Annotated in this window: 62 protein-coding genes and 1 riboswitch (2 of these 63 running past the window's edge); of the genes, 34 read left to right on the plus strand and 28 right to left on the minus strand. The window is 43.7% G+C overall.

Translation table 11 applies throughout. The features are described from left to right. The 3 genes from AR337_RS01640 to AR337_RS01650 form a co-directional block, all read left to right on the plus strand. A protein-coding gene (locus AR337_RS01640; RefSeq protein WP_059170263.1) for a hypothetical protein crosses the window boundary here: on the plus strand, positions 1–378 show its 3' portion. The gene continues 69 nt to the left of window position 1, outside the view; 378 of the gene's 447 nt are visible here — the last part of the coding sequence; its start codon lies beyond the left edge, outside the window; its stop codon occupies positions 376–378. 1 nt (position 379) lies between these two features. Further along, entirely contained in the window at positions 380–604 is a 225-nt protein-coding gene (locus AR337_RS01645) for a helix-turn-helix transcriptional regulator (protein WP_059170264.1), read from the plus strand. Between the two features lie 295 nt (positions 605–899). Next, on the plus strand, positions 900–1853 hold the full coding sequence (locus AR337_RS01650) for an NAD(P)-dependent alcohol dehydrogenase (protein WP_059170265.1): 954 nt from the start codon (positions 900–902) through the stop codon (positions 1851–1853). 331 nt (positions 1854–2184) lie between these two features. On the opposite strand, the gene AR337_RS01655 is transcribed toward AR337_RS01650, so the two are convergent. The 4 genes from AR337_RS01655 to AR337_RS01670 form a co-directional block, all read right to left on the minus strand. Continuing rightward, positions 2185–3258, minus strand: a complete 1074-nt coding sequence (locus AR337_RS01655; RefSeq protein WP_059170266.1) for an iron-containing alcohol dehydrogenase family protein — start codon at positions 3256–3258, stop codon at positions 2185–2187. A gap of 136 nt (positions 3259–3394) precedes the next feature. Continuing rightward, positions 3395–4234 carry a MetQ/NlpA family ABC transporter substrate-binding protein gene (locus AR337_RS01660; protein WP_059170267.1) on the minus strand — a complete coding sequence of 280 codons (840 nt, stop codon included), beginning with the start codon at positions 4232–4234 and terminating at the stop codon, positions 3395–3397. A 62-nt stretch (positions 4235–4296) separates the two neighbouring features. Further along, positions 4297–4959, minus strand: a complete 663-nt coding sequence (locus AR337_RS01665; RefSeq protein WP_059170268.1) for a methionine ABC transporter permease — start codon at positions 4957–4959, stop codon at positions 4297–4299. Next, positions 4952–5962: a methionine ABC transporter ATP-binding protein gene (locus AR337_RS01670; protein WP_059170269.1), complete on the minus strand. Its 1011-nt coding sequence runs from the start codon at positions 5960–5962 to the stop codon at positions 4952–4954. Before AR337_RS01670 ends, AR337_RS01665 begins: the two co-directional genes overlap by 8 nt. 92 nt (positions 5963–6054) lie before the next feature. Further along, positions 6055–6161, minus strand: a riboswitch (SAM riboswitch). Between the two features lie 320 nt (positions 6162–6481). On the opposite strand from AR337_RS01670, the gene AR337_RS01675 reads away from it, so the two are divergent. From AR337_RS01675 to AR337_RS01690, 4 genes are all read left to right on the plus strand, one after another. Next, positions 6482–6949 carry a hypothetical protein gene (locus tag AR337_RS01675; protein ID WP_059170270.1) on the plus strand — a complete coding sequence of 156 codons (468 nt, stop codon included), beginning with the start codon at positions 6482–6484 and terminating at the stop codon, positions 6947–6949. A gap of 75 nt (positions 6950–7024) precedes the next feature. Further along, the gene (locus AR337_RS01680) at positions 7025–7942 is read left to right on the plus strand and encodes a DUF3885 domain-containing protein (protein ID WP_059170271.1); all 918 of its coding nucleotides are present in this window, start codon (positions 7025–7027) and stop codon (positions 7940–7942) included. 155 nt (positions 7943–8097) lie between these two features. Next, on the plus strand, positions 8098–8841 hold the full coding sequence (locus AR337_RS01685) for a hypothetical protein (RefSeq protein WP_059170272.1): 744 nt from the start codon (positions 8098–8100) through the stop codon (positions 8839–8841). A 135-nt stretch (positions 8842–8976) separates the two neighbouring features. Beyond that, positions 8977–9528 (plus strand): RDD family protein, encoded by a 552-nt coding sequence (locus AR337_RS01690; protein WP_253701437.1) that lies wholly within the window; start codon positions 8977–8979, stop codon positions 9526–9528. Positions 9529–9840: 312 nt separating this feature from the next. Here the strand turns inward: AR337_RS01690 and AR337_RS01695 are convergent, their stop codons facing one another. Then, complete coding sequence (locus AR337_RS01695; protein WP_059170273.1) at positions 9841–10374, minus strand: helix-turn-helix domain-containing protein; 534 nt, start codon at positions 10372–10374, stop codon at positions 9841–9843. Positions 10375–10572: 198 nt separating this feature from the next. Here AR337_RS01695 and AR337_RS01700 point away from each other — a divergent pair, with 198 nt between their 5' ends. From AR337_RS01700 to AR337_RS01715, 4 genes are all read left to right on the plus strand, one after another. Next, positions 10573–11217, plus strand: a complete 645-nt coding sequence (locus AR337_RS01700) for an alpha/beta hydrolase (RefSeq protein WP_059170274.1) — start codon at positions 10573–10575, stop codon at positions 11215–11217. A gap of 25 nt (positions 11218–11242) precedes the next feature. Continuing rightward, positions 11243–12022 (plus strand): class III extradiol ring-cleavage dioxygenase, encoded by a 780-nt coding sequence (locus tag AR337_RS01705; protein WP_059170275.1) that lies wholly within the window; start codon positions 11243–11245, stop codon positions 12020–12022. Further along, a complete protein-coding gene (locus AR337_RS01710; RefSeq protein WP_059170276.1) occupies positions 12022–12801 on the plus strand; it encodes a 2-keto-4-pentenoate hydratase in 780 nt (259 codons plus the stop codon). Before AR337_RS01705 ends, AR337_RS01710 begins: the two co-directional genes overlap by 1 nt. A gap of 79 nt (positions 12802–12880) precedes the next feature. Next, on the plus strand, positions 12881–13285 hold the full coding sequence (locus AR337_RS01715) for a DoxX family protein (RefSeq protein ID WP_059170277.1): 405 nt from the start codon (positions 12881–12883) through the stop codon (positions 13283–13285). Positions 13286–13347: 62 nt separating this feature from the next. On the opposite strand, the gene AR337_RS01720 is transcribed toward AR337_RS01715, so the two are convergent. The 8 genes from AR337_RS01720 to AR337_RS01755 form a co-directional block, all read right to left on the minus strand. Continuing rightward, positions 13348–14928, minus strand: coding sequence for a M14 family metallopeptidase (locus AR337_RS01720; protein WP_059170278.1), 1581 nt, complete (start codon positions 14926–14928; stop codon positions 13348–13350). A 665-nt stretch (positions 14929–15593) separates the two neighbouring features. Further along, entirely contained in the window at positions 15594–15959 is a 366-nt protein-coding gene (mnhG, locus tag AR337_RS01725; protein ID WP_059170279.1) for a monovalent cation/H(+) antiporter subunit G, read from the minus strand. Then, positions 15940–16221, minus strand: coding sequence for a Na(+)/H(+) antiporter subunit F1 (locus AR337_RS01730; protein ID WP_059170280.1), 282 nt, complete (start codon positions 16219–16221; stop codon positions 15940–15942). The genes mnhG and AR337_RS01730 overlap by 20 nt, the downstream gene beginning before the upstream one ends. After that, positions 16209–16697 carry a Na+/H+ antiporter subunit E gene (locus AR337_RS01735; RefSeq protein WP_059170281.1) on the minus strand — a complete coding sequence of 163 codons (489 nt, stop codon included), beginning with the start codon at positions 16695–16697 and terminating at the stop codon, positions 16209–16211. Before AR337_RS01735 ends, AR337_RS01730 begins: the two co-directional genes overlap by 13 nt. 45 nt (positions 16698–16742) lie before the next feature. Then, positions 16743–18230 carry a Na+/H+ antiporter subunit D gene (locus AR337_RS01740; RefSeq protein WP_059170282.1) on the minus strand — a complete coding sequence of 496 codons (1488 nt, stop codon included), beginning with the start codon at positions 18228–18230 and terminating at the stop codon, positions 16743–16745. Then, a complete protein-coding gene (locus AR337_RS01745; protein WP_059170283.1) occupies positions 18223–18561 on the minus strand; it encodes a Na(+)/H(+) antiporter subunit C in 339 nt (112 codons plus the stop codon). Before AR337_RS01745 ends, AR337_RS01740 begins: the two co-directional genes overlap by 8 nt. A gap of 2 nt (positions 18562–18563) precedes the next feature. Beyond that, positions 18564–18989 carry a Na(+)/H(+) antiporter subunit B gene (locus AR337_RS01750; protein WP_059170284.1) on the minus strand — a complete coding sequence of 142 codons (426 nt, stop codon included), beginning with the start codon at positions 18987–18989 and terminating at the stop codon, positions 18564–18566. Further along, entirely contained in the window at positions 18973–21387 is a 2415-nt protein-coding gene (locus AR337_RS01755) for a Na+/H+ antiporter subunit A (protein ID WP_156424273.1), read from the minus strand. The genes AR337_RS01750 and AR337_RS01755 overlap by 17 nt, the downstream gene beginning before the upstream one ends. A gap of 179 nt (positions 21388–21566) precedes the next feature. On the opposite strand from AR337_RS01755, the gene AR337_RS01760 reads away from it, so the two are divergent. Beyond that, positions 21567–22253: a universal stress protein gene (locus AR337_RS01760; protein WP_059170285.1), complete on the plus strand. Its 687-nt coding sequence runs from the start codon at positions 21567–21569 to the stop codon at positions 22251–22253. A 110-nt stretch (positions 22254–22363) separates the two neighbouring features. On the opposite strand, the gene AR337_RS01765 is transcribed toward AR337_RS01760, so the two are convergent. The 4 genes from AR337_RS01765 to AR337_RS01780 form a co-directional block, all read right to left on the minus strand. Then, on the minus strand, positions 22364–22927 hold the full coding sequence (locus AR337_RS01765) for a site-specific integrase (protein ID WP_059170286.1): 564 nt from the start codon (positions 22925–22927) through the stop codon (positions 22364–22366). A gap of 365 nt (positions 22928–23292) precedes the next feature. Continuing rightward, a complete protein-coding gene (locus tag AR337_RS01770; RefSeq protein ID WP_059170287.1) occupies positions 23293–23610 on the minus strand; it encodes a hypothetical protein in 318 nt (105 codons plus the stop codon). A 416-nt stretch (positions 23611–24026) separates the two neighbouring features. Then, entirely contained in the window at positions 24027–25442 is a 1416-nt protein-coding gene (locus AR337_RS01775; protein ID WP_059170288.1) for a LysM peptidoglycan-binding domain-containing protein, read from the minus strand. Between the two features lie 1218 nt (positions 25443–26660). Continuing rightward, entirely contained in the window at positions 26661–27017 is a 357-nt protein-coding gene (locus tag AR337_RS01780) for a hypothetical protein (RefSeq protein ID WP_059170289.1), read from the minus strand. Positions 27018–27242: 225 nt separating this feature from the next. Between AR337_RS01780 and AR337_RS01785 the strand changes: the two genes are divergently transcribed. Continuing rightward, positions 27243–27443 carry a hypothetical protein gene (locus tag AR337_RS01785; RefSeq protein WP_059170290.1) on the plus strand — a complete coding sequence of 67 codons (201 nt, stop codon included), beginning with the start codon at positions 27243–27245 and terminating at the stop codon, positions 27441–27443. A 152-nt stretch (positions 27444–27595) separates the two neighbouring features. Here the strand turns inward: AR337_RS01785 and qoxD are convergent, their stop codons facing one another. From qoxD to qoxA, 4 genes are read right to left on the minus strand one after another with little or no spacing between them, the layout of a single operon-like run. Continuing rightward, complete coding sequence (qoxD, locus tag AR337_RS01790; protein WP_059170291.1) at positions 27596–27895, minus strand: cytochrome aa3 quinol oxidase subunit IV; 300 nt, start codon at positions 27893–27895, stop codon at positions 27596–27598. Beyond that, positions 27896–28501, minus strand: coding sequence for a cytochrome aa3 quinol oxidase subunit III (gene qoxC, locus AR337_RS01795; RefSeq protein WP_059170292.1), 606 nt, complete (start codon positions 28499–28501; stop codon positions 27896–27898). It abuts the gene before it with no gap. Further along, a complete protein-coding gene (gene qoxB / locus AR337_RS01800) occupies positions 28491–30467 on the minus strand; it encodes a cytochrome aa3 quinol oxidase subunit I (RefSeq protein ID WP_059170293.1) in 1977 nt (658 codons plus the stop codon). Before qoxB ends, qoxC begins: the two co-directional genes overlap by 11 nt. Continuing rightward, positions 30457–31446 carry a cytochrome aa3 quinol oxidase subunit II gene (gene qoxA / locus AR337_RS01805; RefSeq protein WP_059170821.1) on the minus strand — a complete coding sequence of 330 codons (990 nt, stop codon included), beginning with the start codon at positions 31444–31446 and terminating at the stop codon, positions 30457–30459. Before qoxA ends, qoxB begins: the two co-directional genes overlap by 11 nt. A 339-nt stretch (positions 31447–31785) precedes the next feature. Here qoxA and AR337_RS01810 point away from each other — a divergent pair, with 339 nt between their 5' ends. The 4 genes from AR337_RS01810 (at position 31786) to AR337_RS23410 (ending at position 34242) form a co-directional block, all read left to right on the plus strand. After that, complete coding sequence (locus AR337_RS01810) at positions 31786–32628, plus strand: STAS domain-containing protein (RefSeq protein WP_059170294.1); 843 nt, start codon at positions 31786–31788, stop codon at positions 32626–32628. 109 nt (positions 32629–32737) lie between these two features. Next, on the plus strand, positions 32738–33577 hold the full coding sequence (locus AR337_RS01815) for a DMT family transporter (protein WP_059170295.1): 840 nt from the start codon (positions 32738–32740) through the stop codon (positions 33575–33577). Positions 33578–33780: 203 nt separating this feature from the next. Further along, the gene (locus AR337_RS01820; RefSeq protein ID WP_059170296.1) at positions 33781–34014 is read left to right on the plus strand and encodes a chaperone NapD; all 234 of its coding nucleotides are present in this window, start codon (positions 33781–33783) and stop codon (positions 34012–34014) included. A 72-nt stretch (positions 34015–34086) separates the two neighbouring features. Continuing rightward, positions 34087–34242: a hypothetical protein gene (locus AR337_RS23410; RefSeq protein WP_172797486.1), complete on the plus strand. Its 156-nt coding sequence runs from the start codon at positions 34087–34089 to the stop codon at positions 34240–34242. A 124-nt stretch (positions 34243–34366) separates the two neighbouring features. On the opposite strand, the gene AR337_RS01825 is transcribed toward AR337_RS23410, so the two are convergent. Together AR337_RS01825 and AR337_RS01830 are read right to left on the minus strand one after the other, a co-directional pair. Beyond that, on the minus strand, positions 34367–34630 hold the full coding sequence (locus AR337_RS01825) for a phage holin family protein (protein WP_059170297.1): 264 nt from the start codon (positions 34628–34630) through the stop codon (positions 34367–34369). Positions 34631–34752: 122 nt separating this feature from the next. Continuing rightward, the gene (locus tag AR337_RS01830; protein ID WP_367576240.1) at positions 34753–35028 is read right to left on the minus strand and encodes a phage holin family protein; all 276 of its coding nucleotides are present in this window, start codon (positions 35026–35028) and stop codon (positions 34753–34755) included. Between the two features lie 292 nt (positions 35029–35320). On the opposite strand from AR337_RS01830, the gene AR337_RS01835 reads away from it, so the two are divergent. The 7 genes from AR337_RS01835 to AR337_RS01865 all read left to right on the plus strand — a co-directional run bounded on the left by AR337_RS01835 (position 35321) and on the right by AR337_RS01865 (position 41383). Further along, positions 35321–35653 carry a hypothetical protein gene (locus AR337_RS01835; RefSeq protein WP_059170299.1) on the plus strand — a complete coding sequence of 111 codons (333 nt, stop codon included), beginning with the start codon at positions 35321–35323 and terminating at the stop codon, positions 35651–35653. A 187-nt stretch (positions 35654–35840) separates the two neighbouring features. Further along, the gene (locus tag AR337_RS01840; protein WP_059170300.1) at positions 35841–36059 is read left to right on the plus strand and encodes a DUF1659 domain-containing protein; all 219 of its coding nucleotides are present in this window, start codon (positions 35841–35843) and stop codon (positions 36057–36059) included. A 36-nt stretch (positions 36060–36095) separates the two neighbouring features. After that, the gene (locus AR337_RS01845; RefSeq protein WP_059170301.1) at positions 36096–36314 is read left to right on the plus strand and encodes a DUF2922 domain-containing protein; all 219 of its coding nucleotides are present in this window, start codon (positions 36096–36098) and stop codon (positions 36312–36314) included. Between the two features lie 83 nt (positions 36315–36397). Then, complete coding sequence (locus AR337_RS01850; protein WP_059170302.1) at positions 36398–36541, plus strand: YvrJ family protein; 144 nt, start codon at positions 36398–36400, stop codon at positions 36539–36541. A gap of 169 nt (positions 36542–36710) precedes the next feature. Beyond that, positions 36711–36911, plus strand: coding sequence for a cold-shock protein (locus AR337_RS01855; protein WP_059170303.1), 201 nt, complete (start codon positions 36711–36713; stop codon positions 36909–36911). 189 nt (positions 36912–37100) lie between these two features. Continuing rightward, positions 37101–38249, plus strand: coding sequence for an exonuclease SbcCD subunit D (locus AR337_RS01860; protein ID WP_059170304.1), 1149 nt, complete (start codon positions 37101–37103; stop codon positions 38247–38249). Further along, positions 38246–41383, plus strand: a complete 3138-nt coding sequence (locus AR337_RS01865) for an AAA family ATPase (protein WP_059170305.1) — start codon at positions 38246–38248, stop codon at positions 41381–41383. The genes AR337_RS01860 and AR337_RS01865 overlap by 4 nt, the downstream gene beginning before the upstream one ends. Positions 41384–41659: 276 nt before the next feature. On the opposite strand, the gene AR337_RS01870 is transcribed toward AR337_RS01865, so the two are convergent. Beyond that, positions 41660–42151 (minus strand): GNAT family N-acetyltransferase, encoded by a 492-nt coding sequence (locus AR337_RS01870; RefSeq protein WP_059170306.1) that lies wholly within the window; start codon positions 42149–42151, stop codon positions 41660–41662. A 136-nt stretch (positions 42152–42287) separates the two neighbouring features. Between AR337_RS01870 and AR337_RS01875 the strand changes: the two genes are divergently transcribed. Then, positions 42288–42599: a hypothetical protein gene (locus tag AR337_RS01875; protein WP_059170307.1), complete on the plus strand. Its 312-nt coding sequence runs from the start codon at positions 42288–42290 to the stop codon at positions 42597–42599. Between the two features lie 66 nt (positions 42600–42665). On the opposite strand, the gene AR337_RS01880 is transcribed toward AR337_RS01875, so the two are convergent. Then, complete coding sequence (locus AR337_RS01880; RefSeq protein ID WP_059170308.1) at positions 42666–43178, minus strand: DUF3231 family protein; 513 nt, start codon at positions 43176–43178, stop codon at positions 42666–42668. Between the two features lie 175 nt (positions 43179–43353). Here AR337_RS01880 and coaW point away from each other — a divergent pair, with 175 nt between their 5' ends. Both coaW and selB read left to right on the plus strand, forming a co-directional pair. After that, on the plus strand, positions 43354–44169 hold the full coding sequence (gene coaW, locus AR337_RS01885) for a type II pantothenate kinase (protein ID WP_059170309.1): 816 nt from the start codon (positions 43354–43356) through the stop codon (positions 44167–44169). 71 nt (positions 44170–44240) lie between these two features. Next, on the plus strand, positions 44241–46127 hold the full coding sequence (gene selB, locus AR337_RS01890; RefSeq protein WP_082686835.1) for a selenocysteine-specific translation elongation factor: 1887 nt from the start codon (positions 44241–44243) through the stop codon (positions 46125–46127). 44 nt (positions 46128–46171) lie between these two features. On the opposite strand, the gene AR337_RS01895 is transcribed toward selB, so the two are convergent. Then, positions 46172–47245, minus strand: a complete 1074-nt coding sequence (locus AR337_RS01895; protein WP_059170310.1) for an AI-2E family transporter — start codon at positions 47243–47245, stop codon at positions 46172–46174. Between the two features lie 305 nt (positions 47246–47550). Here AR337_RS01895 and AR337_RS01900 point away from each other — a divergent pair, with 305 nt between their 5' ends. The 5 genes from AR337_RS01900 to AR337_RS01920 all read left to right on the plus strand — a co-directional run bounded on the left by AR337_RS01900 (position 47551) and on the right by AR337_RS01920 (position 53654). Beyond that, entirely contained in the window at positions 47551–48012 is a 462-nt protein-coding gene (locus AR337_RS01900; protein WP_059170311.1) for a MarR family winged helix-turn-helix transcriptional regulator, read from the plus strand. A 3-nt stretch (positions 48013–48015) separates the two neighbouring features. Next, the gene (locus tag AR337_RS01905; RefSeq protein WP_059170312.1) at positions 48016–51171 is read left to right on the plus strand and encodes an MMPL family transporter; all 3156 of its coding nucleotides are present in this window, start codon (positions 48016–48018) and stop codon (positions 51169–51171) included. Between the two features lie 366 nt (positions 51172–51537). Beyond that, on the plus strand, positions 51538–52539 hold the full coding sequence (locus AR337_RS01910; protein ID WP_059170313.1) for a nuclease-related domain-containing protein: 1002 nt from the start codon (positions 51538–51540) through the stop codon (positions 52537–52539). A 59-nt stretch (positions 52540–52598) separates the two neighbouring features. Beyond that, complete coding sequence (locus tag AR337_RS01915; RefSeq protein WP_059170314.1) at positions 52599–52955, plus strand: hypothetical protein; 357 nt, start codon at positions 52599–52601, stop codon at positions 52953–52955. A 207-nt stretch (positions 52956–53162) separates the two neighbouring features. Continuing rightward, the gene (locus tag AR337_RS01920; protein WP_059170315.1) at positions 53163–53654 is read left to right on the plus strand and encodes a cysteine hydrolase family protein; all 492 of its coding nucleotides are present in this window, start codon (positions 53163–53165) and stop codon (positions 53652–53654) included. 608 nt (positions 53655–54262) lie between these two features. Here the strand turns inward: AR337_RS01920 and AR337_RS01925 are convergent. After that, positions 54263–55015: a YgcG family protein gene (locus tag AR337_RS01925; protein ID WP_059170316.1), complete on the minus strand. Its 753-nt coding sequence runs from the start codon at positions 55013–55015 to the stop codon at positions 54263–54265. Next, positions 55015–55593, minus strand: coding sequence for a LemA family protein (locus tag AR337_RS01930; protein ID WP_059170317.1), 579 nt, complete (start codon positions 55591–55593; stop codon positions 55015–55017). Before AR337_RS01930 ends, AR337_RS01925 begins: the two co-directional genes overlap by 1 nt. A 345-nt stretch (positions 55594–55938) precedes the next feature. On the opposite strand from AR337_RS01930, the gene AR337_RS01935 reads away from it, so the two are divergent. Beyond that, positions 55939–56577: a DedA family protein gene (locus AR337_RS01935; protein ID WP_059170318.1), complete on the plus strand. Its 639-nt coding sequence runs from the start codon at positions 55939–55941 to the stop codon at positions 56575–56577. A gap of 151 nt (positions 56578–56728) precedes the next feature. Then, positions 56729–57517 carry the 5' portion of an SGNH/GDSL hydrolase family protein gene (locus AR337_RS01940; RefSeq protein ID WP_253701440.1) on the plus strand. Its footprint extends 3 nt past the window's final position, so only the first 789 of its 792 coding nucleotides appear in the window; it begins with the start codon at positions 56729–56731; its stop codon lies off the right edge, out of view.

Consider the following 57517-nt stretch of genomic DNA (forward strand, 5'->3'; position numbering starts at 1 on the left):
TTGTACATGTATCCGCAGTTTCCCAAAAATGGACTGGAATCACTTGAAACCTTTCGTTTTTGGGGGTCTTTTGTCTTTAGCTTAATTTTAGTTTCAATTATTGCCAACATTATAATCAATATCGTTTTTAACATTGCGTTTAGAATTACGACAGGAGAAAAGGAACCAACATTTGAGGATGAACTGGATAACATCATTAATTTAAGAGCAACAAGAAATTCATTTTTTGTTTTTATCCTAGGGTTTCTTCTAGCAATGGGATCTCTTATCATCTTTCAGCCGTCACAAATGATGTTTATTATTCTAATCATTTCAGGATTTATGTCAGATGTGACTGGCTCTATTACAAGACTGTATCATTATAGGAAAGGAGTTTAATATGGGTAGAAATCTTGTCGGCAACCACATTAGAAAATTAAGATTTAACCATGAAGAAATGACCCAGCAGCAATTAGCTGACAAGGTAGGCGTAACAAGGCAAACTATTGTTGCTCTTGAGAAGGGTAACTATTCCCCATCTTTAGAACTGGCTTTTCGCATTGCACACTCCTTTGACTTACCTTTGGAAGAAGTATTTTTTTATGGAGACAACTTAGAACAGTAGGAACTAGACAGTTCGCGGATTGAATTTATATATTTTGTCTTGAACCTGTATTTTTTTCAGATAAAAATTTGTAACCGTAAAGCCACCTACGTAGCAGATAAACAAGATCGAAATCATTTTGTAAAGTATGACTATGACTTTTCGATTGTAAAGTTTTAAATGAATCTGCACTTACCTCCCATTTTTAGAAGATTATCAACAAGATATCAAGTAAACACCTTATAAGGCGGGTTCAATTTTATTGTTAAGGCTTAAAGATATCTATCAATTTGATAATTATTAGGAGGTTAAACAGTTGAAAGCAGCAATTTTTAAATCTTATGGTTCCCCTGAAGTAATGGAGATTAGGGATGTTGATAAGCCGTTCATCAAAGATGAAGATAGGGTATTAATTAAAGTGGTCTCAGCCTCAGTAAATCAATATGACAATCTATTTCGAAAAGGCTATTTTCCTACCAGATTAGGGAATGGTCTTACAAAGCCAAAAGTACAAATTTTGGGAATAGACGTTGCGGGTTCGGTTGAAGCCGTAGGTAAAAATGTACAAAAATTTAAGATTGGTGATCATGTTTTTGGAAGTTGTGTCGGCTCCCATGCTGAATATGTCTGCCCAAGACAAAATTTTATAACCATTATGCCAAATAACTCAACTTTTGAAGAGGCAGCTGCAATACCATGTGCTGCACAGACTGCCCTACAAGCATTGCGAGATGTAGGGAAGATAAAAACAGGCGATAAGGTTTTAATCTATGGTGCATCAGGCGGAGTGGGGCACTTTGCTGTTCAGCTTGCTGTGTATTTTGGAGCTGAAGTAACTGCAGTTTGTAGTACCTCGAATATTGAGTGGGTTAAAAATTTAGGTGCTCATCATGTAATTGATTATACTCAAGAAGATTTCGCTCACAACGGAAAAAAATATGATGTAATACTGGATGCTGTCGGAAAGAGGACCTTTTTCAGTTGTTTGCGTTCTCTAACCGAAAACGGTATTTATATAACAGAACACCCACTCTACCCCAAGTATCATCCAATTCAATTGATGATAGGCTCTATCATAGGTAGTAAGAAGGCTAAGATCCATCTTGCAAAACCTAATGACAGTGACTTGGACCTATTAAGAGTGATTATGGAAAAAGAAAAATTAAGACCTATAATTGAAAAGTGCTTTCCCTTAAATGAAATTGTAGAGGCTCATAGGCACGTTGAAAGTGGACGGACAAAGGGGAAGGTTGTTCTCAAAATAGAGTAAAATTATTCCAATCCGGATTAACTATTGATAAAAATTCTCATAAATTAAACAGATAAATAATATAGAACCAATTTAAGAACTGGTGCAAGAGGTGAAGATTCATTGAGCTTCAGCTCTTTTTGTTTTTGTGATAAAGGAGCAGTATTCCCTAAAATATTTAAAGTGAGAACCACAATAAGATTAAGAATTACACTTAAAGTAACGGGTGCTAATCTTCAATAAGTAATTAAAATAAGGACCCCAATCGGGTCCTTGTTTTATGTCATTTATCAACAATATTATTTAACATAGCTAAAGAAAAAAGCACCCCAAATCAGAAGGGTGCCAAAGTTTATTTTTCTACTATCATCTCAAGCTCCAGTATTGATTTCACGAGGATTTCTGGAGTTAGAGGAATGTCCATAAAATGAATTGATTCGTTTGGAGCCAGGGCATTCGCAGCAATAACTGCGGGAGCACTTTCGGGGGAAAGTACGCCGAGACTATTCAGGCTGAATGGCAACCCGGTTATTTTATAAAAAGGAAGTAATTCTAGAACTTCTTCTTTCCTCCCCTCGAGCATTAACTGTACAAGTATCCCGTAAGCGACTTTATCCCCATGAAGGATCTGATGGGTTTCCGGTAAGTGGGTGAGAGCGTTATGGATGGAATGGGCTCCGGCAATCCTTCCGAAATGGTCGCCAAATCCTCCTACCATTCCGCCTGCCATAATAATCGTTTCGCAGACCTTTACAAGCTCCGGGGTGATTCTTCCCGATACTGCGTCTTCAAGTGCCTGATGCCCAAAGGCAAGTAAGTTCGTTTTGCATAGATAGGCTGATTCTCTGGCAATTTGCATTGGTACGGTCCAATTTTCAACTTGTTTGAGCAAAACATCTGCTTCATACCATTTTGCAAGAGTATCGCCGATCCCGGCACGAAGATAAGCAGGAGGGGAGGCTGCCAGGATTTCCGGCTCCACAAGAACGGCCATGGCGCTTCCTTTAAAAATTGAATAGTAAAGGAATCTGCCGTCATTGGCGTAAATCACACTTAATGGTGTCCAGGCTGCACACGTTGAAGCAAGAGTGGGAATTAAAATAAATGGAACTGAAACAATATCTCCGGCCGCTTTTACCAGATCAAGTACTTTCCCGCCGCCAATTGCGATGATTGCGTCATGGCCCCCGTTCTTTATGAGCCTGCCAATCCTTTCGATTTCTTCATTCGAACACTCCCCGTAATAGGTTTCAAGTCGGGCAACGATATCTTTTGGAAAAAAAGATTTTGCTGCGTTCCACGAGTTTCTTCCAGTCAGCAAAAGAGGCTTCCGTATTCCATGGTTGGTAAGAATCCCGGGGAGCGTATCAAGAATCCCGGACTCGCACGCATAATAATTCGGCGCCCCGCGAATTTCAAGTCTCATCCTGCTCATCTCCTTATAATTAAAGCCAGCCCTTTAAAGGGTGCTGGCTTTTTTAACGATTTTTTTCAAAAAGATTGTTGTACCTCTTTAGGCGCTCGTTTTCCGTTAGGCGGGTACTGAGTGCCAAACGTGTTTCTTAGCGGTTTATCATCCATTCAGGCTTGCCGAAACCTTGGAAGTCACTGTCGATTGTCTTTTCGAAGTCCTCTGATTCAACCGCGGACTTGATATCTTTTGCAAATTGGGATTCAAGGTCCTTTGTTTTTACGACAACGCGGTTCCGGTAATCATCTGGCATTTCCTCCAGCTGTAGCGCGTCAAGAAGGTTCATCTTTGCGGCAAGGGCGAAGTTGCCTGGTACAAGTGAAAGATCTACGCTTTCAACAGAACGCGGAAGCTGAGCTGCCTCGATCGGAGTGAACTTAAGCTTCTTTGGGTTATCCTTAACATCCTTTTCAGACGCTGTCAGTGGATCAATTGAAGAGTCAATTGTTATTAATTTGGCGTCTTGAAGTACGCCCAGTGCTCGGGCAAGGTTTGTCGGGTCATTAGGCAGGGCAACAGTGCTGCCGTCTGCTACTTCTTCAATTGATTTGAATTTCGTTGAGAAAATTCCCATAGGAGCGGTTGGAACGATTACAAGTTCAGAAAGCTCCAGATTGTTTTGTTTAGCGAAGTTATCCATATAGATTTTGTGCTGGAACAGGTTTGCGTCGATATCGCCATTGCCAAGGGCAAGGTTGGGCTGGACGTAGTCGCTGAATTCAACAACTTCAACTTTGTAGCCTTTCTTCTCAAGTACAGGCTTGATGGCTTTTGTCGCCATATCACTGTATGGGCCGGCAGTGGCGCCGATTTTAATCTCTTTCTTTTCCGCCTTTTCCCCGTCTTTGGAGGAAGATTGTCCGGAATCACCACAAGCAGCCAGGGCGCCAAGGCTTAATACTAGAATAAGAGCAAGCAAAACTTTTTTCATTTCGAAATCTCCTTTGATGTTTTTATTTATTTTGAAAAGCAATGTGCTTTTTCAAAAGCGGGTTAACGTTTGTCGACTTTCCGGCTGATCGCATCGCCGGATAACTGGATAATCTGGACAAGGCAAATGAGGACAACGATTGTCACAAGCATGACAGTGTTGTCATAGCGGTAATAGCCAAAGCGGATTGCTAGGTCGCCAATACCGCCGCCGCCGACAATGCCGGCCATCGCCGAAAAGCCGATTAATGAAATAGTTGTAAGTGTTACGCCCTGGATAATCCCGGGCCGAGCCTCTGACAGGAGGACATCCTTGATAATCATCCATGGAGTCGCCCCGACCGCGACTGCGGCCTCGATGATTCCCTTATCAATTTCTCTTAGGGAGGTTTCTACCAATCTCGCAAAAAACGGAATCGCGGCAACCGATAGTGAAACGCTTGCGGCAATCGGGCCGATCGTTGTGCCGGTAATCAATTTGGTCAGCGGCAAAAGGCTGACAAGCAGAATGATGAACGGAATGGAGCGAACCATATTGACCAGAAACCCCAGAATTGTTTTCACTGGCCTGTTTTCAAGAAATAATCCTTTGTCCAAAACAAACAGCAGCACACCAAGCGGCAGGCCTGTGAAAAGCGCTACTCCAAGTGAGATGAGGACCATTTGGACCGTCTGGAAAAATGCCTTATTAAGGTCAGGGAGCATAAGTTGAATTGTTTCAAGCATGTGCAACCACCTCCACGTTATTTGTCCTGTCGATGAGGTAGGAAATGGCCTTATCGATTTCTGTCTTCTCGCCTGACAATTCCATAATGAAAATCCCAAGGGGAATCGATTGAATATACTCGATTTTCCCATGAAGGATATTGCCTTTCACCCTGAATTGCTGGAGTACATCCGATACAATGCCTTCCTCGGCCGCGCTGCCCTTGAAGGTAATTTTGATGACAGTACCATGGCGCCTTGCCAAAAGGTGTTCCGGCAGCTCAAAGTGGAGGACGCTGTTGATGAAAGCCTTTGTCAGTGGCTGCCTTGGATTTGCGAATATATCATAAACCTGGCCTTCTTCGATGATTTTTCCGTCTTGCATAACTGCAATCCGGTCACAGATTTCCTTTACAACATCCATTTCGTGGGTGATTAGGACAATGGTGAGGCCAAGCTCCTGGTTGATTTTTTTCAAAAGAGAAAGGATTGACTTCGTCGTGCTCGGGTCCAGCGCAGAAGTGGCTTCATCGCACAAAAGGACATTTGGGTCATTGGCGAGGGCCCTTGCAATTCCAACACGCTGCTTTTGGCCGCCGCTCAGCTGTGCCGGATAGACATCCCGCTTATCGGAGAGCCCGACTAGTTCGAGCAGCTCGGTCACCCGCTTTTCAATCTGTGAACTGTTTTTTCCTCCGGCTTTAAGCGCAAACGCAATATTATCGAATACCGTCTTTGAAGAGACGAGGTAAAAGTGCTGAAAAATCATCCCGATTTTTTGCCGAGCCTCACGTAGCTGCCTACTAGGAAGGGAGGTAAGCTTAACCCCATCGATTGTAATCTCTCCCGAGGTGGGTTTTTCCAGCAGGTTTAGGCAACGGATTAATGAGCTTTTTCCTGCCCCGCTATAACCTACTATCCCGAAGATTTCACCTTTTTTAATTTCTAATGAAACATTGTCGACGCCTGTAACGGTTCCCTTTCTCGTTTTATACACTTTGACAACTTTATCGATAACAATCATGGAAATCCCCCTGGTTGGTTCAAATTACATTATTTCGACATAATAAAAAGCCTCTTTCATTCAGAAAGAGACATCGTAAACAAATTGTTAACGGCTTATCTTCCAGAATGAATCCATTCTGCAGGAAGTGGCACCGTACCCAAAATTGGTGGTTGCCGGACGTCATAGGGCCTGATCCCTCGGTCTCTCTTGATAAGTGTTTATGTATGAAATTAATAATCCTTATCATAATCCTTGAAAAATAGGCTGTCAACAGCCAAATTCCATAGATTTTTCCTGGTAACGCTTACAATGTTGTCAATTAAGGAAATTATCGAAAAATACTTTTTGTGAGATTACACTTGATATTTTACAAAGAGGTTCAGACTGGAGAGGATATCCGGTAAGACTGGTATACTGCCAGAGGCAAATTGAGAGAATCAGGCTTACATCCTATATGGTTAGTTGTTGTGAAATATTTCCTCTTTTTGTTTACTTTTTATTTTAAAAACCGTCTAATTGAGAAAGGGGGCGTTTGTTTTGAAAATTAGAATTTTATTTTTATTGGCTTTTTCTTTGTTTTTAATGGCCGGCTGTACGAATGTAAACCAAGGAAACAGGACAATAGAAAAAGAATTTTATAATATGGAAGCATTCATTCATGTTAACGGAAAGGAATATGAAATAACAAGAGGTGGGTTTGAGTGGGCAACTAAGTTGAGGTCAGGGGTAACCAGGGTTATCAAGACTGATCACGCATCTCCATATCAAATGTCTTCAAGCATTGATACAATCAATTTAAAACCAAATCAAAACGTAAAGGTTTTAATCGAAGGTGACCCACAAATCGATTTATATTTATGGACTGAAAGTGGAAGAGAGAAAAAATATCCATTAAGTCAAAATCAATTTGTTACCCCTGCGAATAAGGGTGAATACATCTTTGAAGTTTTTTCAAAATGGAAAAATGGCGAGGCATCCTATACATTTGTGGTGGAAATACAGTAACCACTTTGAGACTGGGTGGAAGATAGTAAATTTACCGCTTATTGCACGGTATTACGTATTACAAGGAGCTTAATAATGATACGGTTCGACCGGTTAATAAAAGAACCAAACTATTGGATTCGTTTTGAATTAGGGCTTGCAGAGTTAGAAGGCGATGAATATTTCCAGGAAGTTTATAACAGGATATTCTCGATCTTTGATTCCCTTTTTAATGAGAATGATACGATTATGCTAATTGCAACAGTTAATCAGCATATTGAATACAAAGGATATCATTTACCTAAGATTCATCGTTTTATTAAAAATAAAAAAATGTTATATGGCTTAAACTCCAAAACAGTTCCTTATATGTATGATGAAGAGGATCCCGACTGGAAAACTATTCAATATAGTTTAAAGTTAAAAAAAGAAGACATACGTTTAGGATATCTTTTTCAAGCGATTGGGAATAAGGACTTTGGCAGAAAGCCACGAATTAACGGAAATTTATACTTGCTAAATTTAACAAGGAATACCATATTGCACATGTATGATGACCGCGGCTGTGATGTAAATAGTTTAGAGAAAGAAAACCTCCTGCCGATCTATCATAAGTTTAGAAAGTGGATTCTAGACTATAATCGGATACAAATTGATCATATGTTTGAAGAAGGATTATTTGGTTACTCTGAAACCTTTAAGGAATTGGAAAACAGGCTTAAAACGAATGAACAGAAAGTAAAAGAAACAAAAATCAATTTATTTGGATCCAATACTTGCGAAATCACTCATCAACTGGAAATTCCAAAAGAAATTGCAGATGAGTGTGTGGATGAGATGAGACAAACAGGATTTGCTATTGAAATTGATACGGATCATTATGACTACATTGTTCTTAAGGCTATAAAAACCGAGGCTTTGGCACTTATTGATTATCAATCAGAACTTATGTCTTTGTATTCAAAGAAATATAACGGAAAGTATAAAGGGTGGTCTGTGAAAAGGGCCTTTTAATTGTTTTGTATTTACTGGAAGTTGATGGAATTGACTGTTCGGAAGTAGTCCGGATTTTAGTAAGAACGAGAGGTGTTGTACTAAATAATTTCAAACTGAATCCATCCCTATGTATTGATACATAGAAAAGTCCTTGATAGAGGAGGGATACTATTATGAGGCTAATAAAAGTTATTCTGGCATCAGTCATTTTATCTCTAATTATTTCACTATTTGGTTCGCTAATAAATTTCACCCCAGTAACACAAAGAGAGCCCGATGTTTACTATTTTTCAATTGGGGAAAGGTTCATCTTTGGATTTTTTTACATCACGCCATTTTTGGTCATATTGAATTTACTGGCCTTTATTATCTATTTATTAATTGAAAAGATACCCCGTTTCTCAAATTTTTTTAAGGTATTCAAGGTGGTTTTAAGTATAGTAATAGCAACTTCTATAACATCGCTAACCCTTTTTTTTATTGATAAAAACAATGAAACCGACGATATTTACTTGATACCTCAAGGGTTTGAGGGAGATGTTTATGCTATTTACAACGTTAAAGGAGCGCCGAGGGTTGAAACTGAGGATGGATATGAAGTCCATGTTATTAATGAAGCAGGATATTTCTTAACATCGAAACCTAATATGGACTATGGGACTGTAACAGATAAATACTTTTATGTGGATGAACAAGGTAATCGAACCCCTATAAGCAATAAATGTGTTAGCTTATTCGGTACCGGCGGATTTTCAACAACTGTAGGTCACGAAAAAATCGATCTTCATTATACTGGGTTCAAGCTAACAAAAGATAGTTGTAGCCAGGAATTTATGACGGAAGCTCATGGTACGGGAGAAAATGCAGATAACATCATCCATGAAATAGTGAAGGATTACTACGGGGTTGAACTATAAATCAACAAGAGCGCAAGTATTGAACACCGATGGACTATTTAGTCAATTATTCTTAATCTTAAATCAGTTAGAGGGAAAGTTCGGTTAACGAAAATTAGGATTTTTATGGTTAAATATTTGGAAAGGAGTTGTTTTATGGGAGATTATGAAACGGAAATAGAGGAGCCGATCAGTATGTCTTATGCAGCATTTAAAATCCGTATGTATGCTTTCTTATTAGATTATCTTGTTATCGTTATATACGGTATTTTTGTTGTAGGTACCATATCTTTGGTATTTCGATCATATATGAATCCCTTATTTTCAAGTTCCCCAGTAACAGCTGAACTGACAGGTTTTTTTATGATGACATTGCCGGTTTCGCTTTATTTCATTTTATGTGAATGTTCTAAATGGCAGGGAACATTGGGAAAGAGAAAAATGGGCATACGTGTTGTTGACGGTGTTGGTAAGCGTATTGGAATCGGTCGCTCAGCCCTTCGAACAGCTATTAAGTTTCTTCCTTGGGAGGTAGCCCACTTCGGTATATGGCGATTAATGCTTCCATCTGACTTTTCTGAGACTACCGTTTATGTGATCTTAAACGCTGTCAATCTTGCAATATTATTATATCTAATAATTCCTCTCACTAATAAAAATAGGAAAAATGTATATGACTGGATAGCAGGAACGGAAGTAGTTCGTTAAACTACGATAAGGTACTTAGTTAGCTAATGCTTTCGTTCAATTAGGGTAAGCATGCTCTATGACTATAATAAAATTGTCAATCTTCCATAATCGGGCGCATGTGGATTAAGGGCAATAAAGCAATACAAAAAGATACCGGGCCTTTTCAGAAACTGAAAAGCCCGGCATCTTTATTTTTCACCCATATCAGCCTGATGAAATGAAGGTCATTATTTGGATAGTTTTAACCTCGTTCCAATAGGAATCCCGTATTTTCACAGATCTAGTTGTCGTTTTTCTCGATGTTGCCGGCGGCTCCAACAGGGGATCATCTTATTCCGACGCTTGTGTATAAACAGCAATTAACACTGATGCAACATCATCTCCAATATTTTTTACAAAATGAGGGACGCTTGCGCACCAGCTAAAAGTGTCTCCTTCCTCGACGATATAGGATTCTTCTCCTTGTTCAGCGAGAACTTTTCCCTTAAGGACCAAATGGCATTCTTCACCTTCATGTGCATTTTTGCCCCCAGTAGAAGCGCCGGGTGGGAATTCGACCACTCGTATGCTTAATCCTCCCCTTGATGCTAAATGCTCTACCTTTATGTCGGACTCATTCGAAGTCATTAGTTGTCGTTCATTTTTCCTAATGACCATCATCTGCTCGTCTTTTTCTAAAAGAAGATACGGCAATGGTACTTTTAAAAAGTTAGCTATAGTTTGTAATGTATTTATTGATGGAGAAGTGTTATTGTTTTCAACATTGCTTATAAATCCCTTCGAAAGCCCCGTTCCCTCGCATATTTGGGCGATCGTTATGTTCTTTCTCTTTCTTATAGTACGGATTTTGGAACCGATATCCATTCCTTTCACCCCTAAAAGTTTCTTAATAGTAAACTTAATTTCATATTAACAAAAAAATCGTTGACATGCCATAATTACCTTTGGTATTGTATTGGAGAACAAAGATTCATATGGGTAAACTTTTTTGAGGCCACAAAATTTTACTATGAATTGTTTTTTGTTTTTATCATCATGTTAAATACAAGGAGGTGTTGGCTATTGGAAACAGAGATGATTTATGAACTTCGCCGACCAAGGAACGTTGTTCAAGGCGAAAAATATCCTGCACTATTTGTTATGCATGGGATAGGAAGCAATGAACAAAACATGCTCTCTTTAGTAGAAGGATTGGATGATCGCTTCTATATCTTTAGTGTTAGGGGCCATCTGTCTCACGGACCTGGTTTTGCTTATTTTACGATTCAGGGGTACGGCAAACCACACCGGGAAGTTTTTGACGAAGGAATCAATAAATTATCAGCCTTTATTGATTATGCTTCCGAAAAGTACCCACTGGACTCTAACAAAGTTTACTTAATGGGCTTTAGCCAGGGAGCAATTGTTTCTATGACATTGGCACTTACTCTTGGAAACAAAATTAGGGGTGCGGTAGCTCTTAGTGGCTATATTCCTCAATTTGTTAAAGAAGAATACACGATAAATCCGGGCAATCAGTTATCTTTGTTTATTTCACACGGGGAATACGACCAGGTTCTGCCGTATGAATGGGGCAAAGAGAATGTAGACTACTTTACTCAGCTAGGGGTGCCAGTTACGTTTAAAACTTATCCGGAAGGGCACACAGTAACCTTGGGAAATTTACAAGATTTTCAATCATGGATTTTGAATGATTTACAAAGATAACTTGTAAAAGATAGGAGGGAAATGAATGCTGCCATCATTATTTATCGCTCATGGTGCGCCATTGCTTGCAATTGAGAATAACGATTACACGAATTTTTTAAATCAATTGGGCGAGAACCTTCCCCGTCCAAAAGCGATCGTATTGTTTTCTGCCCATTGGGAATCCAGGGTTCAACAGGTGAGCCGGGTCGATCAATATAGCACGATATATGATTTCGGCGGTTTTGATCCATCTCTTTACACGATCAAGTACCCTGCCCGCGGGAGCAACGAAATCGCGGGGAAAATAGAGGATCTATTTTCTGAAAATGGAATTTCCTTTGAAAGTGATACAACTCGCGGTCTCGATCATGGGGCATGGGTGGTACTTCGTATGCTTTATCCGAATGCGGACATTCCGGTAATTGCAATGTCGGTGAATCCGGCTCTTACCCCGAATGAGCAGTATAAAGTTGGGGCGGCTTTATCCGGTTTAAGGGAAAAGGATGTCTTGATTATCGGAAGCGGAGGAACCGTCCACAACTTAGGAGCTTTAAAGTGGGCTGATAACGGAAGCGCTGATTCATGGGCACTCGAATTTGATGATTGGCTAGCAGTCAACCTTCAAAATTGGGATCTAGAATCACTGTTTAACTATGATTCACTTGCTCCTAATGCGTCTATAGCTGTCCCGCCGTACGGGAATGAGCATTTTGTTCCAATCTTTTATGCAATGGGAGCGGCTGACAATGAGCCAAAGGCGACGTTGCTTCACCGCAGCTATCGATATGGAAATCTAAGCCACAGTGTTTGGCAATTTGGTTGATGAAAACAGTGGCTTTAACTGACATAGCTAATGAAATTTACCGCCATCAAAAGAGTGCTGTCGAAATGGACAGAATCTCATCACGGTACCCAGGTATTACGATTGAGGATGCTTATAAAATCCAGGAAATTATTATGGATAAGGAATTGCAGGATGGTGGCCATTTTGCTGGTTGGAAAATGGGGCTGACAAGTGTCGCAAAGCAACAATCAGTTGGCGTCAATCAAACTATTTTCGGGAGATTGCTCGAGTCTATGAGGATGTCCAAGGAAGAACTTTCTTTGGAAGACTTGATTCATCCCAGAGTGGAGCCCGAATTTGCTTTAATAATCAACAAAAAACTTGAGGGAAATAACATCACCGAACAAGATGTCTATCAGGCTACAGAGGGCATAATTTTGGCAGTAGAGGTAACTGACAGCCGCTATAAGGATTTTTCTTTTAACCTAATTGATGTGGTTGCCGATAATGCTTCAAGTGCAAAGTTTTTCACTTTGGAACAAATGTATCACCCTAACCAGTTTCAGTGGGAAAACATCAAGGTCCAAATGAAATTGAACGGTAAAGTCGTTCAAGAAGGAAAAGGTTCAGACGTAATGGGACATCCTGTACGTTCAGTAGTTGAATTGGTTAAAATGCTGCATTCCTATGGGCTTAGTATTGAACCTGGGATGATTGTATTAACCGGTGCTCTAACGGAGGCAGTTCATGTTTTAAGTGGTGATTCCATTGAGGTTGAATTTGAGCAATTAGGTAAAATTGCTCTAACTGTAAGTTAACAGGGAGAAGTAACGTAAGCACGTCAACTATCTCGAAGTAAGAAAGATTATATTAAAGATAAAATTAGGAGTGGTAAAAATGGAAAAAAACAAACACGAAATCGGAGCACTTATTTTACGGGTAACATTAGGGGTATTGTTTTTTGCCCACGGGCTTGACAAGTTCCAGGGGGGAATTGAAAATACTGTTGGCTGGTTCGCAAGCATTGGATTGCCAGGATTTTTGGCTTATGCAGTCGCATTGCTTGAGGTAATCGGTGGTATCGCATTGGTTATTGGACTTGGGACCAGGATTGTGTCTGTTTTGTTTGCAGTGTTAATGATCGGTGCAACCTTAAAAGTAAAACTTGCGGTTGGTTTACTTGGAAATGGCCAAATGGCTGGTTATGAATTGGATTTGGCATTCTTGGCAATGGCTGTGGTTCTAGCAATTACGGGTAGCAAATTATATTCCGTTGACCAACTGATTTTTAAAAAAGATTAATCCTTTCCACAAAATAAAAGATGCCGGGCTCTCCTAAAAAGGGGGCCTGGCATCTTTTTGCTTTACTTAATGGTTATTTTCACAGAATTGAAGTTGGCTGAGTTGCTAAGAGGGTTGTAGTTTTTCTCAATGTTCCCCGCGGCGTCAACAGCAAACCAGTTGATGATAGTCGTTTTATCAATTTTCAGAGCTTCATCCGGTTCGCGCGTTCCCGCAAGCCGGATGTGAGCTGACTGGAAGGTTGGGCGGCTTCCATCAAGCGTGTAGTAAATGGTTGCTGCTTCGCTCGTTTCAAATGTTACATCCACCCAGCCGGAGAAAGTACCGTTTCCAGGAACTGCTCTGGTAGACGGAGGCTGCTTATCCTTTGATTGGTTGTAGGCAACCTTGATCAGGCCAATCAGTCCGTTGGCGAACTCCATCGCTTCCTCGTGTCCCTCTTCATATGCAGGCTGGAATCCAACGGCTCTCCACCTTTTTGCGGCGGAATCCCACAGATCTGCGCCAACCTCGAAGTTCCATGCATAAATTCCTTTTTCATACCAAAGGTAATCTGCCGAGTTCCCGGCGGCGGAATATAATACATCCGGAATAGGGCCTGTGCGGCTAGGCAAGATGACTGTTCCGCGGTGGTTCTGGATATCGTTCAGGATTTCATTGGATGCTGCCCAATAAAATGCTTCCTGGCCGGCGGTTGGGCGAGGCAACGTAACCCGGTTTGGATCATAGGAGCCTGGAGACCACATGAAATAACCGCCATAGCTGTGAATATTCATTGCGAATTTGATATTTGGATTCTTGTCCGCTAGCCAGATCAGGTTCCTTGCTTCTGGCTCTGAATTTTCAGCTGGCCCCGCATAGGTGGAGCTTAAGCAATTCGTGCTCGAAGCACCAACATATCCGTCAAAGACCGAACCGACAGAGTGATGTCGGTTTAAATCCACTCCCCAGCCGTTGCGGTTAGCTGGATCGGATTGAGTAGGACCGCAGTGGTTCGTCATGTTTTTACGCTGCATATTGTAGTCATAGAAGCTATAGTTCGCTCCATCAGGGTTTACCGACGGGATCAAGAAGATATCCAGATTGTTCACCAATTGCTTCGTTTCCCCGTCATGGGCATAGTTCCGCAAGAGCCGCTCGGCTGTTTCAATCGTTACTAGCGGAGTAACCCATTCACGGGCATGCTCCTGTGCGTAGCCAAGAACTCCCGGCTTGGAACCGTCCCGATGCTTGCCGATTCGGATGGCTTTTACGGTTTGCGGATCACGGGAGATGTGATCCGGAGCATTTAGGTTATCTGTCAGTTTAGCTGCACTTGCCGCAACGATCCCGGTGCCCGCATTGCCGCGGTAGGTAGTAGCTGTAATGAGGCTAGTTGCATTCGTATTAAGCGCCGAAACGACCTGGCTGGCGGTGCTTGTTATTTTTCCGGAAGCATCCGTGGCCAAATCGACGGTGACTTTACTGCCATCAACTGAAACTGTTAACGGCGAGCTTGCTTTACCAGGGTTTTTAAACTCAACGGTAACATCATTTCCGCCTTCATGGCCCCATGCTTTTGAAGAGACAACTACAGCAGTTGTAGTGGTTGATCCAATAGTAGCCTGGGCAAGGCGGCGATAGCCGTTTGTTTTATTTGGCATTTCAATGATTTCGACTAAATCTGGAAATTCTTTAGCAAGCTGTTCAGCTCTTTGATACAGCTCATACGCGGTAGAGTTACAGAAAGAGGGGAAAATCGGAAGTTAATGTCAAGTAAAAACCGGATATGTGGGAGTTAAAGAGGAAAAAGCCGATTAATGTCACGCAAAAACCCGATTAAGTGATATCAAATTGCTAAAACCAGGTTCAGATGTCACGCTAAGGCTTTGTTTCTTGAATTAAATGGTAAAAAAAGGCTGTGCTTCTTTGGATATCACCCACTTTTACGAATTTATCGCCCACTTTTCAAATTATATCCCCCTCTTTTTGAATTATATCGCCCACTTTTTCCATTATATCGAAAACTGTCACTTCTTAGACACATTTGCACTCACAACCGGGGGGGTGCCAGCTACGGGCCCACCCGAGTAAATGACGGCATAATGCCCAAATCCGGTAAGGTGCCAGCAACTAACAAAACCGTGTTAGATGCCATCAACTCGTAAAACCGGTAAAGTAGCAGCAACTAGCCAACCCGGGTAAATGACTGCATAAAGCCCAAACCTCAAAAGAATCCGCTCTACCTCAACGATTCAAGAGCAACTCCGCAAACGATAAGTAGCAACAAAAAATCCCCAACCATTAAAGAAGGGGAGGAAGTAAATAATTATTCGTTTTTTTCTTCAACCATCAGGACTTCGCGAAATCCTTCACCATCCGTCGCTTCGGCCATTTTCACATTCGTCATATAGGAGGCCCGTGCGATTAAATGGGCGGAAACCGGGGCAGTCAGGAACACGAAGAATATCCCGAGAAGCAGCCTGACGCTAAAATAGCCTTCACTGAAGAGGAAGAATAAAAAGGTGCCCACCAATATGAACAGAACTCCGAGTGTGGAGGTTTTTGATGCTGCGTGTGACCGTGTGTAAACATCTGGGAGCCTGATTAATCCAAATGAACCTAAGAGACTGGCAAGTGTGCCAGTTAAAATCAGTAGAGCTGCTATTATTTCACTAAGGGCGCTTGGATTCAATTGCTACACCTCTTTCCAAAAACCTTGCAAATGCCAGTGTGCCAATAAAGGACAAAATTCCGATTAGCAAGATGACTTCGAAAAACGCATGTGTCCTTAGGATGACAGAGCTTATGGCAACGCCTGCGATTGAAGTGATGCCAATGGAGTCAAGTGCTTGAATGCGATCCGATATGGATGGTCCTATGATCAGCCGGTAGAAGGTCGCAAGGATTGAAATAGCCAGGAGAAATAGAGAAAACTTTAATATTAAATCGAACATTTCCGCGTCACCTTCTTTATCGAGTTTTCAAAACGTATTTTTGAATTCAAGATAGCCTCATTCGAATCGGAAGTATCGAGTACGTGGACAAAAAATGTTTTGTTGTCATCAGAAACCTTGATAACGACGGAACCCGGTGTCAACGTTAACAGGAGTGCCAGGAGGGTCACCTCAATGTCACTCTCCAGGTCTGTTTCAAGTGTTAAGGTTCCGGGAGTAATCGCCAATTTCGGCCTTATCACATGGCGGATAACCATAAAGCTGGAGATAAATAATTCCTGAATAAAGACGGCACCCAATTTAATGATATTAATAAAGGTAATCAAATAAAAATTTTGCGGAAGGAAGCGGCGCATTAAAAACAGGACAATCATTCCAACGAAATAGCCGTTGATAAAGGTCAGTGCGCTCCAATCTTCCTGGAGAGCTGACCAAAGTAGAGCGATAAACAAATTGGTTAATACCTGTAAAGGCACATCGACCACCCCTTTCTGTGAGAATTAAAGACTGTTCGAACCCACTCAGCTTTTGCCGAGGACCGCTTCAATATAGAGGGAAGGATTCATTAAGCTTTTAACAGCCAGATCACTAAAGGTAAAAATCCCTTCCGCACCAAGTCCTAGTGCAACGGTCAGCGCTGTCAGGGAGGCGATGGGAAGCAGCAAGCCTTTCGTTTTCTTTTTCTCTATCTCGTGCTCTTCATCCAAATAGGATTCTCCCCAAAAGCCGTTCATAAAAATTTTCATAATAGAATACAGGACCATTAAGCTTGTAAAAAGGCCAATGGCTCCAAGCCAAAAGTAGCCCGCTTCAAATGTACCTTCCGTAATATACACCTTCCCGATGAAGCCGCTGAGTGGCGGGATTCCTGAGAGTGACAAAGCCGCGACAAAGAACATCCATCCTAAATAAGGATACGTCTGGATCAAGCCGCTGATATCCTTCAGTTTTGCTGTTCCGGTTATCGCGATAACAGTCCCGCCAATAAGGAAGAGAAGGGCTTTAATAATGATGTCATGGATAAGATAGTATACGGCTCCTGTTAGTCCTTCCCCAGTACCGGATGCCAATCCTGCTAAAATAAATCCAACGCCGACAATGACGTTATACGTCAGAATTTTTTTAATATCCCAATACGCAACAGCTCCGATTGCCCCCAAAACCATGGTTAAGGCGCTCATGATACCTATTATGAGATGCGTTTGATTTGGCTCATGGTAAAACACAAGTGTGAACAGCCGAATAATCGAATAAATGCCGACCTTTGTGAGGAGCGCTGCAAAAATGGCGGCGATTGCCGTCGGAGGAGCACTATACGAACCAGGAAGCCAAAAGAACAACAACAAGCCTGCTTTCAAACTGAATACGATTAAAAATAGCAGCGAAATGGCTGTCAAAAGGCCATCCTGCCCGGCTTCAGCCACACGCATTGAAAGGTGGGCGAAATTCAATGTGCCCATGGTCGCATACAAGTATGAAATTGCAACAAGAAAAAGGAATGACGATACAAGGTTTACAAGGACATATTTTATCGATTCCCTCAGCTGGATGCCAGTTCCCCCAATTGAAATCAGTACATAGGAAGAAATCAGCATAACCTCAAAACAGACAAAGAGATTGAAAATATCCCCGGTAATAAATGACCCGTTAACCCCTGTAAGCAGGAACAAGAACAAGGGATAAAAATAGTGCTTTTCACGTTCCTTCCCGATGGAGCGGAAGGCGTAAATCAGACAGAACAATGATACAACGCTGCTTGTCAAAAGAAGCAGTGCGGAGAACATATCTGCAGCCATAGTGACGCCAAAAGGGGCTTTCCAGCCGCCAATGTGCAGTACCTGGATGCCATCCGCCTTTATTTGGGCAATTAATATGGCAGATACCGCCCCTACGCCCGCGATTGCAAGTAAACCCAGTAGCCGCTGGACCATTATTCTTTTTCTAATAATGACCATGGCCATCCCGGTGATTAATGGGATTATGATGGGCAGTATGAGTAAATTATTCATTTTCATTACCTCTCATTTGGTGCGTGTCATCCGTGCCAAGTACCTTGTAAGCGCGATAGCTCAGAACAAGGAAAAGGGCGGTGGTCCCAAAGTTGATGACAATCGCGGTTAATATAAGCGCCTGGGGCAGGGGATCCGTATAGGTATTCCCGCCAATTCCCAAAAGGGGCGGGCCGCCGGTTTTCAAGCCGCCCATTGTCAGGATGAGCAGATTGACTCCGTGGCTGATTATTGACGTTCCCAAAATAATTCTCAATAAATTTCCTGATAAAAGTAAATACGTTCCTATCGTAAAGAGGACTCCAACAAGTATCGAGAGCATCGTTTCCATATTTATCGGTCCTCGCTTATCGTAATAATAATTGTCATGGCGGTGCCAATAACGGCTAAAGCTACCCCGAGATCAAAAATCATTGCCGTTGCCAGTTCAGTTTTACCAAATAGGGGGAGATCGAAATAATCGAATGCCTGTGTAAGGAAAGGGGCATCAAAGAGCATTCCGCCAACCCCCGTCAAAACGGCAATTAATACACCTGATGCTGCCATTGCCTTGAAGTCAAAAGGGATGTTCTCCCGTACCGAGTCGATATCATAAGTCAGGAATAGAAGCGTAATGGCACATGCCAGCGCAAGCCCGCCAACAAATCCGCCTCCGGGATGATGGTGGCCGGAAAAGAATAGGTTGATGGCAAAAGTGAAAATAATGACAACCGCAACCCTGGTCACAGTTATTAAAATGACGTCATTTACTTTCTTCATTGTTCCCACCCCCGTTCAATTCAAGTTTTATTAACGTAAAGACTCCGAGAGCCGCAATCGAGAGTACCGCAATCTCCATCATTGTATCAATGCCCCTGAAGTCAACAAGAATGGCATTCACGATATTTTTGGCGCCGGCCAGCTCATAGGAGTTTTTATAAAAGCTGGAGATAGGATCAAACAGCCTGTTGCCATTGGCCGACAAGGCGAACAGCGTTACGGTAATCCCAACGCCCAACGATATTATTAGGTTAAATGGCTTGAAGGGAATGCGGCTGTTTCCTTTAAAAAATTTCGGCAAATGATAGTAACATAGAAGGAATAAAGCAGTTGTAACAGTCTCAATTACCATTTGCGTCAAGGCTAAATCAGGAGCCCTGAAAATAACAAAAAATAGTGATACAAGGTAGCCAATTCCACCAATCGCGATGACAGCTGTCATTCGTGATTTAGCAAAAAGCACTGTGAAAGAAGCCGCGAGCAATGCCACCGCAAGTGCGCCTTCAAAAATGCTAATTGGAGCATTTTTTACCGAAGAAAATGAAAGGCGATTTGATACAAGGAGGGCACCCCCAGCGAGCAGGATTAAAAAACTGAACGCATAGGCGAGGTAGTCCCTTATATAGCCAGTCATGTATCGCTCTGTAATGAAACGGGAGCCTTCTTCGCCCCGTTCCAGCCCAAAAGCATAGAACGTATTCAGTGTAAGGGATTCCGGGTAGCGCCTTAGCAATCCAACCCAATTTCTTCTATACAGATATAGGATAATTCCTAACAAAACAACGCCAATCGTCATGATTAGTTCTAGATTAAACCCGTGCCAAGGACTGATTTTTTTTGCAAATACTCCTTCCGGCAAACCCGGTAATACAGCATGGGCAGCTGGCTGAAGTAGGTACTCGGAAAGGGTATTAGGAAAGAAGAATATACCAACAACAAGGGCAGCCAGCACGATTGGGGGAATCAACATTCCGAGTGGAGCTTCGTGAGGCTTTTTATCCAATCTTTCAGGCTTATATTTCCCTCTAAAGGTCTTAAAAACTAAGACCATGCAATAAATGAACGTGAACACACTGGCAGCCCATGCGACAATCGGGAATAGAATTCCAAGCGTGTCCATGCTGAAAATTGACAACCTGGATGCATCGATCATCGCTGTAAAAAACATTTCTTTGCTTAAAAAGCCATTAAATGGTGGCAGTCCCGCCATGGAAAAAGCCCCAATTACTGCAAGGGTAAAGGAGACAGGCATGATTTGCATCAAGCCGCCCAGCTTACGAATATCACGGGTGCCTGTCTCATGGTCGATAATCCCGACTACCATGAAGAGCGCACCCTTAAAGGTTGAATGGTTAATTAGGTGAAAAACGGCTGCCAAAACAGCAACGGCATAGACGGAGGACTCGCCGCCTCCTGTAAAATACAAGGCCGCTGAGCCCACACCGAACAGGCTCATAATGAGGCCCAATTGGCTAATGGTTGAATATGCAAGCAGTGCTTTTAAATCTGTTTGTTTTACTGCATTCAATGAACCATAAAGCAATGTTGCGAGACCGACACCGGAAACGAGCCAGAACCACTCTGCTTCTCCGCCAAATACTGGCGTGAAGCGGGCAACTAAATAAATGCCTGCTTTGACCATTGTGGCTGAATGGAGGTAGGCACTGATAGGTGTTGGAGCTTCCATGGCCCCCGGGAGCCATATGCTGAACGGGAATTGGGCCGATTTTGTAAAAGCGCCAAGCAGAATCAAAATCATCGCCGGCACGAACAGGGAGTGGGCAGTGATGTCCCCAACATGGGCAATCATTTCCCGAATGCTGTATGTTCCGGTTATCATCGACAGCATAATGAAGCCCGCAAGCATCGAAAGCCCGCCAAAAATCGTAATCAGCATGGACTTTTGCGCTCCATAACGCGAGCGTTCACGCTGATACCAATAGGCAATTAACAAGAAAGAAGAAATGCTAGTCAATTCCCAAAACACATAAAGAAGAAGGAGATTGTCAGAGAAGACGACCCCGAGCATCGCACCCATGAATAAAAGCAGGTATACATAAAAATTGTGGAGTGCTTCCCTATGCTTGGACATATAATAAATGGAATAAAGGATGACAAGAGCACCTATCCCGGTTATCAGTAACCCGAATATAAGGCCGAGTCCATCCATATAAAGAGTAAAGTTAATATTAAGCGATGGCATCCAGGGGACAGAACGTAAGAGGTCCTTACCATTGGAGATGCGTGGCAAAAAACGGAGCAAATACAGGAAGATGAAGATTGGAACGAGTATAACGAACCATCCAGTGTGCACCCGCGGCGCAAAATATTTATACAATAACGGTACGAAAATGGCGAATAAAAATGGAACTAAGACCATGAAGTGCAAGGTATGCAATTTAACCGCCTCCTTATAGAAATTTTTGGCAGTGGAGTAAAGCTGTTTTCTGCCGATATGTAAGAGATTGTGGATTCAATTGGATTGACTAGCCTACTGGCTTAAGATATAGTCATACAGAGCCACTCTATATTCAATATTTGTTAAGAACTTCACATCTATTCCGAGGTGACATCATAATGGAAAAAATCAAGGGGCGCATGGACGAAAGCATCCTCGTCTGTGTCTATTACGGTCCAAATGGCGAACGGCTTATCCAGCGCGGCTGCAAAATTGCGAGTATGCTGGACTGCCCGCTTTACATTTTAACCGTAGACCCAAAGCCATTCAGCGAAATGGATGCAGAAAAATCTCACTATATCGCCAGGTGGAATAAAATAGCGGAAGCCCATGACACCGTCTCGTTCATCTTAAAGGATAATGAGAAAAGGCCGATTTCAAAGGTGATTGCTCAAGTGGCAAGGGAAAAGCAGGTAACTCAAATTATCCTGGGCCAAACTGCGCAAAGCAGATGGGAGCAAATTGCAAAAGGATCAATCATTAACTCATTGTTGAGGGAGATCCCATTTGTCGATTTGCATATCATATCAGTTCCCCGTTATTTAAAAGAAACAGAAGGCCACTATGAAAAAGGGGTCCGAGCGTATCTTGTTAAAGACAATGAGAACTACAGGATGATTTTTAAGCATACAAAGGACGTATTATTCGAAGGAATCTTCTTTAAGGAACAAGGAACGGACTTCAATACAGGCGTTTTCAAGTTTATGAAAGATCAGCAGATGCTTCATGTCCAAGTAATAGACGATTCTGTAGTGGTTCTTGAAAACGTTGAAATGGAACTGGATTTCCAGGAAGATGAAGAATAGACAAGGATTGGGCCTCCGCCGATTTGGCGGGGGGCTTTTTTTGCTTCGTAAGGCACTTTAGGCAAAAAGGGCATTAAAATGTATTTTTACTTGCAAAGCCACATAGGGCACTAAAGGTTTACATCTACCCTAATTAAAGATTCCTGATCCTTTTCAATTCCTAAATATTTTAAAGTTTCTTTTGGACTATGATGGTTAAATACAGCCATTAAGATAGAAATGGCGATACCTTTCCGATAAGCATGATAGCCGAAGGTTTTTCTAAGTGTGTGAGTTCCGATTTTCCCCGTGACTCCGACCTTTTTGGCGGCGTTGTTGATAATCCTGTAAGCTTGCTGCCGTGTGATTGGAAGTTCATTTTTCTTGGACTTGAACAAATAATCGTTCTCCTCAAGCTTATGCTGCTGAAAATACAACTCCAGTTCATTCCGAATGCTGCTGTTCAAATAAAAAGCCTTTGGTTCCTCACCATCGTGTTCATGAATATCTAAGAATTCCTTAAAAGAGTCCCGATCACAAACATCTTTTACCTTAAGGGAAAGTAAGTCACTCACCCTGATTCCAGTATTTATCCCAAATACAAAAAGCAATACATCACGTTGTGAATTCCCTCTTAATTCTTCCTTTATCGCATTGATCCGATCAATGTCTTTTATAGGGTCAACATACTCCACAGGTATACCTCCCAATGTTACATAAGGTGATTTTATCATAATTTATGTAACATCACAAAATGATAAAGTCCAATAAACGAAGGTTTTTTTACTGGAAAAAGCAAACAAATGCTTCTGATGGGTTAAATGTATGATTTCATGGAATCTCAAAGCTATACCGATAAGTAAGAAAATACCCTTCAATGTACGTTAATTATAGGAAGATAAATTGGGCAGATGAAATAGGGGGTTCCTGCAGACGAGGAATCGAAACCTGAAGAAAAATTTACTGTAGCTGGTTCTGGAGGACGAGTTTTTCAGCTAGTAAAAAAGGCATACCCCCCTAGAGAAGGCTCTATTAACGGTATGCACAAAAGCTTCGTGTTTTATTTAGAGACGGGGGGCTGCTTCATGTATTTCTTGCTGAATACATACAAGCTGATACTTAGAGTAAAGATGGAGAGAAACTTACTGCCCAGAATTAAACTAGCTGCATAGCTCTTATCGACAGGGATAAAGGGAAGGGCAATCATCAAGATAGCGAGGACTATTGTAATGAAAAGGACTGAAAAGGCGTTCGTATAGGATTTGTTAATGATTAAAAAACCGGTCTTGCTGCTTGTTGAGACAAAAATAGAAGCCATATAGCCTAGGACAACGACTAATAAGTATACTAATAAAATGATGCTTACACTGATACCCATAAGATTCCTCCTTATCGTAGGTAAAAGTAGGATGGATTTAAGACTTAAAAAAGTGGAAGAGAAGCCTCCATTTTTTTCTTAGAAGGTTTGAGGGGGACGGGTGAATTTGAAAATACGTGAAACTTTGCGCATTAAGTGAAAGTTTCCTATTAAAAGGATTTTTTCCATACACAATACTTAGATTGATGTTACATAATATAATTATAACAAATATTAAGTAACATGTTCGGGATTTTGGCTCGTTTACACAATCTTCATTGGAAAATCGGTAAAAGTCCGAGGGAATAGTGTGAACTTTTCCGAAGACAAATTGAAAAGCCGCTTAAAGCAAATTGCTCGAGCGACTTTTTAATTCATATTGGATACGTCCAATGGCCAATTAGCATTTTCCCCCCTTTTTGAATCGTCCTAGGGAGTTAGCTTTTTTTCAATACTTTGAAGTTCGTCTGCAGAACAGGCCAGTTTTGCGGCAACGGCGGGCCCAACACCCAGTAGCTGACACCTCTTATGCCATATTGTTTAACAGTATCATATTTTGCCTGGAGGCTTCTCGCATCTTCATACCAAACTTCGTGCTGCTGGCCGCTTTCATCCGTATACCTGAAAAATGGAGATTGATAGGTTTCATTGTATTGAATCGCTGCACCATAGCGGGCTGCGAGATTGACTGCGCTTTTCAGGTTAACCGTCCGGGCAGTGGTCCCCTGTACCCAAGGAATTTTCCAATCCCGGCCATAAAGAGGAATCCCCATCAGGATTTTTCCCCGGGGAATCGCCGTGACCGCATAATCAAGAACCTTTCTAACCTCGGTAATCGGGGCAATGGCCCAAGGCCTTCCACCAGACCAGCCCCATTCATAGGTCATTAAAACAACGAAATCAACAATTTCGCCATGAGCAGGATAGTCATGGGCTTCATATAAAACCCCTTTTTGCGTGCCGCTCACTTTTGGGGCAAGGGCGGTAGAAACAGTGTATCCTGCCGGACCAAGCCTGCTAACCGCTTTTCTTAAAAAGGCATTGTAGTTCTCGCGGTCCTGTGGGAATACATATTCGAAATCAATGTTCAAACCCGTGTAACCTTTTGTTCGGATCTGGGTTAATATATTTGTCAAAAGAGTATCCTGGACAGCAGGATTTCGCAGGATTGCGGCTGCATGGTCGGAATTAAATGAGCCTCCTACGGTATTCGTAATTGTAAGGAGAGGAGATGTGTTTGTAGCTTTGGCTCCTTGCAGGACGAGTGTATCCTGCAAGGAAGAGAGTGAACCATTTTCACTGACCGAATAGGAAAATGGGGCAAGATAAGTGAGAAGATTTCCTCGTTTTAGTACTTGCTGTCGGCCCTGTTCATCCATTCTGGTGATATAGGCATTTACTTCTTTAACAGGTTTAACTGGAGCGGGAATCCTTATTGATTGGCCAGTGTAAATGAGTGATGGGTTGGCAATGTTATTTGCCCGGGCAATCTGGTTGGCCGTCACCCCATACCGTGAAGCAATTGACCAAACGGTTTCGCCTGATTTCACCGTATGGGTAAAATACGGTATCTGCAAAAGCTGTCCAACAAAAATCAAGGAGGGGTTAGCGATATTGTTGAAACTAGCCGACTCCTGCACGGAAACACCGTATCTGGAGGCAATTGCATAAAGAGTATCACCAGGCTGGACGACATACTCCGATTTGGTTTCTGGAATGACCAATGATTCTCCTACCACAAGGCGGTCTGGGTTCTCAAGCTCATTAACTGAAACGATCTGGTTAAGCGCCGTTCCATAAATCTGTGATATCCGCCAGAGAGACTCCCCAGGTTTAATAACATGAATCCGCATTCCCGCACCTCCATAATAAAAACATACCTGTATTTAAGGTATGCCGGTGGGGGAGGGGATATTTGTAGCGTGTATTTAACAACATGAGAGTTGACTAACCAGTTTTATCTACATGATGAAAGAACGATTTTTGAAAAAGCAAAGATACGGTTCGTGACAACCAAGGGCTAAAATCCAGTTGGGTTGTCAGAATAAGCCTGGATATATGACAACCAAGGGCTTAAATCCTGTTTGGTTGTCAGAATAAGCCCGGATATGTGACAAGCAAGGGCTAAAATCGGGTTGGGTTGTCAGAATAAGCCCGGATATGTGACAAACAAGGGCTAAAATCCGCTTGGGTTGTCAGAATAAGCCCGTATATGTGACAAGCAAGAGCGAAAATCCGGTTGGGTTGTCAGAATAAACCTGGATATGTGACAACCAAGGGCTAAAATCCGGTTGGGTTGTCAGAATAAGCCCGGATATGTGACAACCAAAGGGTTAAATCCAGATTTGTTGTCAGAATAAACCCGGATATGTGACAAGCAAGAGCGAAAATCCGGTTGGGTTGTCAGAATAAACCCGGATATGTGACAAGCAAGAGCGAAAATCCGGTTGGGTTGTCAGAATAAGCCTGGATATATGACAACCAAGGGCTTAAATCCTGTTTGGTTGTCAGAATAAGCCCGGATATGTGACAACCAAAGGGGTAAATCCGGATTTGTTGTCAGAATAAACCCGGATATGTGACAAGCAAGGGCTAAAATTCGGGTTGGTTGTCAGAATAACCCCGGATATGTGACAAGCAAAGGGTAAAATTGGGTTGGGTTGTCAGAATAAACCTGGATATGTGACAACCAAGGGCTAAAATCCGGTTGGATTGTCAGAATAAACCCGGATAAGTGACAACCAAGGGCGAAAATCCGGGTTGGTTGTCAGAATAAGCCCGGATATGTGACAAGCAAGGGCTAAAATCCGGTTGGGTTGTCAGAATAAACCTGGATATGTGACAAGCAAGGGCTAAAATCCGGTTGGGTTGTCAGAATAAACCTGGATATGTGACAAGCAAGGGCTAAAATCGGGTTGGGTTTTCACGAAAACCCCGGATAAGTTAAAGTTAATAAAATAGAAGAGTTCATTAATCAACTAAGTCTGACGAAGACATATTTGGCAGCAAAAAATACAGGAGGTAAATTAAAAAAAGGAACGGCGATTAGCCGTTCCTTTGATTCTAGTTATCTATTCTTGCGGAACCCCTGCATAAGCGCCATTGATAAAAACATGGTATTCAACTTCTCCATCTGCTTTAACAAAAGGAACACCGATCATAACAAGTGTAGGAAAAGGATTAATAACTTCAATAGAGTGGGCTCCGTTCCAGTTATAACCCTTTGACCAAAGATCAGCTTTTACATCTTTAAATACTTTGCTGCTCAATAATCCCGCAACGTTTACATTTCTGTCCGCTCCGGAAATAGGGACCCAAGAATGGCAATCGCAAGGCGGTTCTGCCGCCTGTACTGCATTCCCCGGAACTGCAAATACCCCAAAAGCCAGCGCACCGCTGAATAAAACTGCCAACAACTTTTTCTTCAAATTCATTCCTCCCTTTTTTCACGATACTTATCCTTATTTCTAGGACTTTTGTCAAAACCCTTCTTTTTTCGAGGAAACAAGTGAGAAATTAAACAGAATATGTCAAAACTGTGACTTATTTTGCAGAAATTTCCCAATAAAACTTCACGCTAAATGTGAACATTTTGTGACAAAAGACTATTAATTCTGTTAATATAGTTAAAAAGGAGAGAAGAGGGTGGGGGAATGGGGCGGATTTTAAAATTCTTTTATCTGGCGCTTGGCTTTTACTGTTTGGTTAGTGTCTTTGTACAGGGGTATAAGCATGAATACCAGCAAATGGTTTTATCTTTTTTCCTGGCTTTATTTAATGTTGGGCTATATTCGCTATTTAAAAAGGAAGGCAGTGTTCCACAACTGCGGATGATTAAAGGCGGACGAAGTTAGGGGTTTCTAATAGATTTATAAAGACAGTTTCAGAGGATTTTTCCCAATGAAACTGTCTTCATCCAGAAAGAGAACCTCCATTATAAAATCATCCGAGTTTCATACAAAAAGCAGGCGCCCCAGCGGGAAGCCTGCTTTTTAAAATTAATCGATTAATGGGAGTGGCCAGAGGTCAGCACCCAGATTGATCCTGCAACAATGATGATTGCCAGGAAGAAGGCATAGAGCATATTGATGGAATTGACTGTTTTGTCTTCTCCTTCTCTCAAATGCATGAATAACAATAATTGAATTGCTGCTTGAATGAAGGCAAGAGAGCCAATTATCACCATAATTACTTTTGCCGGAAGGGACGTCATCAATGCGACCCATGCTGCCCCAAACGTCAGGACGAGCGAAGTGAAAAATCCAAGGACATGGCTGATAGGAAAACGATTCGTTTGATGATTCATTTAATTCACCAACCCTGCTAAATAAACGAATGTAAATACGAAAATCCAAACAACGTCAAGGAAGTGCCAGTACAATCCAAAAATGAAGGCTTTACGTGCCGTTACTGGTGTCAAACCACGCTTCAGCAGTTGGATGATGAGCAGAATTGCCCAGCCAATTCCAATTGTCACGTGAAGGCCGTGTGTGCCAAGCAAGACGAAAAAGCTTGAAAGAAACGCACTTGTCTGCCAGGTTGCTCCTTCATGAACGTAATGGATGAATTCACGGATTTCCATGGTGAGGAATCCTGCGCCGAGAAGGAGGGTCAGGATAAACCAGATAATCATAGCCTTCATGTCGTTCCTGCGCATTTGGTAAATCGCTATACCCATAGTAAAGCTGCTTGTTAATAGGAGGAACGTTTGAATCAAGACGTCCCTGATGATAAAAATGTCCTGCTGTGTTGGGCCGCCCGCATGGCGCTGGCCCAACACTCCATAAACACTGAAAAGGGTGGCGAAGAGAACAATTTCAGCCCCAAGGAAAACCCAAAATCCAAGGATGTTCATCTTATTTTGTTCAGTCTGCAATTCCAGAGGAACGGCTGTATGCACATTAGCTGACATGGTTCTTCACTCCTTTTCCAAATTTTCTCCACTTGCGCTCTGTTTCGATGATTTCGTCCTTATGGACATGGAATCCATCGTTGTAATCGAAGGATCGGAAGGCGAGCCCGGCAAAAATGCCAAGTCCGACAACGCCAGCAGCGATTGTCCATTCGAAGACAAGCAGGAATCCGGAAATTCCGAATATAACTCCCATATAAATTGGAATCCAGGAATTGCTTGGCATGTGGATTTCTTCAACCTTAGATTCATTTAATGGCTGTAGTTCATTATTTTTTTTCATATGCCAAAATGCATCAAGTGTCTTAATCTCCGGTATGCTTGCAAAATTGTAATGCTGGACAGGGGTTGCAGTTGCCCATTCAAGCGTCCTTGCATCCCATGGATCATTTCCAACATTTCTGTCCGCATGGCGCGTGCTGTAGTAAATGTTATAACAGAATGCCGCGAAGCCTGCGGCAAGGATAAACGAGCCAATCGCTGACAGCATCATCAGCGGGCCGAAGCCTGTTTCAGCTGAATATGTGTACGCGCGGCGTACGGCACCGTCAAGGCCAAGGAAGAACATTGGCATGAATGTCAGGTTGAAGCCAATGTTAAACAGCCAAAAATGCCATTTTCCGATACGTTCATTGAGTGTGAAACCGAACATTTTCGGCCACCAGTAATACATACCTGCGAAGATTGGATACACAACCCCTGGAATCAATACGTAGTGGAAGTGCGCCACAAGGAACAATGTATTATGGTACTGGTAATCGGCTGCCGCCATTCCAAGCATAACGCCAGTTACCCCGCCGATAACGAAGGTTGGCACGAATGCGAGCGACCACATCATCGGTGTAGTAAACCGGATCCGGCCCTTCCTCATTGTGAACAGCCAGTTGAATATTTTAACCCCGGTCGGAATTGCGATCGCCATTGTTGTAATCGAGAAGATCGAGTTTGCCGCCGGGCTATTGCCCATTGTATAGAAATGGTGGACCCAGACGAGCATGCTCAATACGGAAATTACGACGATCGAACCGACCATTGCTTTATAGCCATAAAGCGTTTTTCTCGCAAAAGTCGAAATGATATCTGATAGTATCCCGAATGCCGGCAGGACAACGATATAAACCTCCGGGTGTCCCCAAAGCCAGAACAGGTTAGCCCACAGCATGTCGATTCCGCCGCCGGAAACCGTAAAGAAGTGCGTTCCGAAAACACGGTCAAATGTCATTAGCGCAAGGGCAACCGTAAAGATCGGGAAGCTTGCGGTAATAATGATTGAAGTGATGAACGTTGTCCAGGAGAACATTGGCATCTTCATCAATGTCATGCCTTTTGTACGCATTTTAAGAATGGTGACGACAAAGTTGATACCGGTCATCAGTGTTCCAGCCCCGGCGATTTGCAGGGCTACGGCATAAAAGTTGTTCCCGATTCCCGGGCTGAATTCCTTCCCTGCGAGCGGGAAGTAGGAGGTCCAGCCTGCGTCAGGCGAACCGCCGATGACAAAACTTACGTTGAATAGCATCGCCCCGCTGAAAGTAAGCCAGAAACTTAGTGCGTTCAACTGAGGGAAGGCGACGTCCCTTGCGCCAATCTGGAGAGGGACTGCAAAGTTCATAAGGCCAACCAAAAGCGGCATTGCAACGAACAAGATCATGATGACGCCGTGAGTCGTAAATACTTCATTATAGTGCTGCGCATTCAAGAATGAATTTTCCGGTACGGCAGTCTGTGCTTTCATCATCAAGCCGTCGACGCCGCCGCGGAAGAACATCAGGACCCCGACAAGGATGTACATTATCCCGATTTTTTTATGGTCAACGGTTGTGAGCCAGTTGTCCCATAGCCATCTCCATTTTTTAAAATAAGAAATGGCTGCCACAACCCCGATGGAAGTCAGAGCGATTGCAATTTGCGATGCGAAAATCAGTGGATCACCTGTTACAAAAAATTCGTCCCATTTAATGCCCACTATGCTCACCTCCGTGTGATTCGCTTGAATGGGTATCACTATCATGGTGATGTCCCGATTCTTCGGTTACTGCATCTTTATTTTTATAGTTGTTCTCGTCCTCGAAAATTTTCCCTGGCCATCCGTGGCCGCGGTCATACATTTCTGGGTTTAGATAGTTTTTAGAATTACTGTCGGAATGGTCAACCCACTCTAGATGAGTGTTGGAGTACGTTTCCCGGCCAAGGTGGGAAGGCTCAAGTTTTTTCTCGTACTCTTTTTCCGTCAGCTTCGGTGCCGTTTCTTTTACTTCCTTCACCCATTTTTCGAAGTCTGCGTGGGTCATGGACTGGACTTCGAAATTCTGTTCAGCGAAGCCACGCCCGTTAAAGTTGGAATTTTTCCCAACGTAGGAGCCAGGATGGTCCGCAACAAGATAGAGCTGGGTTTCCGCATGGGCCATCGTGTATTTTTGCCCGCCAAGAGCCGGAATCCAGAAGCTGTTCATTGTTCCTGCCGATGTCAATTTGAAATCAATCGGCCTGTCCTCAGGGATGTTGACATAGTTAACTGTCTCAATTCCCTGTTCCGGATAGCTGAAGATCCATTTCCAGTCAGCTGAAGTAACTTTAATGACCAGCGGTTCCTTGTTTTCATAGCCTTTAGGGATCTTTTCAGTCGCATAGATTGTTTTAACAGTCGGAATAGTCAATGCGATGATGATAATGATAGGGATGACGGTCCAAATCGTTTCAATGATTGCACTTCCATGTTCCTCTGGCGGTTCATAATCCATATTGTCCTTGCGTTCGCGGTACTTCCAGACAATATAAATGAACAGGGCAAACACAACAAACACGACAAGAAGCATCAAAACAATCGAGTAGTTGATTAATCCCGTGATTTCCCTTGCTACAGGACCCTGTGGGTTAAATACAACCATGTTGTTTTCACAGGCTCCCAGAATGGAAACAGTAAAAACCGAAAGCAAAAATACCATAAAACTCTTTACCTTTTTCACTTCCTCAGCTCCTTAAAATAATCCAGTTTGTTCAATGCATCACAAACTAACATTCTATGGATCGATGTGGAGAAGTCCATAGAGATATCGACTATATACGATTACTATGTGTGACATTTATCACACTCATAGATTCATTGCTATTTTAACATAGAAAATAAGCGGGGTAGGCGGGGAGATTGTGAACAAAATATGAAAACAATAATTGTAAAATAGTTTCCTTTGTCTTCCTATTAAAAACCGAAAAACCGAAAAAGTTTGTTAAACTTTCTGATAACTAGTACCATATTAATTAAGAAACTGCAGAGGGAGGTAATTATGGAAAGAGAATTAAGCTTGTTAGGGGAGAAATTGTACGAGAGAAGGTTTGAAATTGCCGAAAAGGTCAATAACATTAGGCTATCAGAGGCAACATTTGAACAAAGGCAGCTTCTTTCAGCAACCATTTCAAATCAACATATCATTAATATAAGGGCTAACTTTGTATCCATGTTCGCCGAAGCTCTTTTTCTTGGAATCAGCAAAGATGAGGCGTACGAAAAGATTGAAAAGTGGGGAAGGGATACAGGCGAATATACACATAGTTTGGGCATTCCCCTGGATGAAGCTCTGAAGGATACTAGTTATTATCGTACTTTTATAAGTGAGGTTTTGGAAGAAGAAGTGGAGAAGCACAATATGTCGGTTAAGACAGTTTTCGCTGTTTCCAGGAGAATCGACCCGCTGCTTGATCATGCGGTCTATTGTTTCAGCCTCACGTACGTACATTATTATAAGAAAAATCTAGAAGCATCCAAAACAGCGTTCCTCGAACTGTCTGTTCCTGTTGTTCCGCTTACGAATGGTATCGCAATCCTGCCATTAATCGGAAACATCGACACCGAAAGGGCGCAGCTGATTATGGAAGAAGCGCTTCAGGAAGCAGTCAAGTTAAAACTCTCGACGCTGATTATTGACCTTTCAGGGGTTATGATTGTCGATACGATGGTGTCTGACCAGTTGTTTAAGGTCATTTCCTCCCTTGAACTCATTGGGGTAAAATCGATAATGACAGGCATTCGCCCTGAAATCGCCCAAACCGTTATTAAAATGGGAATCGATTTCAAAAATGTTGCCATAAAAGCATCCTTACAGCAAGCTTTCAAAGAACTGGTTAAATGACGAAAATATTTCACAATTTTTTTAAAAAAGGCCATCGCTTTTTCTCTTATTCTTCACTATACTTAAAAAGTAATTTTACCAGTACATAGTTTAAGAGAGAAGGCTCGGCATGTGGTTCTTGGGAGCAATCGTGACAACGGTTTGTTTCGGGGTAAACAACGCAATCTTTAAATGGAGTACCGGAAAAGGGTATTCAAAGGTTTCTCTGCAATTTTTCTTTTATTTAACCGCATTTTTTCTTTCGCTTGGGTATGGGCTTGCAGCCGGGGGCTTAAAGTTTTCGTTTATTTCCGTGCTGCTCGGCGCGGCAATCGGCATCCTGAATGCAAACGGCAATATCCAGATGTCGAAGGCCTATGAGAAGGGGCCTGCGAGCCTGACTTCGCCTATCATATCATCCAATGCTGTGTTTCCTGTCCTAAGTGCGGGCCTGATTTTCCATGAACAAATCAGCGCCATGCAATGGGTCGGAATCCTGATCATCCTCTCATCCGTGGCGGCCATCCAATACACGCCGGGCAGAGGTGAAGGGAAGTCCGATTACCACGCCTGGATATACAGGATCACCCTTGCGATTTTATCCTTTGGCACACTTGGGATTTTGATGAAGCTTGGAACGACGATGAGCATCAGTTCAATCAGCATCCTTGTTTCGATGTATGGCGGAGGAGGCATTTATTTATTGGTAGTGATTCTTTCCGGAAGAGAACCATCGGGGAAACAGGAAATGAAGGTCGGCGCCATTGTCGGCCTGATAAGCATTGCCGGGTACAGCAGCTATTTTTTCGCTCTGAAGACAGGGATCGCAAGCATCGTCTTCCCGCTGATCAGCCTGAATTGCTTGATTGTCGTTTTCACTGGTTGTCTCCTCTTTAAGGAAAAAATCCGCGCCTATCAGCTAGTCGGAGTTTTATCAGCCCTATTAGGTATCGTGCTCATAAAGATTTGAGTTTCGAAGGCTCCCTGCCAAATGTAACGGGGAGCTTTTTTTTCTGTTGAAGTGTTGTTAAAAGCCGATTCTAAAAATATAACCATTTCGCCATAACTTTTTGAAAGAAATGTTAACTTATCGAATTCACCTATGAAATGGCTTAGGGTTCCTTTACCATAAGTATGGATAAGATTCATTTTAGAAGAAAAGGGGGCGAGAGCATGGTCGTATCCGGATACTACATTGATACAATCGAGGGCAAGGCATTATCAGCGGCAATCGCAATTGGTAAAATCAAAGGCGTGGATGTACGCCATATTGAGGAAAACAAAAAGATCATGGTAATAATTGAAAGTGATACACCCGGCCAAAACGATACCATATCCGACTCCCTTAAATATATTGATGGGGTTTTGAGTACATCCGTCGTATACAGTAATTACAACGGGAAATAAAGTTTCCTGTTTTAACGCATGTTTTTGCTGATGTACCGGGATACTAGGGGAAAAGGATAAAGAGGTGCGCAAATGGTAAAGTGGGATGAACAAGGTGCCCCGAACAACAATCTTTCCCCGAAAACAATCAAAACATCCAAGCTTTTGGGAAAGACACCAGAGTTTTCAGAGGAGCTCTCCGACGGTGGAGAGAGGAACAGATACATTGAAAATAGGGAAAATAAATAGTGAGAAAAGCGCAATCGCCCGTTTAGTGCCGTATGCACAGGATGCCCCGCTAGGCGCTGGGCACGGGAGCTAGACAAATTTTCTTATGTAAAAAAAAGCGATGCGCGCAGCATCGCTTTTTCATTTATCTCCGTGACTTGAGCCATTTAATCGTTTGTTTATAAAGTTGATGGATAAAGACGGCTATTGCTGTTACGATGATGCCGTTTGTTACTGCTACAGCGTTTAGCCCGAAAACAATGAACGCAATGATCAGTGCTACAACAAAAAGGAACCAGATAATCATACACCTTGGAACAATCGATGAATGCTTTAGGAAATAACCAATGATCCAGAGGATAGGTATCAGGTAAAAGAAATGGTCATGAAGAAATTGTACGAGAGCCATATGTTTCACATCCTTTCACCACACCATATGGCCCGGGTAAAAAAAATGATTGTACTATATCCCAAATTTTTATCATTCTTATGTAAAAAAAGCGATGGAGCGCGCATCGCTTTTATTTTGGCTTATTTTTTTCCGGAATTAAGGCCTTCCAGTGTTTGCTTTAGGGATTGATGTCCAAATAACGCTACCCCTGTTGCGATAATTCCGTTTGTAATGGCGTCGATATTCAGCCCGAACGCAATCCATGCCAAAACAAGGGAAATGCCGAACAGGTACCAGATGATCGACCAATCAGGAACGCGCGGTGTTTGCTTGAGCGCATATCCGATTACCCAGAGGACAGGCACAAGGAAAAAGTAATTTTGATTAAGAATTTGAATAAGATCCAAGTCTTTCACATCCTTTCAATCTACTATATGGTCCTTGTGAAATAAGGATTGTACGCTATCCCAGATGACAATAATGTTTCAGAAAATATATTTTGGGCTGTAAATTAAAGGTCGCAAATTGGTAATCGAAGGCTTTTATGGAAGAAGGGCGAATTTGCTTGACAAGGAAACATGATCTGCCATCTTTGGATGAATGGGTAGACTGCCGGTAAAGTGACTGTTTTTAAAAATAGTGAAAAAATTGGAAATTAAATGGTTATTTCGGTAAAATAGGAAGTAGAAACGAGAGAGGGGGAATTTCATGAAAAGGAAGCGACTTATCATCTTTTTTTTGGCCCTGATAGTTGAAGCTATGATTACATATGCGGTTGCCGCGAAATTTTCGGTTCGTTTTATTGAGGTTATGTTTTTCATAGGCCTTGCCTTTACTGTCGCGTCTTTCTATTTTTCAAGCAGTGGGGGGACAACGTCAGATTTCGGGCAAATTTCTACAAGCGCCCAAACCGGTTTGCTTCACAAAAGGCAGGAGTTTGTGTTCAAAAGGGGGCCGATTTTTACCGCTTCCGCTTTTTACATGATTGTCGGATTAATTTTCTTTATTTTGCTTCTGAAAGGAATCATTCCACCTGTATAAATGACAATTACCGTTTGTTAAGCCTGAAGGCTATCTTCAGGCTTTTTTATTTTCTCTAATCCTTTTTTTAAAGAGCGTCATTTTATAAATTTGAACATTAAAATCAACAATCAGAAAGAATTTTCAATTGACCCTGTCCTTTTTTGCCGAAAATCCATATATAAAGGGTGAAGGGAGGTGATGGACAATGGCACAGGCAATGCTGGCTGATTCAAAACTGCGCCTCGTTTTTGAAACGGGCATAGATGAAAAAGGGAAACCGATTTATAAGTCGAAAATGTTCAATAACCTGAAAACGGAAGCGACCCCGAATCAAATGTTCCAGGCTGCTTCAGCAATCGCAGCTTTATGCGCGGACACATTGAACGTGGTAGAACGGAACGACCGCATGGAAATCCTCGGTTAATTTGCTTTGACTTAAAACGGCAGGAGGTGATAAAGAATGGCTAAAACATTGGAATTAAGCTTTATGACGGAAGCTGGTAAAGTTTCCAAGCTGACAATTGATAATCCGAAGGAACCGATTGATCTGGCCGTTGTCAAACGATCGATGGATCAAATCATTTTGGCAGGCATTTTTGCCACATCGAATGGCAATTATACAGCAGTGGAAGGCGCCAAGGTAATCGAACGAAACGTGACCGAATATGAAATCGTTTAATGGGAAGGGGCCGGTTTCGATATGAAACCGGCTTTTCGCTTAAAGGTTTAATTCAACCATAAATGGGGAATGGAGGATGGCAAATGGATCAAATTATTCCAGTGATAAGCGAAGTTGGCTTTCCAATAGCAATAACATTATACTTGCTGTATCGGATTGAAACACGCCTCGATCTGGTCGTCCAGTCGATCCAGGCCTTGCCTGCCAGGCTGAGTGATAGGTCTTAACTGACCTGTTAAAGTGTCCAAATCTTTACAGTAATGAAGGAATATGGTATAATTTAATAAGCCATTAAACGGATTGGCCGGCTTCGTAAGTTGTTTGCGCAGCATGGCTGAAATGGTTGATGGTTAAATTTATATTTGGCTGAATTGGCCAATAGGAGGACTTTTTTACATGAAAAACGGTAAAGTTAAATGGTTTAATGCAGAAAAAGGTTTTGGCTTCATCGAGACAGAGGATGGCAATGACGTATTCGTTCATTTCTCTGCAATCCAATCCGAAGGCTTTAAAAGTCTTGAAGAAGGCCAGGAGGTTTCTTTTGAAGTAGTCGAAGGAGCGCGCGGCCCTCAAGCAGCCAACGTCCAAAAATTATAATTGCCAGACCCAATAGGAAACAGCCAGGCAAATGTGCCTGGCTGTTTTTATATAGAAAAAAATCGAATGTGGTATAATTTGGATAAAACATAAGGCGTTGTTTAGGTTTCCTTAATTTGGTTTTATCTGCAAGCGGCGGAATTGTCTTATAATGATAGGTAGCAATTAAAGAGGAAGAGGTGGGGAATCATGAAGTTTATTCATACGGCGGACTGGCATCTAGGGAAGTTGGTGCACGGCGTATATATGACCGAACATCAGCGTGAAGTCCTTAAGCAGTTCGTGGCTCTCGTTGAAGAAGAAAAGCCGGATGCCGTCGTCATCGCAGGTGATTTGTACGACAGGTCCGTACCGCCTATCGATGCTGTTAATTTGCTGGATGAGATACTTTTTAAATTGAATGTTGAATTGAAAACACCGATTGTGTCGATTGCCGGAAACCATGACAGTGCGGATCGCCTCTCATTTGGGAGCTCCTGGTACAAGCACAGCCAATTCTATTTAACCGGGAAACTTACAGATAGTTTTAAACCCGTACATATAAATGGCGTCAACTTCTATTTACTCCCGTATGCTGAGCCGGGAGTCGCCAAGGAACTGTTTGACGACAGCTCGATACATACCCACCATGATGCGATGAAGGCGCTTATTGGAAGGATGGAAGAAGAAATCAATCCGAATGAAGCGAATGTTTTTGTCGGCCATGCCTTTGTGACAGGCGGGGAAACATGCGAATCCGAACGGCTTCTATCGGTTGGTGCATCGGGAAGTGTCGGTGCGGAATTGTTCGCCCCATTTTCCTACACGGCTCTTGGCCACCTGCATAGCCCTGAAGCGATTCGCCATGAAACAATTAAATACTCTGGCTCTCTATTAAAATATTCTTTTTCAGAAGCAAGGCATAAGAAATCCGTGTCAATTATCGAAATGGAAAGCAACGGCACTTTCTCCATCCGGAAAAGGGAGCTAGCCCCTTCAAAGGATATGCGCGAGCTCGAAGGCTACCTGGAAGAATTGCTCGATCCGTCATTTTACGAGAAACAAAAAAGCGATGACTACCTAAAGGTGACTCTCCTCGATGAAGGGGCGATCATCGATCCGATGGGGAAGCTTCGCCAAGTTTATCCACATGTCATGCATCTTGAGAAAAAAGCTGATTTGGTTGACCAAAAGAACAAGCAGGCTTTCTCGATTGGCGACATCAGGAAAAAGAAGTCCGAGCTTGATTTGTTTGAGCAATTTTACCTGGAAATGACCTCTCAGGATTTTAACGAGGATAAAAAGTCGGTTGTTGCCGGTGTGATTGATTCTGCAGTCAAGGAGGAGATGCCGGTATGAGGCCAATTACATTGACGATGCAGGCTTTCGGCCCGTATGCAGGCAGGGAAACGATACACTTTTCATCGCTTGGAAACAGGACGATGTTCGTGATTTCCGGGAAAACAGGTTCAGGGAAAACGACAATTTTTGATGCTATCAGCTATGCCATTTATGGGAAAGCGAGCGGAGAAGATCGGACCGGTACGGACTTGAGGAGCCAGTTTGCAAAAAGCGATGTCATTACCGAGGTAACGCTCGAATTTTCGTTGCGCGACAAGCGGTATATCATTGTCCGTACTCCCCAGCAGGAACGGCAGAAGGAGCGCGGCGAAGGGACAAGGACGCTTCCCGCTACCGCAACCCTTTACATGGTCGACGGGCAGGGCCGCCAGCAATTGCTTGCATCCAAAGTGACCGAAGTGGAAGAACGGATTAAGGAAATCATGCTCATCGACAGCAACCAGTTCCGGCAGATCCTGATGATTCCGCAGGGGGAATTCCGGAAATTGCTGACTTCCGACAGCAAGGATAAGGAGGTCATCCTTCAACGCCTTTTCCATACGCAAATCTACAAGCTCGTCGAGGAAAAACTAAGGACGGAAGCCCAGGATTTGAAATCGAAAGTGGAAGACAGGATTGGCATGAGAAGTGATGCCTTGAAACGGATCCAGGCAACATTTAATGAGGAATTACTCGCACTAATGGAAGCTGGCAGCGTGAACGACACCCTCATCCTGCCACTGCTTACGGAGGAAATTAAAGAGTTGTCCGCGGAAATTGATGTACTTTCCGAAAGGGTATCCGCCAAGCGGGCTGATCAGGACAAGCTGAAACAGCAGTATTTCGCTGCGGAAGCAGTTTTAATGCAAATCCGCGAAAAGGAAGCGCTTGAAGCGAAGAAACAATCTCTTGAAAGCAGGAAGGACCTTTTCCTTGAAAAAGAAAAGCAAATTGTCCTTGCCAGGAAGGCGGCATTGCTTGCTTCACAGGAAGAGCTGTGCCACAGGCTTAAAAAAGAAGCGGATGAAGCAAAAAGGACGGTAGTTAGCTTAGAGGAGAACCTACTCCGCCTGATAAGTTTAAAAGAGGTAAGGGAAAAAGAATATGAAACGGAAAAAGGCCGTGAGCAGGAACGCCAGGAATTGCTGGAGCAGGCGAACAGGCTTTTAAATATCAAGGATGATGTTTATTCCTTTGCGGAGGTCGAGCAAAACCTTAAGCAGGCAGAGTCAATGCTTGAGCAAAAGAAATCCCGGCTTAACGCGGTGGAAGCAACGCTGCTGGAATCTGAGCGTGAAGAGAAGGCATTGCTTTTACAAAAGGGAGAAATTGACAAGGCGAAAATCGCCAAAGTGGAATATGAGCGGAAACTTGAGAAGGTGGACTATACTTTTGCTTTGTTGGAGAGGCTCGATGGCCTAAAGGAACGTAACCAAAAAGCAGTTATGGAACTTGAAAAGGCGAAAGCTGCTTTCGAGTCAGCGGAGAAAGTTTATCTTACTGCAAGGCAGAACGTCGATCTTCTTGAAGAAAAATGGCTGAAGGGACAGGCTTCCATACTTGCATCAACACTTGAACAAGGGGATCCTTGCCCGGTTTGCGGATCAAGCCATCATCCTTCTCCAGCCCATGGCATCGGAACGGATATCCCGGATGAACAGGCGTTAAGGAATGCAAAGCAGCAGTCAGCCCGTAGCGAGCAGGAAAAGGCAAAGGGGGAGAGTGCCTATTTGGAGTCCAGGTCTGCCGCGGTTAGGCTCTCCGAGGATGTTGAAGCCGCAAAGAGCGAGCTTGGCAAAAATGACCCTCGTTTTACCCCGGATGAAGAAGAAGTGTTCCGGCACAAGCTGCTAGCTGAAAAAGAAGCAATTTTGGGCGAGAAAAAGAAAATCTCCATCATCCTTGCGCAGGAAGCCAATGTTGAGAAACTGCTTCTCGGCATTGAAGCGAACAGGCTTGGTTTTAAAAAGGAAACGGAAAGCTTACGAACCGAAATTGGCGAGTTTGCTGTACGCGGCGCGGAATTGAAAACACAGTTTAGCCGGATGCTGGCGATTGTACCCGAAGGCTTAAGGTCGGTTCATGTCTATGAAAAAACGCTTAAAGATAGCAAGGAACGCCATGAGCTGCTTTCGAGGCAGCTTGAACAGGCACAGAAACTGTTTCAGGAAGCGGTTGAAAAGACAGGTACGGAGACTGCCCGGCTGGAAGATGCCCGCCGGTTTATGGCGAAGAAAGACGAAGAACTTGCTGAAGAAAGGGAAAGCTTCAAGTCGCAGATGCATTCACAGGGGTTCGAGACATATTCGGTCTATGAAAAGGCGAGGCTGAATGAAAGCGGGATTGCCATTCTAGAGGAAGAGGTTCGGACCTATAATGAAGAGGTCAAAGTTTGTTCCCAGCTGCTCGCTGAGCTATCGGGCAAGCTAGCCGGAGTGGAGCCGCCGAATCTTGAAAGCCTATCTGCCGCCTTGGCTGCCATCGCCAGCGAAATTGAAGGCCTTCAAAAAAAAGGGACTGACCTCTATCTGCGGAAAAACCAAAACGAAGACATATTAAACCGCGTCGAAGGATTGAATCGCGAAATGAAGGATTTGGAGGAACGCTATAGCCTTGTCGGCCACCTTTCCGATGTCGCAAGGGGACAAAACACGTACCGTCTAACATTTGAACGATTCGTACTCGCCGCTTTCCTTGATGATATTTTGCGTGAGGCGAATGGCAGGCTTTCGAAAATGACCTCCGGACGTTTCCAATTGCGCCGGAAAACGTACCGCTCCAAAGGGAATGTCCAAAGCGGCTTGGAATTGCTCGTTTTTGACCAGTACACCTCTCAGGAAAGGCATGTCAAAACACTTTCAGGCGGTGAGAGCTTTAAAGCGGCGCTTTCGCTCGCCCTTGGCCTTGCGGATGTCGTCCAGGCCAATGCGGGAGGCGTTTCCCTTGAAACGATGTTCATCGATGAAGGGTTCGGTACACTCGATCCAGAATCGCTTGAGCAGGCAATCGACGCTTTAATCGAAATTCAGTCAAGCGGCAGGCTTGTCGGCATCATCTCCCACGTCCCGGAATTGAAAGAGCGGATTGATGCAAGGCTAGAGGTAACGTCAACACAATCCGGAAGCAAGGCAGAGTTCGTGATAGGGGTATAGTGTGTTAATTTTTGTGTGAGGATCGTTTTGGAAGTGATTGCTGCTTGAAACGGTTCTCATATTCCATATATTTACACATGAAGACCATTTTAACCTCTTTCCGGGTTTGAAATGGTCTTCATGAGCGTTATGAAGACCGTTTGGATTGGGTTTTCTTCTTGAAACGGTCTTCATCTTACATTTTTTTACACGTGAAGACCGTTTTGACCTCGTTCCGGGTTTGAAATGGTCTTCATGCACGTTAAGAAGTCACCGTTTAGTGACCCAGTGGCCCGTTCATTTTAATAGAGTGCTTGGCACCGCTTCAAATTCTTGGATCGTTCTCCGGCTGGAATCGGTAAGTTCTATATAATTCCCACCTGTGTACTGGCCGATGACCTTGCGCCAAAACGCTTTTGCAGGGGCATTCGCCTCTATCTGGGTTATTCTCCACTTCCCTGGAAACATTTCGAACAGCTGTAACGCAGCCTTTTTTCCATAGCCAAAGCCGTTATATTTTCGGATGATATGGAATTCCTCAATGGAATGTCTAGCTAGCCCATCCCCAGTAACAACTAGTGCGAAACCGATGAGTTCTTCGCCGTGCTTGATAAAAAAAGGATGATGGTGCGGATCCGACCAGTAAGGCGCCAAATCAAAGCGTTTGTAGGTGCCGTCCTCTTGCAATGTGATTTCTGGCTTCAATGCCGCAAATTCATAGATATAGAACTGCATTAAATGATGGAGTGTTTCTTCTCCACCTTTTTCAACTTTAACTAGGTTTATCATGTTTCTCCCCCTCGCCGAAAGATTCGACATTCTGTTAAAAAATCCCTGCATGGTTTGAACTTTTACAAAAACGGCTAAGTATAAAAGCAAACAATACTAGTACATTCTGCTTCATATAATGAGAGGAGATTTCCATATGAAAATAGTATATGGATTAATGACAAACACAGGAAGCGGCAATGAATTATTGTACGATCTGGGGGTTTGGGAGACAGAGGAAGCAGCAACCAACTATCTGAAGAATAAACTTCCGCACTCAACAGGAATCTGGGTAGAGAAAATTGAGATTAATGATGCTTCTCCGGAACAGCTTATTCCATTAACTGAAAAAATGGTGGAATGCAGCCAGTGTGGGATTGAGTACAGTCCGGAAGATATCCATATTATTGAGGATCTGAAAGTTTGCCTGGACTGTGAACCGGCCTTTAAGCAAAACATGACTGGTTGATCGATATATTTTAAAAGGATGGCGGCTGCCATCCTTTTTTTGCGCAAATGGGATTTGTTCAATCCCCTACTCTTCTTCGGGCTTCTGCATATGGAGCGGAGGCGGGATAAGCCACCCTTTCTCCTTATTAAGCCTAAGGAACCGGGCACCAAGCTGTGCTTTCGCCAAATGGAACTCGCCGAACATCATCGCAATGTCTTCCCTGATGCAATTTCCCATTGCCCCGCTGCAGGTGACAAGCCCCAATGCATGATTTGCCGAGACGGCATACGAAATCTCGTTATCCAAAAACCTTGCTCCTGGAGGGATGCTTTCCAAATCCGCAAGCGGCCTCTCAGGCGGGGTAGGCGGCAGGCCAATTCCATTATCCTTTAAAATTTCCTCCACGCGTTTTTCTTCATTCTGGCATGTTTGGATGCTTTCCTCAATAAGATGCCTTAAATCCTTGTCCCCAATATGGTTAAGGAAAGTCTGATATGAGGCTTTCATCGCTTTGCTTCCGGCCAGATATGACCAGAGCGCATAAACTTCACCGTAATGCAGAGGTTCTGATTGAGGGTTTCCGCTCAAAATTCCCATCGTTCACACACTTCCTTTGAGATGTAATTTATTTTAGCCAAGCAAGATATAGAGTTCCTCTTTTGGAAAAAATTATTCTTTTTTCCTAAAAGGCGCTGGGCAATTTGAATTCGTGGATATTCCAATAGGTTCCACTATAATGAAGAAAAGAAGAATGTAGGAAATGAGGGATACAATGGAGACTGACAAAATTGGGATAGATGCCGGCGGAACGCTTTTAAAAATCGCTTATGAAGAAGGCGGGAGGATAAGGTATCGGAAAACCAGCAATAACGAGGCTAAAGAATTGCTTAACTGGCTAAAGCTTATTGCTCCACAGGCAGAACCCTTGGTTACAGGAGGAAGGGCGATGTGGGTTAAAAAGAACTTTTTCCCGAATGCAAGCCTTGTTTCCGAATTTGAGGCGGTTTGCAGAGGAGCTGAAATACTCTATAGAAAAGGTGAGACGGAAGCTACAGGTTCATTTTTACTTGTCAACATCGGTACTGGAACTTCCATGTTCCTTGCAGGTGATGGGAATTGCCATCGTGCTGGCGGGAGCGGCCTGGGAGGAGGAGCATTGATTGGGTTAGGCGGTAAGCTCGCGGGAACAACCGATTATGCCGAGTTGGTTAAAATGGCTGCGGCAGGGGCGAGGGAAAATGCCGATTTGCTCGTAAAAGACATCTATGGCGATGGGGATGAGCCGCTGAGCGGAAACATGACAGCGGCCAACTTTGCAAAGTCGGTTTCTGCCGGGAAAGAGGACCTCGTGGCAGCCCTCATGAACATGATCGCGGAAACCCTGGTCCTATTAAGCACCCAAATCGCCAGTGCAGGCAAAGTGGAAAATGTGGTCTATGCCGGAAGTACATTGGCGGGGAATGCTCCACTCAAGGAAATGCTTTCAGCTTACACGAGCATGTTCGGCCTGAATCCCTCTTTCCTTGAGAACGGGGAATATTGCGGCGCACTTGGAGCTCTTGTAAGTGAACAGGATTTGAAGGCTTGAAAAGAGTTCCTTGAACAAACCGGCTATTTCCGTCAGAATAAGAAGGAGAATGATTGAAGAAGGTGGCTTATTTGGAAAAAAGGTTTTTTACGATCGGCATGGCAGGCCATATCGACCATGGCAAGACATCGCTTACAAAAGCACTGACTAACGTGGATACTGACCGCCTTAAGGAAGAGAAAGAACGGCAAATTTCAATCGAGCTGGGCTTTGCCCCACTTTATGAAGATAACGAAATCCAAATCTCCGTCATCGATGTACCGGGACATGAACGGTTCATCAGGCAGATGATTGCCGGAGTTGCGGGGATAGACCTCGTTGTCCTGGTTGTAGCGGCGGACGAAGGCGTGATGCCCCAGACAAGGGAGCATCTGGACATACTTGGCTTCCTCGGAATCAAAAAAGGCATCGTCGCGATTACGAAAATGGACAGGGTTGAAGAGGAATTCATTGAGCTTGTAAAGGATGATATTCTAGAAGAACTAACCGGTACCGTTTTTGAAGACGCACCTTTCATGCTTGTCGATTCCCTTTCAAAAAAAGGGATTGAAGAGCTGAAGCACATGATTATTTCAACTCTGAAGGAACAGGAAATGCGAGATTCCCGCGGCGCATTCAGGCTGCCAATCGACCAGGTGTTCACCGTGAAGGGACAGGGAACGGTCGTGCGCGGAACCGTCTATGAAGGCACGGTAGAAGAGGGCCAGGTGCTGAAAATCATGCCGCAAGGACTTGAAGTCAGGGCCAGGCAGCTTCAAGTCCATCATAAGCCGGCGCAGAAGGCTTATGCGGGGCAAAGGGCGGCCATCAACCTTTCCGGGGTTGCCAAAGAGGACCTAGAACGCGGGGATGTCCTTGTTTCCTCCGAGCATTTTATTGTTTCAAAAACGCTTGATGTTGCGATCCGGGTTGTCGAAGACCTTGATTACCTCGTCAAGCAGCGGATGCCGGTCAAGCTTCATATTGGGACCGCAGAAGTGATGGGGAGGATCGTCTTCTTTGACCGGAACGAGTTGAAGGAAGAATCCAGTGAAATCGTATGCCAGCTCCGTCTAGAGGAAGAGGTGCTGACGAAGCGAGGCGACAGGTTCATCCTCCGCCGCCCGAGCCCGCAGGAAACAATCGGCGGGGGCTGGGTCATTGATCCTCGGGGGAATAAGTACCGGTTCGGAAACGAAACGATTGAAGAGCTGGAGAAAAAGAAAGTGGGGAAGCCAAAGGAGCGGATTGCTGCTGCTTTGTATGAAGCGAAAAGCCTTGGCTTTACTGAGTTGATTAAAAGGACGGCCCTTGACAGCGAGACCCTCAAGGCCGAACTTGAGGATGAGGGCTTCCTTCTCTATAACGGTAAGGAGTACACACTCCTGTCTCTCGTCAACTCGATAGAAGAAGATATGTATGACAGGCTTCAGGATTACCATCTTCGGAATTCGATGAAACAGGGGCTCAATAAGGCCGAGCTTCTCCAGTCGATGAATAAGTCGTTTCCGCGCAGCCTGCTTGATTACACGGTCGAACATGCCATCAGCCAGGAAACCTTCAATAGAAGCGGGCAGTTCGTCTCACTTGCTGACTTTGTTCCGCATGTGCCAAAAAACTGGCAAAAACGCGCGGAGAATCTTGTGGAAGAATTGAAGAACGATGGGCTGCAGGTCAAGTATCTTGCCGACTATTTCTCGGGTGCCGGGATACCTGACTCCCTTGCTGGCGATTTGGAAAGATTCCTTGAGGAAACGGGCCAGATCGTCCCTCTGGATGGCCAGTATTACTATCACGGTGATAGTTTCGCAAGCGCTGTACGGACACTTAGCGAGAAGACTGGAGCTGAGTTTGAGGTAGGCGATGCAAAGGATGCATTGGGTCTTTCGAGGAAATATATGATTCCGTTCCTGGAACGGCTGGATGCAAAGGGGCTCACTAAACGGGTGGAGAACAAACGCGTCTGGCAAACGAAATAGCAGAAAAAATGCGCCGGTACTCAATTCCCGGCGCATTTTTTCTGCTAGATTGCCTTTTTTATTTTATTCAAATTATAAAACTCACGAATGTTGTTGAATGTCACTTTAATAACCGAGAATAATGGAATTGAAATAATGACCCCGATAGCCCCATAAAGCGATCCTGCGATCAATAGAACAAGGATGACCGTCAGCGGATGGAGATTGAGCTTATTGCTCATCACCCTTGGTGTAATCAGGTTGCCTTCCAGCTGCTGGACTGTAATCATGACCAGCAGGACTTTTACGACAAGGCCGGGCCCATCCATCAGCGCGATGAAAACAGCCGGGATGATTCCGATGATTGGCCCGAGGAACGGGACTACGGCGACACACATTGCAAACAATGCTAGCAGCAGGGCGTTATCGAGCCCGATAATTAGGTAGCCTGCGTACAGCATGATTCCATCCGAGACCGCGATAATGAACTGCCCAATAATGTAAGAAGATAAGGTTTTGTCGATGTCCCGTAAAATCTTCCGCCCCTCATCCTTCCTGTCAGCAGGCAAATGACGTACCAGTGTGGGCTGCAGGAGTGCTCCATCCCTTAATAAATAGAATACGATGAAAGGGACAACAGCGAGGACAGTTAAAATACCGGCAATAGCCGATACGACCTTCCCAATATTTCTTTCCGCCGCTTTGAAAAATTCGCCTACTAAACTCTTTGCCTTGCTTTTAATACTGTCAACCGATTGTTTTGCCTTTTCGCTATCCTCGACCATTTTTTTCGACTCATCCGCGACCTCCTCAACTTTCGACGGGAGATGAGTGCTGATCTCTTTTACCTGGCCTGCAATTGAAGGGCCCGCAAAATGGACGAAGAGATAGCCAGCCGCAAAGATAACCGCAAATACGGTTAGGATGCTCGGAGTCAATGGCATGTATTTTGCTAAAAAACGGACAGGAGGCCTTAAAATATAGTATATGAAGCCTGATAATAAAAGCGGTAAAAAGAGTGCGCCTATCAGTTTTTTGAAAGGCCAGACAAAGTAATCGATTTTTCCAAACAGGAAAATAATGATTAAAAGCAGGATTGCGGCTGTCGCATACCTGAAGAACGGTTTTTCAATCCACATATGCATCCTCCGTTTTCTCTCTATTACCTGCTTTTTTCCCTATTCACATACCTATATAAACAAAAAAGCTGCCTCCATATTAAGGATGAGGCAGCCTGTTTTTTAAAAACTGTATGATGTGGTAACATGCTGGATTATTTTCGGCAAGAGAATAAAGGCCAATTTGTCAAGATTGCCCAATTAGGCAGTCTTTTTTTAAAAAAAAGCCAGTTCCTAACCTTGACATCTGAATTGGAAAAAAATATAGTTATACAGGTGAATAGTTAAACTATTTAACTACTTTTCAGAAGGGCGTGTGAAGCGCTGTGGGAAAACAAGCAATCCAGGAACTGATTGACCGCTATATTGCTGTATCCTTTACGGTCGAGAAAAAAGCGGAGACGATGATAAAGGAGCAAATTGGCAGCGATTTAACGAATGACCAGCATTATGTGCTGCGGTATATAAGTAAAAAGGGGGAGTGCACTTCCACGGAACTAGCGGAAGTGTTTGGCGTGAACAAAAGCGCTATTACCGCCATCATTACAAGGCTGACAGACAAAGGCCTCGTGTACAGGACCAGAAATGAAGAGGATAGGCGGATCGTTTATTTGGCGCTTACAGAAGAAGGCATCGATTTATTTGAAAAAGCCGAACAACGGATTTACGCGCTCGTCGAAACGATTATTACAAAATTCGATAAGGAAGAGATAAGGGCATTTATAGATACATATGAAAAATTGTCTGGCATTCTGACTGAACTCGAAGGCAAACAACTGGGGGAATAGGAAATGAGATTGATTTTAAAATACAAGTGGCTTGTCATTGCCGCCTGGGCAGCCATCATTGCCGCCCTTGTCATGATTGCCCCCAACATGGAGGCGCTTGTTAGGGAAAAAGGGCAAATTAAAGTACCTGAGGGCTATTCGTCAACAGTGGCCGGAAAGATTTTGAGCGAAAGCCAAAAAGGAGTGGAATCCGGGCATGGAACCCAAGTGGCGCTTGTTTTCCACAACGACAAAAAGCTCACCGAAGCCGATTTTGCCGAGGCGGAAAAGGCTGTTGGGACACTTGAGGCAAAGAAGGAAGAGCTTGGCGTTACAGAAGTTATCTCCCACTTTAAGGAAGAATCCCTAAAGGATCAGCTTGTGTCAAAGGATGGGAAAACCATACTCGTATCGGTAAAAGTTGATTTGAAGGACAGGGAAGCAAGCGAGGTAACAAAATCGCTTTATACAGCGCTAGATGGCGTGAAGCTGGACCATTATTATACTTCAAGCTGGATGATTGGCGATGATCTTGTCACCAACTCACAGGAAGGCCTGAAAAAAACAGAATCAATCACGGTTGTCTTTATTTTGGCCGTCCTTCTGATTGTGTTCAGGTCGGTTATGGCTCCTATCATTCCATTAGTTGCGGTGGGGGTAAGCTATTTGGCATCCCAATCCATTGTCGCAATACTTGTTGACAAGGCAGATTTCCCATTGTCCACATTTACGCAAATTTTCCTCGTGGCGGTATTGTTCGGGATTGGTACCGATTACTGCATCCTGCTAATGAGCCGGTTTAAGGAAGAAATGCAAAAGCATGACACGATTGCCGAAGCGGTCATCTCTACGTACAGGACTGCAGGGAAGACCGTCTTTTTCAGCGCATTGGCTGTAATGGTCGGGTTTGCATCAATTGGATTTTCAGAGTTCGTTCTTTATCAGTCGGCGGCAGCCGTCGCGGTCGGTGTTGCTGTGCTGATGCTCGCGCTTGTGACCGTCGTGCCGTTTTTTATGGCATTGTTCGGAAAGAAGCTGTTCTGGCCTGCAAGGGGATCCCTTGAACACAAGGACAGCAGGATTTGGGGTGTGGCAGGGAAATTTGCGCTTGCACGGCCGCTGATTGCCCTTCTGATAGTAATCGGAATTTCAGTCCCATTCTTGTTTTCCTATGAAGGGAAACTGTCGTTTAACTCGCTTGAAGAGATTGGCGACAACTTCAATTCCATCAAGGCATTCGACATCATCGCGGACGGCTTTGGACCTGGCGAATCAATGCCTGCACAGATTGTCATTAAAAATGACGAACCGATGGACGAGCCGGAATACCTGGCGCTCGCTGATAAAATAAGCCAGGAAATCGCCAAGGTGAAAAATGTCAAGGCGGTCCGGTCGGTGACACGTCCAATGGGCGAACCAATCGATGAATTATATATTTCCTCCCAGGCAAAAACGCTTGGCGAGGGACTTGGCAAAGGAAATGACGGTATTAAGCAAATCAGCGGCGGATTGTCTGACGCAGAGAAGCAGCTTTCCGATTCTGGTCCCAAGCTGAAGCAAACGACCGAGGGGATAACGGGATTGGTTTCCGGTACGAATGACTTGAAAAATGGCTTAGGCCAGGTTAAAACCGGACTTGCAAAAATTGAAGATGGCATCCGCCAAGGTTCCGCAGGATCAGAACAGCTTCGCTCCGGACTCGCGGACGTGAAGGCGAATTCTGAAAAAATCCTTGAGGGCAATAAGAAGCTTTTGCAGGGATATAAAGATGCCGCAGCTGGATTGGGCGAGCTTCAAAAGCAATATGAAGGGATCGCGGCAGGGCTTGCCGGCCTGAAGGGTACAATCGCCGAGGCCAATGTCTTTGTCGATGAGCTTGGAAAAAATCCGGCTGCTGCAATGGACCCTAACTATGCAAAGGTGAAGGAAAAAGTCATGACCGCATTGGTAATGGCAGATAAACTCGAAGGCGGCGTTAAAACGCTGAACGGGGAACTGGCGAAGGTCCAAGCAGGGATCACCGCGGCGAATGGCGGCATGGCCGAGTTGATTGCAGGACAGGAAAAATTGGTTGCTGGTATGGGCCAGCTGGTGGATGGTATTTCAAAACAGCAGGCAGGTCTTGACCAGCTTGCGAACGGACAGGGCCAAATCGTCGGAAATTTCTCTAAGCTGACAGGCGGTTTGGACAGCATAAACGACGGCCAGCTTCAGCTTTTGAACGGATTCAAGCAGCTTGACGGCCAAATGGGCGAGCTTACGGACGGCCTTGGAAAAGGCGCGGATGGATTGAATGAAGTTGCCAAAGGCCTTGAGCAGGCGCAAAGCTATCTTGGCGATGTGTCAAAAGAGAAGCAAAACGGATTTTTTGTGCCTGAAGATGTTTTGGCGAGCGGAGAGTTTGACGATGCGCTCGATGCCTACATGTCACCTGACCGCAAAGTCATGACGATGGATGTTGTGTTTAATGTAAACCCTTATTCAAATGAGGCCATTAAATCAGTGGAACCATTGAAGCAGGCCGTTAACCGGGTTGTGAAAGACACCGGCCTGGAAAATGCCCAAATCGCAGTTGGCGGCGTTTCGAGCATGCACAGTGACTTGGATACCATCTCCGAACAGGATTATTCACGGACTGTCGTGTTCATGTTATCTGGCATTTTCCTGATTTTATTGCTGCTGTTCCGTTCTGTGATCATGCCAATATACTTGATTGGGTCACTGATTTTAACATACTATACATCGATGGCGATATCCGAGGCGATTTTTGTTAACGTGCTTGGCTACACAGGCATCAGCTGGGCAGTTCCATTCTTCGCCTTCGTTATTTTGGTCGCGCTAGGAATCGATTACAGCATCTTTTTGATGGACAGATTCAATGAGTTCAAAACGATGCGTGTCGAGGACGCGATTCTCGAAGCGATGAAGAAAATGGGCACTGTCATCATTTCGGCCGCTGTCATCCTTGGCGGTACCTTCGCGGCGATGATGCCTTCCGGCGTGTTGTCGCTGCTACAGATCGCAACAATTTTAATGATCGGGCTTGTGCTCTATTCACTGTTTGTCCTGCCATTGTTTGTTCCAGTGATGGTCAAAATATTTGGCGAAGCAAACTGGTGGCCGTTCAAGCGGAAAGGCGACACAGTGCATGTTGAAAGCGGTCAGACGCTGAATAGATAGTTTTTTGGATCGCTGCTGTGCCCAATTGGTGGGTGCAGCGGCTTTTTTTATTTTGTGGCATGGTGCTGTTATTTGGGGGATAGATGTTTTATCCGAGGTGTTCACCTATTGTCATGTTGGTGAGGTTGTTTTGGTATCGTTAATTGTGGCGAAAATGTGACAGTTCTGGATATCAGGGTGGAAATCCTGGATAAATTTAAAAAAGTTATCGATAAATTTTAAAATTCCTGGATAAGTACCCCGATAATCTGGATATATTTTTTCCCACTAAAAATTGGCCCCAAAAAATTCACTATTCACCTTCCAATTAGGAAGGATTTAATAAAAAATGCTAGAATAGGAACTGTTAGAAAGGAGGAAACGAGTTTGATCGCATTGGAAAGAGCAATTCCACTTATTATTTTGATGCTCGAGGCGCTTTTAAGGAGGCTGCCAACCGGCCATTCAAAGAGAAAGGACATTGAGGAAGCGTTACGGACACAAAAAGCGGGGTTCAAGGGTGAAAAATCGGTTGATTATTACCTGAATTTCCTTGATGAAGAGAAATTTTTGATTTTCAAAGGGGTGCGGCTCAGCAACAACGGCTTCTTTTTTCAAATTGATACGCTTTTAATTACCCCGTTTTTCGCATTGATCCTTGAAATCAAAAATTGGGGCGGTGAAATCAGCTTTGACAAAAATTTTTGCCAGGTTTTTCAGGAAAAGGATGGCAAAACAGCTGTATACGCAACCCCGGTTTCACAAGCTAGGCTGCAGACGCTCAATTTAAAAGAGTGGCTAAAAAAGCATAACTTCCCAGAACTTCCAATTGAATTCCTGGTCGTGATGAGCAACAATTCCTCAAAGTTAAAGGCTGACCCAGGTTACTACGAAGTATTTCAAAAAGTCATCCACTCCATCCGTCTGATTGAAAAAGTAGCCGAAATCGAAAAGCGGAATAACAAAGAATTATTTTCATCAAAGGAACTGAAAAAGCTAAAAAAGAACATCCTTTCAAATCACACACCGCACCGTCCCGACGTTCTGAAAACCTTCGCAATCTCCACTACAGACATCCTTCCCGGAATGCTTTGCTCCAAATGCCATTCACTATCGATGAAGCTTCATTACGGAAAATGCCATTGTGTTCAATGCGGGAATGCTTCGATGACAGCACATCTGGAGGCGGTCCAGGACTACTTCCTATTGATTTCTCCAAATCTCACAAATTTCGATTTGAGACAGTTTTTAAAACTAGAAAGAGATAAACAAGCCTACTGGATCTTAACCTCTCTTGACCTCCCTTTTACCGGCACGAAAAAAGGCCGTGTCTACCACCAGCCCCCGATTGGTAAATTGAAGCCCAAAATCCTCCTGCGAAAAGATTAAAAATTCCCAAAAGTGGTAAAGGACATTATAGTAGATTGCCCTGAACAGGAGATGAAACCATGCAGGATAACCCGCAGGAAAAGAAGATGTATTTCGTTGATATTAAATCCGGGGAAATTACAATGGAACCGACTGCTGAAAATACGTTCACCGTAATTGCGGATGCGGATGAAATCCAGGATTTGCGCGAGCTTTTTGAGGAGAATTATGACGCCGACAAGCGCGGGTATTTGCGGACGCATTTGCCGTTGCAGCAATACCATGAATTTTCTGAGGGAGAAAATAAGGATTACGACAGGTCCATCGAATTGATTTACGCGATGATATACCGTCTCGGGGATGCCGAAGCAAGAAAGCATATTGATCAAATGGGCATCCTGAAAGAGCAGAATTATGATAATGAAAACTTCCGATAAGAAGAGTAGCTGTTCCTAATCAGGGGGCAGCCTTTTCTTTTAAAAAAAAGCTATGTTAAAGGATTATGTTGATATTTGCCATAATCGAACTCTTGTTCTATTATGGGTTTATAAGAACAAATATGGGCGGGGTTCGAAAGAAGGTATTATGAAAAAGAGTTAAAATAAAAAAGCAAGACATCAGTTTATTTATTTGGAGGAAGTATTATGCAGAAAAAAGCTTTAGTAATAATTGATATTCAAAATGACATAACAAAGAATTACAAAGATATCATTGACAATATCAACAAATCAATTGATTGGGCGGTCGAAAATAATATTCACGTTGTTTATATAAGACACGAGAATTTGTCACCTGGTACGAGAACTTTTAAAACAGATACACTAGGTGCCGAATTAGCTCCAGATTTGAAAATAGTATCAGAAAATGTTTTTACAAAATATAAAGGAAACGCATTAACAAGTGAAGAATTCACAGACTTTATTAGTATAAATGAAATAGACGACTTCTACATCACTGGAGCGGATGCTGTTGCTTGTGTTAAGTCAACTTGCTATAACTTACGTAAATCAAACTATGGGGTTAGTGTACTATCAGATTGCATTACAAGTTATGATAAAAAGAAAATTGATGGTATGATAGACTATTATGAAAGTAAAGGATGCGAGATAATTTGTTTGAATGACTTATTGATTTAAGAATTTTTAGGTCCATTTAATCGTCCAGAGGTAGTTTTAGCATACTGTTTTGCTTCGTTTCTTAAAGTATCTATACGCACTATTCAAATTAAAGAATAATTTTTCAATTTGAAGTTAAGTCATAATATTCATTGAACTATACCAAGGGGTCTCACCTGTCCCGCTGCTCTCATCTCAAAGTCTCACGCCTTCCGTCTCAATCAACAGGTGTGAAAAAACAACATCGTGCTTTAACATAGACTAAAATAAGGACTCGATTGGGGTCCTTATTTTATGGTCATTTATCAACAATATTATTTAACAAAGCTTAAAAAAAAGAAAAAAACTGCCCGGAAACCGGACAGTCTCAATTTATTACCAGCTCCACCGCCTAGCCAGTTTTCATCCTGAAAAGCATCTTCGAGTATCTTGTAACAAATCAAGGCTTGATAAAGTGATGATTTGTTACAGCTCGAGGTCTTAAGCCGGTTCCCTCCGGAGGGCAGGCCCGTCCTGCGGGCTCCGTCTTAATCTAGTCGGGGCTGACCACTAAGGAAAGCTCCTCAGAATAATCATCGCAGGGACAGGCGTTTTTTGCCTGTCACGAAGGCGCTTTCGTATTTTTGTTATTACCAGCCTCTGCCTGCGCCGCCGCCGCCAGAAGAGCCGCCACCACCGCCGCGGGGACCACCACCGCCGCCACCACCACCGCCTCCACGTCCAATCATGGACAGGAGCAGGAAGGTAAATGTGCCTCTAAAGAAGGTCATATCAATAATGATGAACCCGACAACGAGCACGATGATCAGCCATTCCGGAAGGCCGCCGGATTTCTCAGCAGCCTTTTCTCCAGCGGGCTGGCCATTCGCATCGCCTTCACCGATAACCTCATTTCCGATTGCCTGATAGGTCTTGATGACGGCCTGGTTTGGCTTGCCGGCCTGAAGATTAGGTATCGCATGCGTATCGAGGATCCGGCCGGCTTTACCGTCGGGAATGGTTCCTTCGAGTCCATATCCGACTTCGATCCAGATTCTTTTTTCCTTCATGGCGAGGACGAGAAGAACCCCGTTATTTTTTTCGGCGTTGCCAAGCTTAAATTTCCTGAAAGCCTCGTTCGCATAGCCTTCGATATCCCGGCCGCCGAGGGATTCCACCGTCAGGACGGCAACCTGGGCGCCGCCGGTTTGGTCTTCAATTTGCCTCCCCCAGCCGATTAGCTGTGATTCTTCGGCAGGGAGCAGGACATCGGCAAAGTCCTGGACGTAAATATCCCCCCGTGGAGTGGGGATTTTCGCTTCGGCAGCAAAGGCCCCCGCGTTGCCGCCAAGTAGAAACAGGACGAACAGCGCAAGAAGGGCTGAGGTCCTAGTTACTCTCATTATCCATTGCCCCCGAAATCAACTTCAGGCGCTTCCTGGGAGCGTGGGTCCGCGCGGAAATATTCCTTTTCGTCAAAGCCGGTAATTCCGGCGACAATTGCACCCGGGAACCTCTTAACCTTTTTATTAAAAATTGCTACTTCATCGTTGTAGTCCTTGCGGGCGACAGCGATGCGGTTTTCTGTCCCTGCAAGCTCATCCATCAACTGAGTGAATTGCGTATCCGCCTTCAGGTTTGGATAATTTTCAACGACGACGAGCAAACGGCTTAGCGCACCTGACAATTCCGCATTGGCAGTCGCTTCTTCCTCAGGTGACCTTGCTCCGGCCAACCGGGCGCGGGCATCGGAAATCGCTTTGATCGTTTCCTTTTCATGTGCTGCATAGCCTTTGACAGTGTTAACTAAGTTTGGTATCAAATCCAGCCTTCGCTGCAGCTGGTTTTCAATTTGCGCATAGGACTGGTCGACGTTTTCTTCGGCGTTTACAAAGCCGTTGTAGCTGGACATGAGCATAATGCCAAGTACGACGATGATTCCAAGTATGACGAGCCATGACCCCTTAAAGCCTCTTCCCATTTACGACACTCCTTACCTATTTAATCTATACGTGTATCTTCCCTCAGGCCTGTAGGTTTTAAACCCGGCAGCAAATCGTACTGCTTCGTTCCTGATGTTCAATTATACGGGATACCAGGCTGTTAAGTTTCATATTAGTGTTAATTTTTTCAAAAGCGCCGTACAACCTAGATTATAAACATCCCAATTGCATAAGATGTACAAGGTAAGTAACAAGCTAACTACCTGAAAAAAATTGGTTATTGCCAGAACGGCTTGTAAACACTATAGTTGAATTGGGGAATGTTGGGGATAGACTCTCATCATGAAAGCATCATAACAGGAGTCCGGGGGAGGAAGTGCCCGATGCAGCATGTAATGGCATTTATGAACGAATACGGATATTGGTTTCTCTTTTTGTCGATGGCGACAGGAATGATCATATTGCCACTCCCGCTGGAAGCGATAATGGGGTATTCCGGTTATTTATCCTTTGAGGGTGATTTGGACTGGTTTACTTGCGTGCTTGCCGCTGGGGCTGGGACTTTTGTGGGAATGATGGCCAACTATTGGATTGGCAAAAAACTCGGGTTGGGTTTTTTTCAAAAATACGGCCATTATTTTTTTCTAAAACAGAAAACCCTGGACAAATTGTCGGAGTGGTTTTTGAAATATGGAAATAAGCTGTTAATTATCATCTTTTTTGTCCCTGGGGCACGGCATGCAATCGGCTTCTTTGCCGGTATAACAAAATTTCCGGCGAGAACGTATGCAATTTGCTCAGCTCTTGGTGCCCTAATTTGGGTGGCTCCTTTCATTATTATCGGTAAAATGATTGGGCCTGGCTGGATGCTGTACCATGAAGAAGTGAAGAGCTTTCTTTACACTACCAGCATCGTACTTCTCATTTTGTTCCTCACGGTTTATTTAGCGGGAAAGACGAGCACTCGGGTTTCCGATTTCGGATGGAGGCTCAGGAGGAAGATTGCCAAGCTACTTCGATAAAATGAGGCTTCTCCGTTTTTGTAAAAATAAGACAAGGCATCCGTATTGAGCGGGTGCCTTTTTATTATGGAAAAAGGGTAGTCAGGATTTGAATTGCGTCCTGTGTATGTTTAAATTGAAGAATAGGAAGCTTTTGAAAGGGTTGGTTTTTTTGGGAAAAAGGACGGTTGGAATATGGATGGGAGTGTCCGCATTTTTCCTGCTGCTTTGGCTTGGAGGGCTGGTTTGGGCGGTAAGTGATTATTATGCGGGCAAGCCATCGGAACCAAGGGCAAAGGAGCTGCCTGCACCCATCCATGCCGGCAAGGATGAAGATTTGAAAATCGTCGCTTTGGGAGATTCCTTGACCCGGGGAACAGGCGATGCGGCGGGAAGAGGGTACGTCGGCTATCTCGTCGACAGCTTAAAGAAACGGTCAGAAGAAGATGTGAAGCTTGTTAACCTCGGGATAAATGGGCAAAGGTCCAATCAGCTTGCACAGCAGGTAACGCAGGCAGAGGTGAAACGACAGCTTGGGTCAGCCGATATTGTCTTAATCACAATCGGAGGCAATGATTTATTCAGAGGCGGTCAGGGCCTTGTTGACTTTGACAAGCAAAAGCCGGAGGAAATCGAAAAGCAGTTCCTTACGAACGTTAAAGGAATACTTTCGGAAATCAGGGCGGCCAACAAGGATGCGACTGTATATTTGATAGGCCTTTACAATCCGTTTATCGAATTGGGTGAGGGCAAGGAAATATCGGCTGTCATCAGGCAATGGAATTTTGCTGCCGCCGAACTGGCAGCTACGTTTGATAAAGTTGTCTATGTGCCGACATTTGATTTGTTTGAATTGAACGTCAACGAATATTTGTATACGGATAAATTCCACCCGAATACGAAAGGCTACAAACTCATCGCGGACCGGGTTGCATCATTGGTAGCATGGGAGGAGAAAAAC

The sequence above is a fragment of the Bacillus sp. FJAT-27445 genome (assembly GCF_001510665.1).
Lineage (GTDB): Bacteria > Bacillota > Bacilli > Bacillales > Cytobacillaceae > Bacillus_D.

Excerpts from the sequence above, each read along its gene's own strand:
- AR337_RS01645 (WP_059170264.1), top strand. The coding sequence starts at position 380 with ATGGGTAGAAATCTTGTCGGCAACCACATTAGAAAATTAAGATTTAAC.
- AR337_RS01655 (WP_059170266.1), bottom strand. The coding sequence starts at position 3,258 with ATGAGACTTGAAATTCGCGGGGCGCCGAATTATTATGCGTGCGAGTCC.
- AR337_RS01660 (WP_059170267.1), bottom strand. The coding sequence starts at position 4,234 with ATGAAAAAAGTTTTGCTTGCTCTTATTCTAGTATTAAGCCTTGGCGCC.
- AR337_RS01665 (WP_059170268.1), bottom strand. The coding sequence starts at position 4,959 with ATGCTTGAAACAATTCAACTTATGCTCCCTGACCTTAATAAGGCATTT.
- AR337_RS01670 (WP_059170269.1), bottom strand. The coding sequence starts at position 5,962 with ATGATTGTTATCGATAAAGTTGTCAAAGTGTATAAAACGAGAAAGGGA.
- AR337_RS01680 (WP_059170271.1), top strand. The coding sequence starts at position 7,025 with ATGATACGGTTCGACCGGTTAATAAAAGAACCAAACTATTGGATTCGT.
- AR337_RS01685 (WP_059170272.1), top strand. The coding sequence starts at position 8,098 with ATGAGGCTAATAAAAGTTATTCTGGCATCAGTCATTTTATCTCTAATT.
- AR337_RS01690 (WP_253701437.1), top strand. The coding sequence starts at position 8,977 with ATGGGAGATTATGAAACGGAAATAGAGGAGCCGATCAGTATGTCTTAT.
- AR337_RS01695 (WP_059170273.1), bottom strand. The coding sequence starts at position 10,374 with ATGGATATCGGTTCCAAAATCCGTACTATAAGAAAGAGAAAGAACATA.
- AR337_RS01705 (WP_059170275.1), top strand. The coding sequence starts at position 11,243 with ATGCTGCCATCATTATTTATCGCTCATGGTGCGCCATTGCTTGCAATT.
- AR337_RS01710 (WP_059170276.1), top strand. The coding sequence starts at position 12,022 with ATGAAAACAGTGGCTTTAACTGACATAGCTAATGAAATTTACCGCCAT.
- AR337_RS01715 (WP_059170277.1), top strand. The coding sequence starts at position 12,881 with ATGGAAAAAAACAAACACGAAATCGGAGCACTTATTTTACGGGTAACA.
- AR337_RS01720 (WP_059170278.1), bottom strand. The coding sequence starts at position 14,928 with ATGCCAAATAAAACAAACGGCTATCGCCGCCTTGCCCAGGCTACTATT.
- AR337_RS01730 (WP_059170280.1), bottom strand. The coding sequence starts at position 16,221 with ATGTTCGATTTAATATTAAAGTTTTCTCTATTTCTCCTGGCTATTTCA.
- AR337_RS01740 (WP_059170282.1), bottom strand. The coding sequence starts at position 18,230 with ATGAATAATTTACTCATACTGCCCATCATAATCCCATTAATCACCGGG.
- AR337_RS01745 (WP_059170283.1), bottom strand. The coding sequence starts at position 18,561 with ATGGAAACGATGCTCTCGATACTTGTTGGAGTCCTCTTTACGATAGGA.
- AR337_RS01750 (WP_059170284.1), bottom strand. The coding sequence starts at position 18,989 with ATGAAGAAAGTAAATGACGTCATTTTAATAACTGTGACCAGGGTTGCG.
- AR337_RS01760 (WP_059170285.1), top strand. The coding sequence starts at position 21,567 with ATGGAAAAAATCAAGGGGCGCATGGACGAAAGCATCCTCGTCTGTGTC.
- AR337_RS01770 (WP_059170287.1), bottom strand. The coding sequence starts at position 23,610 with ATGGGTATCAGTGTAAGCATCATTTTATTAGTATACTTATTAGTCGTT.
- AR337_RS01775 (WP_059170288.1), bottom strand. The coding sequence starts at position 25,442 with ATGCGGATTCATGTTATTAAACCTGGGGAGTCTCTCTGGCGGATATCA.
- AR337_RS01785 (WP_059170290.1), top strand. The coding sequence starts at position 27,243 with ATGGGGCGGATTTTAAAATTCTTTTATCTGGCGCTTGGCTTTTACTGT.
- qoxD (WP_059170291.1), bottom strand. The coding sequence starts at position 27,895 with ATGAATCATCAAACGAATCGTTTTCCTATCAGCCATGTCCTTGGATTT.
- qoxC (WP_059170292.1), bottom strand. The coding sequence starts at position 28,501 with ATGTCAGCTAATGTGCATACAGCCGTTCCTCTGGAATTGCAGACTGAA.
- qoxA (WP_059170821.1), bottom strand. The coding sequence starts at position 31,446 with ATGGTATTTTTGCTTTCGGTTTTTACTGTTTCCATTCTGGGAGCCTGT.
- AR337_RS01810 (WP_059170294.1), top strand. The coding sequence starts at position 31,786 with ATGGAAAGAGAATTAAGCTTGTTAGGGGAGAAATTGTACGAGAGAAGG.
- AR337_RS01815 (WP_059170295.1), top strand. The coding sequence starts at position 32,738 with ATGTGGTTCTTGGGAGCAATCGTGACAACGGTTTGTTTCGGGGTAAAC.
- AR337_RS01820 (WP_059170296.1), top strand. The coding sequence starts at position 33,781 with ATGGTCGTATCCGGATACTACATTGATACAATCGAGGGCAAGGCATTA.
- AR337_RS23410 (WP_172797486.1), top strand. The coding sequence starts at position 34,087 with ATGGTAAAGTGGGATGAACAAGGTGCCCCGAACAACAATCTTTCCCCG.
- AR337_RS01825 (WP_059170297.1), bottom strand. The coding sequence starts at position 34,630 with ATGGCTCTCGTACAATTTCTTCATGACCATTTCTTTTACCTGATACCT.
- AR337_RS01835 (WP_059170299.1), top strand. The coding sequence starts at position 35,321 with ATGAAAAGGAAGCGACTTATCATCTTTTTTTTGGCCCTGATAGTTGAA.
- AR337_RS01840 (WP_059170300.1), top strand. The coding sequence starts at position 35,841 with ATGGCACAGGCAATGCTGGCTGATTCAAAACTGCGCCTCGTTTTTGAA.
- AR337_RS01845 (WP_059170301.1), top strand. The coding sequence starts at position 36,096 with ATGGCTAAAACATTGGAATTAAGCTTTATGACGGAAGCTGGTAAAGTT.
- AR337_RS01850 (WP_059170302.1), top strand. The coding sequence starts at position 36,398 with ATGGATCAAATTATTCCAGTGATAAGCGAAGTTGGCTTTCCAATAGCA.
- AR337_RS01855 (WP_059170303.1), top strand. The coding sequence starts at position 36,711 with ATGAAAAACGGTAAAGTTAAATGGTTTAATGCAGAAAAAGGTTTTGGC.
- AR337_RS01860 (WP_059170304.1), top strand. The coding sequence starts at position 37,101 with ATGAAGTTTATTCATACGGCGGACTGGCATCTAGGGAAGTTGGTGCAC.
- AR337_RS01865 (WP_059170305.1), top strand. The coding sequence starts at position 38,246 with ATGAGGCCAATTACATTGACGATGCAGGCTTTCGGCCCGTATGCAGGC.
- AR337_RS01870 (WP_059170306.1), bottom strand. The coding sequence starts at position 42,151 with ATGATAAACCTAGTTAAAGTTGAAAAAGGTGGAGAAGAAACACTCCAT.
- AR337_RS01875 (WP_059170307.1), top strand. The coding sequence starts at position 42,288 with ATGAAAATAGTATATGGATTAATGACAAACACAGGAAGCGGCAATGAA.
- AR337_RS01880 (WP_059170308.1), bottom strand. The coding sequence starts at position 43,178 with ATGGGAATTTTGAGCGGAAACCCTCAATCAGAACCTCTGCATTACGGT.
- coaW (WP_059170309.1), top strand. The coding sequence starts at position 43,354 with ATGGAGACTGACAAAATTGGGATAGATGCCGGCGGAACGCTTTTAAAA.
- AR337_RS01895 (WP_059170310.1), bottom strand. The coding sequence starts at position 47,245 with ATGTGGATTGAAAAACCGTTCTTCAGGTATGCGACAGCCGCAATCCTG.
- AR337_RS01905 (WP_059170312.1), top strand. The coding sequence starts at position 48,016 with ATGAGATTGATTTTAAAATACAAGTGGCTTGTCATTGCCGCCTGGGCA.
- AR337_RS01915 (WP_059170314.1), top strand. The coding sequence starts at position 52,599 with ATGCAGGATAACCCGCAGGAAAAGAAGATGTATTTCGTTGATATTAAA.
- AR337_RS01920 (WP_059170315.1), top strand. The coding sequence starts at position 53,163 with ATGCAGAAAAAAGCTTTAGTAATAATTGATATTCAAAATGACATAACA.
- AR337_RS01925 (WP_059170316.1), bottom strand. The coding sequence starts at position 55,015 with ATGAGAGTAACTAGGACCTCAGCCCTTCTTGCGCTGTTCGTCCTGTTT.
- AR337_RS01930 (WP_059170317.1), bottom strand. The coding sequence starts at position 55,593 with ATGGGAAGAGGCTTTAAGGGGTCATGGCTCGTCATACTTGGAATCATC.
- AR337_RS01935 (WP_059170318.1), top strand. The coding sequence starts at position 55,939 with ATGCAGCATGTAATGGCATTTATGAACGAATACGGATATTGGTTTCTC.